Annotated in this window: 70 protein-coding genes and 4 pseudogenes (2 of these 74 running past the window's edge); 29 read left to right on the forward strand and 45 right to left on the reverse strand. The window is 42.0% G+C overall.

Translation table 11 applies throughout. The features are described 5' to 3' along the window. The 10 genes from MKP07_RS06880 to MKP07_RS06925 all read right to left on the reverse strand — a co-directional run. Positions 1-356, reverse strand: partial view of a DUF4302 domain-containing protein gene (locus MKP07_RS06880; protein ID WP_317235959.1) — the 5' end (the start) only. Its footprint begins 676 nt before the window's first position; only the first 356 of its 1,032 coding nucleotides appear in the window; its start codon is at positions 354-356; the stop codon falls past the left edge of the window. Beyond that, positions 257-562: a hypothetical protein gene (locus tag MKP07_RS06885; RefSeq protein WP_240846092.1), complete on the reverse strand. Its 306-nt coding sequence runs from the start codon at positions 560-562 to the stop codon at positions 257-259. Before MKP07_RS06885 ends, MKP07_RS06880 begins: the two co-directional genes overlap by 100 nt. A gap of 20 nt (positions 563-582) precedes the next feature. Then, positions 583-1,989 (reverse strand): substrate import-associated zinc metallohydrolase lipoprotein, encoded by a 1,407-nt coding sequence (locus tag MKP07_RS06890; protein ID WP_240846094.1) that lies wholly within the window; start codon positions 1,987-1,989, stop codon positions 583-585. Positions 1,990-2,007: 18 nt separating this feature from the next. After that, a complete protein-coding gene (locus tag MKP07_RS06895) occupies positions 2,008-2,958 on the reverse strand; it encodes a RagB/SusD family nutrient uptake outer membrane protein (RefSeq protein ID WP_240846097.1) in 951 nt (316 codons plus the stop codon). Further along, a complete protein-coding gene (locus MKP07_RS06900) occupies positions 2,861-3,397 on the reverse strand; it encodes a RagB/SusD family nutrient uptake outer membrane protein (RefSeq protein WP_240846099.1) in 537 nt (178 codons plus the stop codon). The genes MKP07_RS06895 and MKP07_RS06900 overlap by 98 nt, the downstream gene beginning before the upstream one ends. A 98-nt stretch (positions 3,398-3,495) precedes the next feature. Next, entirely contained in the window at positions 3,496-4,926 is a 1,431-nt protein-coding gene (locus MKP07_RS06905; protein ID WP_240846101.1) for a SusC/RagA family TonB-linked outer membrane protein, read from the reverse strand. 26 nt (positions 4,927-4,952) lie between these two features. After that, positions 4,953-5,405, reverse strand: coding sequence for a hypothetical protein (locus tag MKP07_RS06910; protein ID WP_240846103.1), 453 nt, complete (start codon positions 5,403-5,405; stop codon positions 4,953-4,955). After that, positions 5,402-5,908, reverse strand: coding sequence for a hypothetical protein (locus MKP07_RS06915; protein WP_240846105.1), 507 nt, complete (start codon positions 5,906-5,908; stop codon positions 5,402-5,404). The genes MKP07_RS06910 and MKP07_RS06915 overlap by 4 nt, the downstream gene beginning before the upstream one ends. Further along, positions 5,869-6,318, reverse strand: a complete 450-nt coding sequence (locus MKP07_RS06920; RefSeq protein ID WP_240846108.1) for a TonB-dependent receptor plug domain-containing protein — start codon at positions 6,316-6,318, stop codon at positions 5,869-5,871. Before MKP07_RS06920 ends, MKP07_RS06915 begins: the two co-directional genes overlap by 40 nt. Next, positions 6,312-6,887: a carboxypeptidase-like regulatory domain-containing protein gene (locus MKP07_RS06925; protein ID WP_240846109.1), complete on the reverse strand. Its 576-nt coding sequence runs from the start codon at positions 6,885-6,887 to the stop codon at positions 6,312-6,314. The genes MKP07_RS06920 and MKP07_RS06925 overlap by 7 nt, the downstream gene beginning before the upstream one ends. A gap of 547 nt (positions 6,888-7,434) precedes the next feature. On the opposite strand from MKP07_RS06925, the gene MKP07_RS06930 reads away from it, so the two are divergent. Further along, positions 7,435-8,055 (forward strand): HAD family hydrolase, encoded by a 621-nt coding sequence (locus MKP07_RS06930; RefSeq protein ID WP_240846110.1) that lies wholly within the window; start codon positions 7,435-7,437, stop codon positions 8,053-8,055. A gap of 26 nt (positions 8,056-8,081) precedes the next feature. Continuing rightward, positions 8,082-8,789, forward strand: coding sequence for a TerC family protein (locus MKP07_RS06935; RefSeq protein ID WP_240846111.1), 708 nt, complete (start codon positions 8,082-8,084; stop codon positions 8,787-8,789). Here MKP07_RS06935 and MKP07_RS06940 read toward each other — a convergent pair. The 18 genes from MKP07_RS06940 to MKP07_RS07025 all read right to left on the reverse strand — a co-directional run bounded on the left by MKP07_RS06940 (position 8,770) and on the right by MKP07_RS07025 (position 24,621). Continuing rightward, the gene (locus MKP07_RS06940; RefSeq protein WP_240846112.1) at positions 8,770-9,072 is read right to left on the reverse strand and encodes a hypothetical protein; all 303 of its coding nucleotides are present in this window, start codon (positions 9,070-9,072) and stop codon (positions 8,770-8,772) included. The two genes, MKP07_RS06935 and MKP07_RS06940, sit on opposite strands and share 20 nt — an antisense overlap. A 153-nt stretch (positions 9,073-9,225) precedes the next feature. After that, positions 9,226-9,711 carry a cytochrome C oxidase subunit IV family protein gene (locus tag MKP07_RS06945; RefSeq protein WP_240846114.1) on the reverse strand — a complete coding sequence of 162 codons (486 nt, stop codon included), beginning with the start codon at positions 9,709-9,711 and terminating at the stop codon, positions 9,226-9,228. 60 nt (positions 9,712-9,771) lie between these two features. Continuing rightward, positions 9,772-10,176, reverse strand: coding sequence for a cytochrome c oxidase subunit 3 (locus tag MKP07_RS06950; protein ID WP_240846116.1), 405 nt, complete (start codon positions 10,174-10,176; stop codon positions 9,772-9,774). Beyond that, the gene (locus MKP07_RS06955; protein WP_240846118.1) at positions 10,164-10,655 is read right to left on the reverse strand and encodes a cytochrome c oxidase subunit 3 family protein; all 492 of its coding nucleotides are present in this window, start codon (positions 10,653-10,655) and stop codon (positions 10,164-10,166) included. Before MKP07_RS06955 ends, MKP07_RS06950 begins: the two co-directional genes overlap by 13 nt. 15 nt (positions 10,656-10,670) lie before the next feature. Next, a complete protein-coding gene (locus tag MKP07_RS06960; RefSeq protein WP_240850677.1) occupies positions 10,671-11,240 on the reverse strand; it encodes a cytochrome c oxidase subunit 3 in 570 nt (189 codons plus the stop codon). Positions 11,241-11,780: 540 nt separating this feature from the next. Continuing rightward, positions 11,781-12,200 carry a UbiA family prenyltransferase gene (locus tag MKP07_RS06965; RefSeq protein ID WP_240846120.1) on the reverse strand — a complete coding sequence of 140 codons (420 nt, stop codon included), beginning with the start codon at positions 12,198-12,200 and terminating at the stop codon, positions 11,781-11,783. Positions 12,201-12,270: 70 nt separating this feature from the next. Continuing rightward, positions 12,271-12,675: a UbiA family prenyltransferase gene (locus tag MKP07_RS06970; RefSeq protein ID WP_240846121.1), complete on the reverse strand. Its 405-nt coding sequence runs from the start codon at positions 12,673-12,675 to the stop codon at positions 12,271-12,273. A gap of 84 nt (positions 12,676-12,759) precedes the next feature. Further along, a complete protein-coding gene (locus MKP07_RS06975; protein WP_240846124.1) occupies positions 12,760-14,574 on the reverse strand; it encodes a cytochrome c oxidase subunit I in 1,815 nt (604 codons plus the stop codon). Positions 14,575-14,599: 25 nt separating this feature from the next. Further along, positions 14,600-15,709, reverse strand: a complete 1,110-nt coding sequence (locus MKP07_RS06980; protein WP_240846126.1) for a cytochrome c oxidase subunit II — start codon at positions 15,707-15,709, stop codon at positions 14,600-14,602. A gap of 149 nt (positions 15,710-15,858) precedes the next feature. Further along, a complete protein-coding gene (locus tag MKP07_RS06985) occupies positions 15,859-16,539 on the reverse strand; it encodes a hypothetical protein (protein WP_240846128.1) in 681 nt (226 codons plus the stop codon). Next, positions 16,539-17,117, reverse strand: coding sequence for a hypothetical protein (locus MKP07_RS06990; protein ID WP_240846130.1), 579 nt, complete (start codon positions 17,115-17,117; stop codon positions 16,539-16,541). Before MKP07_RS06990 ends, MKP07_RS06985 begins: the two co-directional genes overlap by 1 nt. Before the next feature lie 30 nt (positions 17,118-17,147). After that, positions 17,148-17,777 (reverse strand): c-type cytochrome, encoded by a 630-nt coding sequence (locus MKP07_RS06995; protein WP_240846132.1) that lies wholly within the window; start codon positions 17,775-17,777, stop codon positions 17,148-17,150. 27 nt (positions 17,778-17,804) lie between these two features. After that, entirely contained in the window at positions 17,805-18,392 is a 588-nt protein-coding gene (locus tag MKP07_RS07000; protein WP_240846134.1) for a DUF3341 domain-containing protein, read from the reverse strand. Between the two features lie 99 nt (positions 18,393-18,491). Then, complete coding sequence (nrfD, locus tag MKP07_RS07005) at positions 18,492-19,940, reverse strand: NrfD/PsrC family molybdoenzyme membrane anchor subunit (RefSeq protein ID WP_240846136.1); 1,449 nt, start codon at positions 19,938-19,940, stop codon at positions 18,492-18,494. Positions 19,941-20,015: 75 nt separating this feature from the next. Next, positions 20,016-22,397 carry a 4Fe-4S dicluster domain-containing protein gene (locus tag MKP07_RS07010; protein WP_240846138.1) on the reverse strand — a complete coding sequence of 794 codons (2,382 nt, stop codon included), beginning with the start codon at positions 22,395-22,397 and terminating at the stop codon, positions 20,016-20,018. Between the two features lie 99 nt (positions 22,398-22,496). After that, entirely contained in the window at positions 22,497-23,042 is a 546-nt protein-coding gene (locus MKP07_RS07015; protein WP_240846140.1) for a molybdopterin-binding domain-containing protein, read from the reverse strand. Between the two features lie 32 nt (positions 23,043-23,074). After that, positions 23,075-23,227 (reverse strand): TAT-variant-translocated molybdopterin oxidoreductase, encoded by a 153-nt coding sequence (locus MKP07_RS07020; RefSeq protein ID WP_240846142.1) that lies wholly within the window; start codon positions 23,225-23,227, stop codon positions 23,075-23,077. A 104-nt stretch (positions 23,228-23,331) separates the two neighbouring features. Further along, a complete protein-coding gene (locus tag MKP07_RS07025) occupies positions 23,332-24,621 on the reverse strand; it encodes a c-type cytochrome (RefSeq protein ID WP_240846144.1) in 1,290 nt (429 codons plus the stop codon). A 278-nt stretch (positions 24,622-24,899) separates the two neighbouring features. Here MKP07_RS07025 and MKP07_RS42215 point away from each other — a divergent pair, with 278 nt between their 5' ends. From MKP07_RS42215 to MKP07_RS07070, 10 genes and pseudogenes are all read left to right on the forward strand, one after another. Next, positions 24,900-25,193 (forward strand): DUF6787 family protein, encoded by a 294-nt coding sequence (locus MKP07_RS42215; RefSeq protein ID WP_394803634.1) that lies wholly within the window; start codon positions 24,900-24,902, stop codon positions 25,191-25,193. A 31-nt stretch (positions 25,194-25,224) separates the two neighbouring features. Next, complete coding sequence (gene purN, locus MKP07_RS07030; protein WP_240846146.1) at positions 25,225-25,794, forward strand: phosphoribosylglycinamide formyltransferase; 570 nt, start codon at positions 25,225-25,227, stop codon at positions 25,792-25,794. Between the two features lie 120 nt (positions 25,795-25,914). Then, positions 25,915-26,448, forward strand: a complete 534-nt coding sequence (locus tag MKP07_RS07035) for a hypothetical protein (RefSeq protein WP_240846148.1) — start codon at positions 25,915-25,917, stop codon at positions 26,446-26,448. Between the two features lie 44 nt (positions 26,449-26,492). Next, on the forward strand, positions 26,493-26,816 hold the full coding sequence (locus MKP07_RS07040) for a hypothetical protein (protein ID WP_240846150.1): 324 nt from the start codon (positions 26,493-26,495) through the stop codon (positions 26,814-26,816). A gap of 419 nt (positions 26,817-27,235) precedes the next feature. Beyond that, a pseudogene (locus tag MKP07_RS42220) lies at positions 27,236-27,864 on the forward strand (alpha-L-arabinofuranosidase C-terminal domain-containing protein); the annotation flags it as partial. Between the two features lie 87 nt (positions 27,865-27,951). Beyond that, positions 27,952-28,467 (forward strand): alpha-L-arabinofuranosidase C-terminal domain-containing protein, encoded by a 516-nt coding sequence (locus MKP07_RS07050; protein ID WP_394803635.1) that lies wholly within the window; start codon positions 27,952-27,954, stop codon positions 28,465-28,467. A 118-nt stretch (positions 28,468-28,585) separates the two neighbouring features. Beyond that, positions 28,586-28,726 (forward strand): hypothetical protein, encoded by a 141-nt coding sequence (locus MKP07_RS07055; protein ID WP_240846156.1) that lies wholly within the window; start codon positions 28,586-28,588, stop codon positions 28,724-28,726. Between the two features lie 71 nt (positions 28,727-28,797). Then, positions 28,798-29,328, forward strand: a complete 531-nt coding sequence (locus MKP07_RS07060; protein WP_240846157.1) for a hypothetical protein — start codon at positions 28,798-28,800, stop codon at positions 29,326-29,328. A 26-nt stretch (positions 29,329-29,354) separates the two neighbouring features. Continuing rightward, the gene (locus tag MKP07_RS07065; RefSeq protein WP_240846158.1) at positions 29,355-30,941 is read left to right on the forward strand and encodes an N-acyl-D-amino-acid deacylase family protein; all 1,587 of its coding nucleotides are present in this window, start codon (positions 29,355-29,357) and stop codon (positions 30,939-30,941) included. Positions 30,942-31,036: 95 nt separating this feature from the next. Continuing rightward, positions 31,037-31,840: a hypothetical protein gene (locus MKP07_RS07070; protein ID WP_240846160.1), complete on the forward strand. Its 804-nt coding sequence runs from the start codon at positions 31,037-31,039 to the stop codon at positions 31,838-31,840. A 44-nt stretch (positions 31,841-31,884) separates the two neighbouring features. On the opposite strand, the gene MKP07_RS07075 is transcribed toward MKP07_RS07070, so the two are convergent. From MKP07_RS07075 to MKP07_RS42225, 7 genes and pseudogenes are all read right to left on the reverse strand, one after another. Then, positions 31,885-32,553 (reverse strand): TapB family protein, encoded by a 669-nt coding sequence (locus MKP07_RS07075; protein WP_240846161.1) that lies wholly within the window; start codon positions 32,551-32,553, stop codon positions 31,885-31,887. A gap of 176 nt (positions 32,554-32,729) precedes the next feature. Then, on the reverse strand, positions 32,730-32,936 hold the full coding sequence (locus MKP07_RS07080) for a pirin-like C-terminal cupin domain-containing protein (RefSeq protein ID WP_317235960.1): 207 nt from the start codon (positions 32,934-32,936) through the stop codon (positions 32,730-32,732). Continuing rightward, on the reverse strand, positions 32,933-33,595 hold the full coding sequence (locus tag MKP07_RS07085) for a pirin family protein (RefSeq protein ID WP_240846163.1): 663 nt from the start codon (positions 33,593-33,595) through the stop codon (positions 32,933-32,935). The genes MKP07_RS07080 and MKP07_RS07085 overlap by 4 nt, the downstream gene beginning before the upstream one ends. A 345-nt stretch (positions 33,596-33,940) precedes the next feature. Beyond that, entirely contained in the window at positions 33,941-34,525 is a 585-nt protein-coding gene (locus tag MKP07_RS07090) for a Crp/Fnr family transcriptional regulator (protein WP_240846165.1), read from the reverse strand. A gap of 41 nt (positions 34,526-34,566) precedes the next feature. Further along, positions 34,567-35,481, reverse strand: a complete 915-nt coding sequence (locus MKP07_RS07095) for an alpha-ketoacid dehydrogenase subunit beta (protein ID WP_240846167.1) — start codon at positions 35,479-35,481, stop codon at positions 34,567-34,569. Positions 35,482-35,552: 71 nt separating this feature from the next. Beyond that, positions 35,553-35,765, reverse strand: coding sequence for a thiamine pyrophosphate-dependent enzyme (locus tag MKP07_RS07100; protein WP_240846169.1), 213 nt, complete (start codon positions 35,763-35,765; stop codon positions 35,553-35,555). After that, positions 35,734-36,682, reverse strand: a pseudogene (locus MKP07_RS42225) (thiamine pyrophosphate-dependent dehydrogenase E1 component subunit alpha). The gene MKP07_RS07100 and the pseudogene MKP07_RS42225 overlap by 32 nt, the downstream one beginning before the upstream one ends. Before the next feature lie 154 nt (positions 36,683-36,836). Between MKP07_RS42225 and MKP07_RS07115 the strand changes: the two are divergent. After that, positions 36,837-37,780: pseudogene (locus MKP07_RS07115) on the forward strand (DUF4421 family protein). An 8-nt stretch (positions 37,781-37,788) separates the two neighbouring features. Here MKP07_RS07115 and MKP07_RS07120 read toward each other — a convergent pair. From MKP07_RS07120 to MKP07_RS07135, 5 genes are read right to left on the reverse strand one after another with little or no spacing between them, the layout of a single operon-like run. Next, the gene (locus tag MKP07_RS07120; RefSeq protein WP_240846173.1) at positions 37,789-38,148 is read right to left on the reverse strand and encodes a helix-turn-helix domain-containing protein; all 360 of its coding nucleotides are present in this window, start codon (positions 38,146-38,148) and stop codon (positions 37,789-37,791) included. After that, positions 38,126-38,443 (reverse strand): type II toxin-antitoxin system HigB family toxin, encoded by a 318-nt coding sequence (locus MKP07_RS07125; RefSeq protein ID WP_240846175.1) that lies wholly within the window; start codon positions 38,441-38,443, stop codon positions 38,126-38,128. Before MKP07_RS07125 ends, MKP07_RS07120 begins: the two co-directional genes overlap by 23 nt. A gap of 51 nt (positions 38,444-38,494) precedes the next feature. After that, positions 38,495-39,031 (reverse strand): M16 family metallopeptidase, encoded by a 537-nt coding sequence (locus MKP07_RS37870; protein WP_317235783.1) that lies wholly within the window; start codon positions 39,029-39,031, stop codon positions 38,495-38,497. Beyond that, positions 39,028-39,366 carry an insulinase family protein gene (locus MKP07_RS37875; RefSeq protein WP_262919186.1) on the reverse strand — a complete coding sequence of 113 codons (339 nt, stop codon included), beginning with the start codon at positions 39,364-39,366 and terminating at the stop codon, positions 39,028-39,030. The genes MKP07_RS37870 and MKP07_RS37875 overlap by 4 nt, the downstream gene beginning before the upstream one ends. Further along, positions 39,342-39,668, reverse strand: coding sequence for a hypothetical protein (locus MKP07_RS07135; RefSeq protein ID WP_240846177.1), 327 nt, complete (start codon positions 39,666-39,668; stop codon positions 39,342-39,344). The genes MKP07_RS37875 and MKP07_RS07135 overlap by 25 nt, the downstream gene beginning before the upstream one ends. Positions 39,669-39,938: 270 nt before the next feature. Between MKP07_RS07135 and MKP07_RS07140 the strand changes: the two genes are divergently transcribed. The 6 genes from MKP07_RS07140 to MKP07_RS07165 all read left to right on the forward strand — a co-directional run bounded on the left by MKP07_RS07140 (position 39,939) and on the right by MKP07_RS07165 (position 43,806). After that, positions 39,939-40,661 (forward strand): hypothetical protein, encoded by a 723-nt coding sequence (locus tag MKP07_RS07140; protein WP_240846179.1) that lies wholly within the window; start codon positions 39,939-39,941, stop codon positions 40,659-40,661. Beyond that, positions 40,631-41,413: a sensor histidine kinase gene (locus tag MKP07_RS07145; RefSeq protein ID WP_240846181.1), complete on the forward strand. Its 783-nt coding sequence runs from the start codon at positions 40,631-40,633 to the stop codon at positions 41,411-41,413. The genes MKP07_RS07140 and MKP07_RS07145 overlap by 31 nt, the downstream gene beginning before the upstream one ends. Before the next feature lie 21 nt (positions 41,414-41,434). Next, the gene (locus tag MKP07_RS07150) at positions 41,435-41,746 is read left to right on the forward strand and encodes a hypothetical protein (RefSeq protein ID WP_240846183.1); all 312 of its coding nucleotides are present in this window, start codon (positions 41,435-41,437) and stop codon (positions 41,744-41,746) included. Between the two features lie 108 nt (positions 41,747-41,854). After that, positions 41,855-42,847: a thioredoxin domain-containing protein gene (locus MKP07_RS07155; RefSeq protein ID WP_240846185.1), complete on the forward strand. Its 993-nt coding sequence runs from the start codon at positions 41,855-41,857 to the stop codon at positions 42,845-42,847. Between the two features lie 2 nt (positions 42,848-42,849). After that, complete coding sequence (locus tag MKP07_RS07160) at positions 42,850-43,059, forward strand: hypothetical protein (RefSeq protein WP_240846187.1); 210 nt, start codon at positions 42,850-42,852, stop codon at positions 43,057-43,059. Between the two features lie 75 nt (positions 43,060-43,134). Further along, a complete protein-coding gene (locus MKP07_RS07165; protein WP_240846189.1) occupies positions 43,135-43,806 on the forward strand; it encodes a LytR/AlgR family response regulator transcription factor in 672 nt (223 codons plus the stop codon). 55 nt (positions 43,807-43,861) lie between these two features. Here MKP07_RS07165 and MKP07_RS07170 read toward each other — a convergent pair whose 3' ends face one another. The 4 genes from MKP07_RS07170 to MKP07_RS07180 form a co-directional block, all read right to left on the reverse strand. Continuing rightward, positions 43,862-44,539: a M16 family metallopeptidase gene (locus tag MKP07_RS07170; RefSeq protein WP_240846191.1), complete on the reverse strand. Its 678-nt coding sequence runs from the start codon at positions 44,537-44,539 to the stop codon at positions 43,862-43,864. Further along, positions 44,539-45,174: a M16 family metallopeptidase gene (locus tag MKP07_RS07175; protein WP_240846193.1), complete on the reverse strand. Its 636-nt coding sequence runs from the start codon at positions 45,172-45,174 to the stop codon at positions 44,539-44,541. Before MKP07_RS07175 ends, MKP07_RS07170 begins: the two co-directional genes overlap by 1 nt. Positions 45,175-45,417: 243 nt before the next feature. Further along, complete coding sequence (locus MKP07_RS37880) at positions 45,418-45,543, reverse strand: hypothetical protein (protein ID WP_262919187.1); 126 nt, start codon at positions 45,541-45,543, stop codon at positions 45,418-45,420. Then, positions 45,540-46,691: an aspartyl protease family protein gene (locus MKP07_RS07180; protein ID WP_240846195.1), complete on the reverse strand. Its 1,152-nt coding sequence runs from the start codon at positions 46,689-46,691 to the stop codon at positions 45,540-45,542. Before MKP07_RS07180 ends, MKP07_RS37880 begins: the two co-directional genes overlap by 4 nt. Positions 46,692-47,021: 330 nt before the next feature. Here MKP07_RS07180 and MKP07_RS07185 point away from each other — a divergent pair. The 10 genes and pseudogenes from MKP07_RS07185 to MKP07_RS07230 all read left to right on the forward strand — a co-directional run bounded on the left by MKP07_RS07185 (position 47,022) and on the right by MKP07_RS07230 (position 55,472). Then, positions 47,022-48,046 (forward strand): annotated as a pseudogene (locus tag MKP07_RS07185) (CofH family radical SAM protein). Between the two features lie 11 nt (positions 48,047-48,057). After that, complete coding sequence (locus MKP07_RS07190; RefSeq protein WP_240846197.1) at positions 48,058-48,528, forward strand: DUF2314 domain-containing protein; 471 nt, start codon at positions 48,058-48,060, stop codon at positions 48,526-48,528. A 75-nt stretch (positions 48,529-48,603) separates the two neighbouring features. Then, positions 48,604-49,881 carry an NAD(P)/FAD-dependent oxidoreductase gene (locus MKP07_RS07195; protein WP_240850683.1) on the forward strand — a complete coding sequence of 426 codons (1,278 nt, stop codon included), beginning with the start codon at positions 48,604-48,606 and terminating at the stop codon, positions 49,879-49,881. Between the two features lie 239 nt (positions 49,882-50,120). Continuing rightward, positions 50,121-51,416 carry a cation:proton antiporter gene (locus MKP07_RS07200; RefSeq protein ID WP_240846198.1) on the forward strand — a complete coding sequence of 432 codons (1,296 nt, stop codon included), beginning with the start codon at positions 50,121-50,123 and terminating at the stop codon, positions 51,414-51,416. Then, on the forward strand, positions 51,401-51,541 hold the full coding sequence (locus tag MKP07_RS07205) for a hypothetical protein (RefSeq protein WP_240846200.1): 141 nt from the start codon (positions 51,401-51,403) through the stop codon (positions 51,539-51,541). The genes MKP07_RS07200 and MKP07_RS07205 overlap by 16 nt, the downstream gene beginning before the upstream one ends. A 48-nt stretch (positions 51,542-51,589) precedes the next feature. Further along, positions 51,590-51,904 carry a pentapeptide repeat-containing protein gene (locus tag MKP07_RS07210; RefSeq protein ID WP_240846201.1) on the forward strand — a complete coding sequence of 105 codons (315 nt, stop codon included), beginning with the start codon at positions 51,590-51,592 and terminating at the stop codon, positions 51,902-51,904. A 2-nt stretch (positions 51,905-51,906) separates the two neighbouring features. Next, entirely contained in the window at positions 51,907-52,161 is a 255-nt protein-coding gene (locus tag MKP07_RS07215; protein WP_240846203.1) for a pentapeptide repeat-containing protein, read from the forward strand. 87 nt (positions 52,162-52,248) lie between these two features. Then, positions 52,249-52,959: a DUF4198 domain-containing protein gene (locus tag MKP07_RS07220; RefSeq protein WP_240846205.1), complete on the forward strand. Its 711-nt coding sequence runs from the start codon at positions 52,249-52,251 to the stop codon at positions 52,957-52,959. Between the two features lie 185 nt (positions 52,960-53,144). Next, complete coding sequence (locus MKP07_RS07225) at positions 53,145-54,224, forward strand: MBL fold metallo-hydrolase (protein ID WP_240846207.1); 1,080 nt, start codon at positions 53,145-53,147, stop codon at positions 54,222-54,224. A gap of 192 nt (positions 54,225-54,416) precedes the next feature. Next, positions 54,417-55,472 (forward strand): NAD(P)-dependent alcohol dehydrogenase, encoded by a 1,056-nt coding sequence (locus MKP07_RS07230; protein WP_240846209.1) that lies wholly within the window; start codon positions 54,417-54,419, stop codon positions 55,470-55,472. A gap of 99 nt (positions 55,473-55,571) precedes the next feature. Here the strand turns inward: MKP07_RS07230 and MKP07_RS07235 are convergent, their stop codons facing one another. After that, positions 55,572-55,756, reverse strand: partial view of a VOC family protein gene (locus tag MKP07_RS07235; RefSeq protein WP_317235961.1) — the 3' portion only. 172 nt of this gene lie beyond the right edge of the window; only the last 185 of its 357 coding nucleotides appear in the window; the start codon falls outside the window, past its right edge; it ends in the stop codon at positions 55,572-55,574.

The following is a 55,756-nucleotide window of genomic DNA, read 5'->3' on the forward strand; positions in this document are numbered from 1 at the left end:
TTCTTCAGTTTATTCATAGCTGTCAGGTAACCGCCGTTTTCAAAAGAAGTTTTTTCTGCAGCACTGGCCTTGATCAGGTACAGGTAATTTCTGTATCGCTTACCAATCAATATAACCGAATCTGGTGTGGAGCGCAGGTACTCAAATTCGATGTCACTTTGCAGGCCATTGGCATTAGTACCGCCATTTACACTTGCTCCCGGATCCTGTAATGTAGTAATATAATTATACGTATCAAAAATGAGAGACGTATTCATTACGTATTTAATACGGTAGGTAGATGCTTTAAAAGTAGTAGCCGTTGCATTAGAAAAATCAGATAGCATTTTAACGCCATCCTGCCCATCAAACTGCATGTAAAAGCCATACCCCCACCTCTCAAAGAAGTTCTTAAAAAGGCTTTCCATCCGCCGGCACTTTCCAGCAGTTTGGATTTCAACTCTGCATTGCGCTCAGCTACACGCTCTTCCGGCAGGCTGCCAAAGATCAAATCCGGATCGCTGTTTTTATTGCAGCCCAGCAAAGACAGGGCTGCAATAAATAAGTATAATAATTTTCTCATCTGAATATTTTAATTAGTTGTTATTTTAATACTATCGGACCATAGAAATAGTTGGCAGGTGTACCATTTACATAAAATCCTCCGAATGTTCGGAACAATGGACTGCTAGCGGGTAACGTTGTCGGTAACCAATCTGCTATAAACTGCCTATTCGTTAAGTACGGTAAAATTACCTGCTCAAATGAACTTGCAATACCTGCAGCATTCGAATAATTACCTGTCGTAGAAGGCTCAGGAATTTGTTTCGTGAAAGTAGTCAGGCCTGTTGTTCCGTTTGCAACAAACTTAAAGTTGTAATCAGCATTAAATGATGCCCCTGAAGCTGGGTTGGTATAGTTCGCTCTGAAAATCATGGTCGTTGCGTCACTAAACACAAACTGAATATAATTAAGATTACGTGCATTCAATGTAGACATTGCATTCTTATAATTATTATATACGGTTGTGAATGCAGCCGAGCTACCATAAGTCGTATAATGTGCAGCAGATGGATCATATGTAATCGTATTAACCCTGTTATTTAATAACCAATTGGGCAATGTTTGCGAAACATCAGCCGGATCAACTACTCCATAAGACTCTTTTAATACCTTCTGCACTTCAGCCTGCAATGTATTAAAGTCTATATTAAAGTATGTTTTAAAATAGTCTTTCACTTCTTTCTCCTTCCTGCGCAAAGCCGTTTGAGCTGCTGCACTGGCAGTAGTGTTAACATAGTTGTTAAACCAAACCTGGCCTTGAACCAAAAGATGCGCCACCATTTCAGCAAAATCTTCGCCAAAAGAGCTACGGGAGTACTGCGATATAAAGCCTAGCTCTTTAGCCACTGCAGCGGTATTGGCAGCACCGGTCCAGTCAGCTGTGTAATCTGCCTTGCTGGTTTGCTCAAAAGCTGGTGGTATGGCAACGTTTTGGTTAATAATATGCGTAAACTCGTGATGGATCGTACGCATTTTCCGACGCACATCTTCCCCATTTGCAAAGTTCATACTATTTAACTCGTACAACACAACTCTTCGGCCTCCATCAGCTGTTCCCAAAACAATACTACCATTATCATTATAAGAAGGCGAGCCATACAAAACAAATTGCTTTGGTGTTAACTGCTTTATAAAAGTAGTTCCTGCTACCTTTTCGTAAGGCTTCAAAAATACATTCCGTACTGCCTGCATGATCGGCAAAACCCTATTTAACTCTATAGGCGAAATATTACGCACCGCATCTGTAAGGTTTCGTTCAAAACGATACACGGTTTGAATATTATAAGGCAAATTCAAGCTATCGGTCAGCCATTTGTCGATTACGGGATCCGGCGCATAATTGTCGGCGTTATACTTAGAGAGGTCTACATCTAACGGTCCGTCTGATTTACGGCAGGAGCCCAGCACCACCGCAAACAAAAGGATATATAAAATATGTTTCTTCATGTTTGTACTAATTTTTAATTAACGGGGATTTTGTTCAATGCCAGATAATTTAGCCTCCTGAGGAATCTGGAACATCCTGCGGTTGTCATCCGGCTCCAATGTTTCATTGGTTTCAGCTCCGTTAGCCGCCACATGCAAATGCACAGAAGGAATTCTATGCCTGAGCATATCCATCCAACGCATTCCCTCACCCATAAATGCCACTTGCTTAAACTGCAGTATGGTTTTGATCAAGGCCTCTTTATCATCCGTTACGTTGAAAAAGGCTTTTGCCTTGTCTAATGTTACTGCATGGGTGGTAGCGTTATAGTTTACAATACGCACACTGGCAAACAGGTTCAAATCGGCCAGCGCAGCTATATTGTTGCCTTTATTTACATAAGCTTCCGCCCTGTTGATCAAAGCCTCGTCTGATACAAATAAGGGTGTCATTACGTAGGGAAAACCAATACCTGCAGCTACGTTGGTATAATGGAAATACTCCCGGAGAATATATACGGTGTAATGAGGCACCCCATAGCTGATGCCCTTATTATAAAAAGCAGCTCCTGCCACCGTATTACCGTTATATACATTCTGGTATTTAGGTGTGCCGAAGCCGTAACGACAGCCTGCCGAGGCTGTGCTACGCTGGTATACAGAGTAGGTTTCATTTAATAGCAGGTTATAGTTTTGATCCGCTCTGGTAGCCATTTGGTTGAATTCATCCAATGTTGCATTTCTCCAGGCTGTTGCCTGCGGTCTCAAATTTCCATTGAAGTCTCCTCCTGGAAAAATGGCGTTGGCTGCAGCAATAGCTTTATCCCAATCCCCTTTAAAAAGGTAGAAACGCGCAGCAAATGCGTTAGCTGCGGGGGCTGTAAAGTGATATTTAGGCACCTGCCACTGGCCGCCTGCCAGCAATGGAATACCGGCTTCGAGATCTTCCTGTATTTTTTGATATACAGAAGCTACTGTAGCCGCGCTCATACATTTTGATTACTTCTGTTTCAGGCACGGTAACATAGGGGATACCGGGAGAATCATTAGTGCCATTGATCTGGTAGGCTTTGGCAAAAAAGGTTACGAGCATAAAATGCGCGTATGCCCTGGCAACTAATGCCTCACCTTTGTAGGCGTTAGCCGCAGAACCCAGGTTATACTTCTCGATAGACTCCAGAGCCTGGTTGGCAGCGGAAATACCCTCATATAAACCATTCCAATACTCCGTCGGCGTATTGTTACCTGTTGCTTCAATATCTTTCCAGAAATAAAGATCAGGAAAAGGTTCATTAATGTGCCCAACTCCTACACCTTTATCTAATACGTTATCAGAATAGGTTTCAGCCATTGCATAATAATTCCGCTTGGGATATGCAGAGGTTACCAGTTGCGCTACCTTGTCTACCGTATTTACCTCCGCTCGCATGTCGGGGTTTTTGTCGAGAAACTTTTTGCAGGACCCCAGGGAAAAAACCAGTATGATTGCTAGAAATATTTTGTATTTATTGTTCATAGTTGTACGAATTAAAGACCAAGTTTTAAAGAAAATGTGTATTGTCTCGGAATAGGCATGGCAACACCACCATTGTTGAAAAACTCGGGATCAGCACCATTTAATCTTTTATCAGAATATAATAACGCTATGTTGTTACCCACCAGAGCTACCTGTGCATTGGTTAAGCCAACGCGGGAAACCAGGTGTTGAGGCAACATGTAGGCAACCGTGATATTCTTAAACCTCACAAAATCTCCTTTTGCTATACGCTCTGTAGAATAGTTGTACGCATTGTAGGGGTAAATGGCACTGGTAGTACTTCCATTAGCCCTCATCACTCTCAGGTCACCGGTGAGGTTATCCAGTAGTGCTGGAATATTAGTTTTCGTTTCATCGCCTGGCATTATCCACCTGTTTACCATATCTTTTGACATAGATACCATGTCGTTATAAGATGATGCATAGGTAGGCTGCAATCTTACATAATTGCCTTGTGCAAAAGTAAACAAGGCAGACAATGAAATACCTTTATATTCAACCCTGTTGAAGAAACCTCCCGTAAGAATAGGATCTGTGGGACCATGGTAAACCAGGTTATCAACCTTATCACTTTGCAGATAAATATAAGTGTCTTTTTCACCCTCTTCGTTGATATAAGTTGGGTATCCGTACTGGGGGTCTAGACCGTCAAATTTAATAGAGAACAAACCTCTTTGTGAATATCCTTCCATCGGAGCGCCTTCTGCGCGTACCAGCGTCCAGATATTAGGATCTACTTCCAGCTTGGTAATTTTATTTTTGTTGTAACCAAAGTTGAACTGTGTACGCCAATTAAGGCCACCTTCGTTACGAACAACATTTCCACCCAATGTAACCTCAATACCATGAGCCTTCATTTCTCCATAGTTAGCTGTTTTGGTAAACTGACCACCAATACCTGAAGTACGGATAGAACCAATAAGGTCAAAAATATTTCTTTGGTATACATCTACCGTCAGATCTAATCTTCTGTTAAAGAAAGAAAGATCAGTACCTATGTTCAATTCATACAGTTTTTCCCATGTCAGCTCCGAGTTTTCAAGACTGCTGATATCAATCGCCGCTTCTTTCTCATTTTCGTAAGGCCTATAAGTGATCTGGTTGTAGAACACCGCAGATGAGTTAGTGGCGTTACCCAGGCTACCCACCAAACCGTAAGTTGCGCGAAGACGGGCAGATGATAATATTTTATTGTCAGGATTAAAGAAGTTTTCACGATCAATATCCCAGGCACCGGATACGTTCCAGGTAGGCAGCCAGCGGGCAACAGGTGAATTACCCATAAGATTAGAACCATCATACCGGAAAGTTCCGTTCAATGTGTAGCGCTCTTTAAAAGAATAAGCGGCTCTGAACATGGAGGCGACAAAACGGTCATAGCCATATCCCATGCCAAAATAAGGTTGAGCCCCTTCAATCATCTTCTTGAAATAGCGATAATTTGGATTTACGAGTCCCCGTTCTCATACTGATAGGCAATACCCTGGAAATTAGAGTTCTGACGATCTGTATAACGAATCTCCATCATGCCTAATAAGTTGATCCAATGATCTTCTCCGAAACGTTTATCGTACTCTAATGAATTTCTCACGTAATAGTTCTTCAGGCTATTATCATTGGTGTTGAAAAATCCACCTTCAGGTAATACAACAACCGGTAAACTGTTGGGGAAATCCGGATCCTTATACAACTGAATATTACCAGCCGCAATAGTGGCATCACCGTTGGCGCGAAATGCTTCAGCCATATTGGAGTTTTCTTTTATATAGTGCTGTCTGCGCGTATTGGCAAAACGATATGCCGCATCAAAAGAGTAGTTTAAACCAGGAATAATCTTATACTTAAGACCTCCACGAACCTGCATCTCATAAGATTTCAGTTCGAGGTAGTTGTTATTCAACTCATTAATAACGTTGAATGGAGCATAATTCCTGGTAAAGAATTCAGGTTACCCTCCTCATCATAAGGAGTAATCAACCTGCTCGTATTTAAAGCATAGGAGTAAGGGTTGATATCAAAGTCACGGGAATACTGTCCGTAAACAGGATCAGAGGTCCTGGTTAAGGTTCCAGGAGCACGCTGATCTCTCACAGATCCGTTAACACCAAACTCAACGCTCAGCTTGTTGCTTAATTTTACATTGGTTCTGAAATTTGCAGTATAACGGCTTACATTATCGCCTAAAGTCTGCCCATTGTCATTTAAGAAGCTGGTTGAAAAATAGGTTTGAGCCTTTTCCGATCCGGCAGTTACGCTTACAGAATGCTCCTGCAATAAAGAATTTTTAAATAACACATCAAACCAGTCTGTATTCGCTTTGGCATAACGTTCCAGGAAATTCAGGCGGTCCGAAAGTGTATTTTTTAATGCATAAGAATCAGTAGCAGGATCATAGTCATACATAAGGTTGTACATTTTGAAGAAAATGCCCCCGTATTTCCTCGTGAAACCTGGCTATGATTGAAATAACCTTTATTTTCCAATTCCAACATTACAGACATCTGTTCTGCAGAATTCATAATATCGAACTGTTGGTAGCTTGGTTTTAAATACGTTGTGAAGTTGCCCGTATAGTTAACATTAGCACGTCCCTGCGTATTTCTACCTTTTTTGGTATTTACTACAATTACACCGTTCATCGCTCTTGCACCGTATAAAGCAGTAGCAGCAGCATCTCTTAAAACAGTCATAGATTCAATATCGTCTGGGTTCAAACCTGCTACTGATGAACCTATCAGTGTATTGGCGTCACCAGTAGATAACGCTTCGTTAGAAATATTTACCACATCTTCCAGGATAATACCATCTACCACCCAAAGAGGTTTGTTATCACCCGATAATGAGGTAGCCCCCTGATACGAATCTTGGGTGCGGCACCAAAGGTTCCCGACACGTTTTGAACAGATACACCCGCTACCTGGCCTTCCAGCATCCTGGATACATCGGGTATACCATTACGAAGCGCATCCTTAGCAGAGATGGTGGTACTGGATCCTGTAAACAGTTTACGGTCCATAGTATTATAACCTGTTGATACAACCAACACCTCATCTAGCTTGCCTTTTTCATCGGCCTTCAACGAAAATTTAACGTTGGCTTGTCCAGAGTAAGTAATCGTTTGCGAAATCATACCGATATAAGAAGCTTCTAATTGGTCGCCTGATTCTGCATTTATAGAGAATGCTCCATCCACATCGGAGTTAGTGCCTGCCTTTGTACGCAGGTTGGTTATAGTGGCACCTGGCAAAGCCTTATCGTCTTCACCAACGACTATACCCGTTGCTCTTTTAGTGCCTACCTGTGCAAAAGAAGATCCGGGTAGAAAAAGCACTAGAGATAGTAAAAACTCAGCAAAACGTAAACTCCATACGCCCGCTTCCATGGGGTAAACTTCATCATAAGCAATAAATGTTTAGCTTTTGTGATATTAAAAAAATCGATTCAGCAGATCGCGAAAATAGGTTTTGATAAACTAAAAACCTAAAATTTTGTTATAAATGGAATGATTTCATCTAAAAAAATTAAAATCTATATATTAAATATATTCATATTCAATAAATGGCCTTTATACATGGCAATGCAATTTTGTTAAAAACAGATCCATATTTTTAGCTAACCCTAACCAGGTGGGTCATAACTTGATTGAGCAAATTAGTGTTTAAAGCAATCGTTGATCTTGCTAAGATATTGTTTTTGTTAACATAAAAATAACAAGATAAATTTTTTGCATTCATTTATTCTTAATAACAAATTATAAAAGGAATTCAAAGGATAAGACCAGGTTTCGACAGACTGCTTGCGAATTAGCCTCTATTTTTAGATCTTTTCAAATTATAACGAAAAGGCAGTTGTTATTTCTCATAGGCAAATTTTGCACTATTAGCAAAATAACAATGGTGTTTACCTCGCCTCGCCTACCTTCGCCTTATATGATACGCAATCTACTTTTCGACTTTGGCGGGGTATTTTACGACCTCGATTTTAGCAAAACCTCTAATGCTTTCAAAAAGCTGGGATTTGGCGATTTCGACGACATGTTTACCCAATACCAGGCAGACGCCCTGTTTCAACAATTGGAAACGGGTATCATTAGTCCGGAAGAGTTTTATACAAAAGTTAAAACCATCGTAGCAGGACCGGTAACCAGCGAACAGATCAGGGATGCCTGGAATGCCTTATTGCTGGGATACCGGCAAACCAGTCTCGCCTACCTGGCGGATCTAAAAAAGGAATACAACCTTTACCTCCTAAGCAATACCAACCAGATCCATTACGATTATTTTAGCGCACAGCTTTTAGAACAAACAGCTTACCCTTCCCTCGAATCCTTTTTTACAAAAGCTTATTATTCGCAGCAAGTAGGACTTAGAAAACCGGATATTGAAGTATTTGAGCATATTTTGGAGGATGCGGGAATAAAGGCGGAGGAAACTTTGTTTATTGACGATTCTTATACTAATTTTCCCAATGCAGAAAAACTGGGTATGAAAATTCATTTGCTGAAACCAGGCATGCTGATAGAAGACATCGACTATAAAAGCTTCAATTAAAAAAATATCAAATAAACCTTTTGGTTATGGCCGACGTGCTGATCCCGCTTCTTACCCTTATTGCATTGGAAGTTATTTTGGGTATTGACAATATTATCTTTATTTCCATACTGGCCGATAAGCTGCCCGAAAACCAGCGGGCCAAATTAAGACTTTGGGGTATCGGCCTGGCAATGGTAATGCGTCTTATACTGCTTGCTGTTATTTCGTGGATACTAAAGCTGGATCAAAACCTGTTCACCATTTTCGGCATGTCTTTCACGGGTAAAGAGCTGATACTGATCGCCGGAGGTTTATTTCTGTTATATAAAAGCACGAAGGAGATCTATCATAAAACCGAGGAGCCTAACCCTAATGACCCGGCTAATGTAAAAACGGGCAGCTTTCGCAAACTGCTTTCTGAAATTATAGTGCTGGACCTTGTTTTCTCCATCGATTCGATCATTACTGCAGTAGGTATGGTACAGGAGCTCTGGATTATGTACACGGCAGTGATCGTTACAGTGATCATTATGCTGATAGCAGCTAAACCTATCAGTAATTTTATAAGCCGGCACCCGTCCTTTAAGGTACTGGCCCTTTGCTTCCTGATGTTGATTGGCGTGGCTTTACTGGCTGAAGGGTTTGAAGTGAAAATTCCGAAGGGCTATATTTATTTTGCCATGGGATTCTCTTTCCTGGTAGACCTGATACAGATGAAAACAGTAGGAAAGGTCAAACCCCGGGATCCATAAAGATCTGCATAATAAACCCACTGAGCATAGAGCCAGAGCAAATCATTGATAGCACCAGCAAAACGGATAATTTCTTTGTTGATACCATGTAAGCAAGGGAATAACCAAAAACAAACAGTGGCATAATTAAAGCGGGTATAGTAGCCAGCTCAACAATTGCCTGCCCCAGGTGCCCTATGTCTATATGATGCTTTTCAACAGAGTATAATGCAGAAAAATAAGCGGGAGAAAAAACAGCTACTATCAATATCAGCCATTTATTGATCAGGAATTTTGATTTCATAATTTGCCTTTATAAACGCTAAATTATGGAGCGGGCTTCCCGGTAGTTTTGATAATTGTCAAAAAAATAAACGGTAGCAGTACAATCTTGTTATAAAACAAAAAATCCCGGAGCATTCACTCCGGGACCCCAAAATATATTCTTGACGGAAAACTAGTGGCCTTCCCCTTTAGCAGGTTCGGCCGCCGATGAGCCTGAATGAGCTTTAGGCGTGGTAGTTTCTTCAAAATGTTTATCATATTTGTTACGCAGGTTTTTATAAGACTGACCATCTGCAAGAAATGCAATGATAAACCATATAAATAAAGCTAAAGGAACAACGATTGTCATAATAAAATTACGGATCTCATCTCCCAGGTGCATAAACACCGAAACTATGTAGTAAGCTTTTGCAAGCGTCAGGATACAAACAATACCTTTCAATAATAAAATAAAGAAATAAGATGGCTCTCCTTTATGAAGGAAGTAGATCAGAAAACCAATGGCCAACTCAATGATGGTGATAACAGACAATATCATTGTTGTTTTCCATACCTTCTTTTTAAAGGTTGCATCATCAGAATGATGGTGCGATACAGTTACCTCGGGGTAAGCTGCTGAAGGAGAAATATCTTTTGTAGGATCGTAATGATTACTCATAACTTATTTTATTCTAAAACTCTAAATATTCTTAATACTAAAATCTAAATGTCTAACCTCTTATATCAGATAAAAACACAGGAACACGAATACCCAAACCAGGTCTACAAAGTGCCAGTACAAACCAGCTTTTTCAATCATCAGGTAATGCCCTTTATTTTCAAATACATTATTGGAAGTCATTAACAGCATAACAATATTGATAATCACACCACTAAATACGTGAAAACCATGGAAACCGGTAATACCATAGAAGAAACCTCCGAATGCAACAGGACCTTTTTCACGGATATGAACCGCATCGCTGTTACTGATCAGTTGTACCAACTGGTCTTTAGGAGTGGTCAACAATTCAGCGTGAGATGCAGGAGACAAATGATGCTCGCTAACCAAACTAGCCAAAGTTTCGATGGAAGAGTTTTGTAAAGCCGCGGTCACTTCAGGACCATGTACTAAATTCCCCATGGATTGTGCCGGGTAGTTTGGCTGATCAATTCAATTTTACCATCAATTAAGGTAGCATGCTCAGCAGTTAAAAGGTGATGCCACTCCAAAGCCTGGCAACCTAAAAACGCTAAACCTCCCACAATAGTCCATAGTAACCATTTTTGTACATCTGCTTTTTTACGATTATGCCCTGCGTGTACTGCCAATACCATCGTAACCGAGCTGATGATCAGGATAAACGTCATGATACTTACAAACACCAATGGCAAGTTAGCATGACCCGCACCTGGCAATGCGTTAAATACCACGTTGGGATCTGGCCAGAAGTTCTGGCTAAACCTGGTGGTACCGTAAGAAATAAGGAACGCGCCGAACGTAAAGGCATCGCTCATTAAAAAATACCACATCATCACTTTTCCGTACTCTATATTAAAAGGGCTTTTCCCTCCGCTCCACCATTTGGTACGATGTGTGTTTACTGTTGCTTCGTGTGCCATTCCTTAGAAAAAATTTTATCCAACAATTATAAAAAATATTAATAAATACAACCACAAAAGGTCTACAAAATGCCAGTACATGCCCATTACCTCAGCGGGAACTGCACTATACAGTTTGCGCGTTCCAATTAAAGACCTTACCACCATCACAATCAATGCAACAACCCCGCCTAATACGTGCAAACCGTGTAAACCGGCAATTGCATAAAAGAACTGACCTGCGCCCGATGATCCTTTAAAACGGATGTTTTGGTCCCATAATTCACCAAATCCTACAATCTGGCAAACTACAAAAGCCAATCCTAATACTACCGTTACGCCCATCAAAGAACGGTAGCGTTGCATATCACGGGCTTTAAATGACTTAATAGCCATTTGCATGGTAAGGCTGCTTGCTAAAATTACTACCGTAGAAACCCAGAAGATCTTAGGTAATACAATCGTTCTCCAGCCGGTAAGGTTACTTTTTACAATAAAAGCACTGGTAAGACCCGCAAACATCATAATGATACTTGCTATGGCTACCCATAAAGTAAATTTATGAGGATGTACTCTTTTGTGCTGTTCGTTGCTCACTATATCCACGTTCAATTTGTTTATTACCCGTATAACTCACCTTCGTGTACAGGTTTAATTATAGACATTATCTTTTTAAGCTCCTCTTTTCGCTCTCTTTTCTGTTTCTCCTTTGTTTCTGCAATTATACGCTCATAATTGTCATACTCAAATCTACCCCGTTCCTCCGGCATTAATATTAATTGAGGCCCTGCCCAAAAGTAATCAGTATGAAAAAAACACCTGATAAAATAACTACTGCCTCTCTTCAAGTTTAACATTAAGGGGTCCTTAGTCTTCCTGGAAGTCGAAAGTAACACCGAATCACCTGCATGAACCCTAACTGCACACTTTTGTCCATACTTTACTGTTGCAATCTCCTTACCATTGGCCGTTATAATGTAACTTTTGCTATTAGGCAGGTCATATCCTCCCCCGGTCTGTATATATAAAGAACTACGTTACTACTATCTACACTTCCTATTGCTTTGGCCTGAGCATTCGCTAGTGTCATTAAGAAAAAGCACAAACACAAAAAAGAAGCCTCTTCATCTGCTCTGATTTACTATTTCAGACCTTTGCTAATAGTAGCGCCAGTAACACAACCGGCAAATACATATAGCTTCCAAACATCACGTTCCTGGCACTCTTTACGTCCATTTTGCTATATAAAGTCACACACCGCATGATCATAAAAAGATTGGCGATAATGATGAGTGCCAAAGCTATCATTCCTTTAATACCAGCCGAACTACTGATGCCTGTAAAGAAAGGCGCTACGGTAATAGGTACCAGCAAAAGCGAATAAACTAAAGTCTGCAATGCGGTAAACTTGGTAGGCCCTTTATCACTGGGCAATAATTTAAAGCCCGCCTCACTATAATCTTTGTGCGCCACCCAGGCTATAGCCCAAAAATGGGGGAACTGCCACAAAAACTGGATCCCAAACATCACCGCTCCGCCTAACCAATCTATATCCTGGCCCGGCACAAATCCGCTACCCAGCCTATTAAGCAGGGAAGCGCTCCTGGAACCGCACCGACTAATACAGCAATAGAGTTTACTTTTTTAAAGGCGTATAAACAAAGGCATATAAGAAAAGACTGAACGCAGCCAAAGCGGCAGCTGTCCAGTTAAAATAATAGCCTAAGATGAATACCCCTAAAGCGCCGGTAAGCACAGCAAACCCCCAACCCTGTTCGGGTGTAATCCGCCCGCTGGCAATGGGTCGCTTAGCCGTACGTTTCATTAACGCATCTGTATCCTTTTCAACCACCATGTTGATGGTGTTGGCACTACCTGTAACCAACATACCACCTGCAAAGAGCAAAACAATCCGCCACCAGTCAATCAACACATCGGGCACCAGCAGGTAACTGATTACACTGCTAAATACCACCATTATACTCAAAGAGGGCTTTACAAGCTGTATATAATCTTTAAAGCCGGCTCTTTTTTGTTCCAATTTATTACCTGTTAATAGTTAATGGTTCATTGATCCTGGAAAGCCAACCACTCACCATTCACAATTTCCTATTCACCTCTTCCCTTAATGCGAACTTTCTTTATCTCCAATCGGCTCAGTCTGCGGAATGAAATCTCTTCCGTCTTTACCGTAGTCATAAGCCCAGCGATGAACTTCAGGAATTTCTCCATCCCAGTTACCGTGTCCCGGACGAATAGGTGTGGTCCACTCTAATGTAGTAGCACCCCATGGATTTAACTCTCTTACTCTTCTACCTTTATATATAGAATAGAAATAATTGAACACAAACATCAGCTGAACCGCAAATACTAACACCGTAACTACAGTGATCATCGCATCCAGGCCGTGGAACTGGTTAAAGCTCACCCAGCTGCTCTTATCCAGGTACCTTCTTGGCATACCGGCAAAACCCTGGTAGTGCATTGGCCAGAAAATTAGATATGCACCAATAAGTGTTACCCAGAAGTGGATATAACCCAGCGTATTGTTCATATACCTGCCAAACATCTTCGGGAACCAATGATAAATACCACAGAACATACCAAAGAAGGCGGATACACCCATTACAATGTGGAAGTGAGCGATCACAAACATGGTATCGTGCAGGTGAATATCAATAGTAGAGTTACCCAAGAAGATACCTGTTAAACCACCTGAGATAAATAAGCTTACAAAGCCTATTGCAAAAAGCATGGCTGGTGTAAACCTGATATTACCACGCCATAAAGTAGTTAACCAGTTAAATACTTTAATAGCTGAAGGAACCGCAATTAAGAGCGTCAGCAATACGAATACCGACCCGAGGAACGGATTCAATCCCGTGACGAACATGTGGTGCGCCCATACCAGGAAGGCTAGCACGCAAATCGCAAACATAGAGAACACCATGGCCATATAACCAAAGATGGGTTTCCGTGCGTTAACTGACATTACCTCCGATACGATACCCATGGTAGGCAGGATGATAATGTACACCTCTGGGTGACCTAAGAACCAGAATAAGTGCTGGAACAGGATAGCGCTACCGCCTTCATTGGCCAAAGCTTGTCCGGCAATATAAATATCGCTCAGGTAGAAGCTGGTACCCAGGTGACGATCGAAAATTAATAATACTACGCCTGATAATAATACAGGGAATGACAATACGCCCAGGATGGCAGTAAACAACAGCGCCCAGATTGTCAAAGGCACCCTTGTCATGCTCATACCTTTGGTACGCATGTTTAATATAGTTGCGATATAGTTCAAACCACCCAAAAGCTGGGAGATAATAAACAATGCCATACCAATAATCCAGTAATCCATACCGGCTTTAGAACCTTCTGAAGCCTGTCCCAGGGCGCTCAATGGAGGGTAGATCGTCCAACCACCTGATGCAGGTCCTGTCTGGATAAATAGAGATGCCAGCATTACAATGCTACCACCAAAGAAGAACCAGTAAGATAACATGTTCATCATTGGAGATGCCATATCTCTTGCTCCTACCTGCAATGGAATTAACAGGTTGGCAAAAGTTCCACTCAAACCGGCAGTTAATACAAAGAATACCAGTACTGTACCGTGCATAGTAGTTAATGCATAGTAGAATTCGGGTCTTAATCTTCCGCCTTCAGCCCACTTTCCAAAAAATGTCTCCAGAATGGGGAAGCTTTCTTCAGGAAAGCCTAACTGCAACCTGAACAATACCGAGAACAAACCACCAATGATCGCCCATACAATACCTGTAATAAGGAATTGTTTAGCAATCATTTTATGATCCATGCTAAAAATATACTTCGAAATAAAAGTCTCTTTGTGATGCGCATGCACATGATGATGATCATCTGCATGGTGACCGTGGCTTGCTGTTTCCTGGTGGGTATGTAAAATATCGCTCATAAAAAAATTCGTCTTTAATATCGATCTAAAGGTATATCAAATTATTTTGTAGTAGCTGAATCGGGTTTAGCGGCAACGGCAACACTATCAGCAGGTTTCTTGGCCGAAGAGTCTTTGGCAACAGCTGCGGCCGGAGCTGCAGGCATTTCTTTTCCACTACGGCCTTTTGGTACTGTGCCTTCTGGCTTGCCATCCACTGATCATATTCTTCCTGGGTTTCTACAATAATTTCTCCGCGCATACCTGTATGTCCGGCACCGCACATCTGATCGCAGGCAAGTTCAAATACAAAATTCTCCTGGCCTGTTTCTTTGATCATATCCTTGGTAGTCTTAATAGGCGTAAACCATAAAGTAGTCGGCGTTCCGGGCACCGCATCCATTTTCAACCGGAAATGTGGTAAACCCACGCTATGAATTACATCTTTTGCACCAATTACTAATCTCACCGGCTTATTAACTACCAGGTGTAATGGACCACCAGACACGATATCATCATGTGTAGCAGCATCATCCCAGATCAAACCCAGTGAGTTATCATTGCTCTCGTCAATAAACTTATAATTCTTTTTACCTAAAACACCATCCTTACCGGGGTAACGAAACTCCCACTTAAACTGGCTGCCGGTAACTTCTACAGTAGCTGCATTTTCAGGAGCTGCACCCGTGATCTGAAACCAGTAAACTAAACCAAATGAGATTAATACTGTTAATACAATAGCAGGTACAACCGTCCATATCATTTCCAGCTTATTGTTATGCGGGAAATAATAAGCCTTCTGATTTTCTCTCTCCTGGTATTTAAAAGAATACCAGAATAATAATACCTGGGTTAGTACAAATACAATACCTGTAGTGATCAGGGTATATTTCAACATCCTGTCCACTTTAATACCGTGGTCGGAAGCCGAGCTGTCAAAACCTAAAGTTTTATCAGCCAGGGTATGATGCGCCCAATACACACCAAAAAGACCCACAATCAGAAACGCTAACAACAAAAATGCATTGATCCTGTTAGACTGCTTTCTTGTCCTCTCCTCTCCTTGTACTATTGATACAAATTCAGTAGCCCTTGCAATCTGGAAGGTGATAATGAATCCCAATAATAAAATCGCTATTAGTAAAAAAGTATGCATACGATGTATTGTTCTGTTATGTTATATCTTATTTTTTGTTACCAACTCCGGTACTTCTTTCAATTTTGTTGCGTCTCCGAAGGAGTCCTTCGGACGCACCTTTATACTGAAGTATATATCTCAACTTTTCTTTAAGCCTCCTATAATTATTAAGTATGGTGAATAACACTCTCTTTTGCAAAAGGGTGGTTCTTTACAGTTAAAGGATACTTACTTAATGTGCGGCCCACGATAAACAATATCAATCCGACAAAGAACATAGCAATACCCATATCATAAAGAATAGCAGGTAACTTGTTAGGTGAAACTGCCGGGAACACCATTTGATAAAAATCGAGCCAGTGACCAAAAATAATAAGCAGGGCTACAAAAGTTACTATAGTATAGTTACGCTTGGAGTCGCGGCTCATTAATATTAAAATAGGACCTACAAAGTTGATGATCAGCATGATCCAATACAGAAACGCATACGGGCTTGATTCTGTAGGACTTCCGATCCTGTTAGCAAAATAAATTGTTTCTTCCGGCTGGTTACTATACCAGATCAGCATAAACTGTGAGAACCACAGGTAGGTCCAGAATATAGAAAACGCAAACATAAACTTACCCAAATCGTGTATATGCTCTTTGTTTACAGCAGGTAGCATGTTGTTGTTTTTCAAAAACACCACAAATAATAATATTACAGCTATGCCCGATACAAAGGTGCTGGCAAAAGTGTACCAGCTGTACATAGTACTAAACCAGTGTGCATCGATACTCATTAACCATAACCAGGGTAAAGAAGACATAATAGTTAAAGCAAATACCACTGCATAAAGGGCGGCCATTACGGTATTATCCCAGGCAAACTTTTTCTTGCTTCAACGGTTGCCGGAGGATTGGTATCCAGGCTCCTGGAGCGCTGGCGCATTTTCCATCCGATAAGCGACCAGAAAACTACTGTAGCTAAAGTAACCGAGACAAAGAATCCTTTATTTAAAAATCCTTTTTTATGATTTAAAACTTTATCATGTAACACATGCTCGGTGTCTGTCCAGTGATAAATTGTATGGTTATCGCTGAAAACGATAGACAATAAAATGACAGCGGCAATAATACCAATGGCAGGAACCGCAGAAGAAACGGCTTCCGTTACTCTCGAAAAACCTATCTGCCAGCCACCCCAGGCCAGGGTAGTGGCGCACATAAAGAACATAGCCGCATTCACCACCAATAAAAAGAAGACACTGTTTTGCAACAGGCTTGCCCAAAAACGCGCTTGACTTTTGTGTATTTCCTCTTCACTACCGGTTGCACCGTGCGTAGCAATATACAATGCTATAGCCGCTATCAGTCCCACACCCATTAACACATACGCAATAGTGTTGTACTTCTTGGTAGGTATAAATTTTTCTACTGTTGACATTCCTGTTCTATATTAAATAAGTTCAAATAATTAATTCTTTGCAGTTGCAGTGCTATCTACCGGAGCTGCAGCCGCCGGCGCCTCTTTCTTCGCTGTCTTCGATTTAATATACGTTACCACTTCCCAGCGCTGTTTCGGAGTCAGCTGCGAGGCATAGCTACCCATCTGTCCTTTACCAAAAGTAATAGAGTAGAACATGGTACCTGGTGCCATAGCCACCATATCTGCGGCGTGAAAATCTTTTGGAGCAGCTGAGTAAGGACCATCGCCGCCTTTAAACAGCGGACCATTACCATCTAAACCGGCACCATGACAAATTCCACAATTAATTAAGTATAATCTTTCTGCTTCTTTCAGGTTCACAGTTGCCTTGCTGCTATCCAGCGGGTTTTTTAAACCGGCAGACTGAGCATATCCCAAAGAGTCATGTTTTAAGTCAAAATGAAAAGCCAGATCCTCGCTCCTGGATACAGTACCAGGCACCGGTAACCGGTCATAATGAATTCCTGAATCTTTCAGACTTTTAGTTGGCGCATAGGTTTCATAAGCCACGCTATAGTACATATCAGGCATGTAAGCAATACCAGGATCTTTCCCTGCACCACAACCTGCGGCTACTGCGCTAAGCATCACAACTGCTATATAAAAATATTTGTTCATCTGTTTCTTTCCTTGAGTTGATATTAATTAAACCTGTGGCACTTTCTTTCCAAAACGTACTGTTTCCCTGTCGTAACGCCCAATCCACCAATCAGCTTCACGATGCTGTATTTCTACGCCCTGCGCACCTACACTTTCTAAAAAAGCAATCGCTTCAGCTTCATTAGTTTTATCAGTGCACTCAATAGCCATGGTGAACGTATCATCCGTACTACGCAGGTTAAAGTGGTCCTTCTTTACAAAAGGCGCCAACTGGCATAACCAGCAGAAAGTAAGTACCATACCCACAGCAGCAAATAATACCGTCAACTCAAACATAATAGGTATCCATGCCGGTAAAGAGAAGAACGGCTTACCTCCAAAATTGATCTTCCAGTCAAACGCCAGCATAAAGGTGATAAAACCAATGGCTGTAGAGGTACCGGTAATCCCGTAAATAAAACCTGCAATGTGAAGATCGGTATCCTTTAAACCCATTACCTTATCCAAACCATGGATAGGAAAGGGAGTATACACATCGTGTATTTTGTAACCGGCACGGCGCACTTTCGTTACTGCCGGAAACAATACCGTTTCTTCGTAAAAATTACCTACAACAAATTTCTTAACGTTCATATTATTTTTTGTTACTGGATTCTGGTTACCGGGTTCTCGTAAAATACCCGCCCAAAAAACTTGTCAACTTTTAAACCTGTCTGCCTTTCAACTTAGCTATTAATGATGGTGACTTTGATTGTGCTCAAACTCATCATAGCTCTCCATTTCTTCTTTCGCATATGCCGCTTTATAGCTATCCCCGTTTTTCTTCAGGATATGTTTGATCTCTGCGATCGCAATAACCGGGAAGAATTTAGAGAACAGGAAGTAGCAGGTAAAGAACAAACCAAATGTACCCATGTAGAAACCGATCTCCCAGATAGTTGGCGTGTAATAAGTACTCCAGGAGCTCGGAAGATAATCGCGATACAAAGAGGTAACGATAATTACAAACCTTTCGAACCACATACCAATATTTACAAGGATACTCATAAAGAAGGTAACCAATATGTTACGTCTCATTTTACGGAACCAGAAGATCTGCGGAGATAATACGTTACAACCCATCATCAACCAGTAACTCCATCCATAAGGGCTGTTCACGTTCAAACGGTTTTCTTTAAACGCAAACCACTCATAAGGAGAGGCACTATACCATGACATGAATAACTCTGTGAGGTAGGCAATACCAACGATAGAACCGGTAAGTACAATAACCTTGTTCATTACATCGATATGCTCCATAGTAATGTATTGCTCTAAGGCCAATACTTTACGGGTAATTAATAACAGAGTTTGTACCATCGCAAAACCACTGAATACCGCACCCGCTACGAAGTAAGGAGGGAAGATGGTTGTGTGCCATCCGGGAATTACCGAAGTAGCAAAGTCAAAAGATACGATTGTGTGTACCGAAAGTACCAGTGGAGTAGATAAACCAGCTAATACCAGAGATAAAGCTTCATGTCTCTGCCAGTGTTTGGTGCTACCCGTCCAGCCAAATGCAGCCAAACCATAAAAGAACTTGCTCCATTTTAATTTGGCACGATCGCGTAAGGTTGCCAGATCCGGTAATAAACCAGAGTACCAGAACAACAATGAAACTGTAAAATAAGTAGAGATCGCAAATACGTCCCAAAGAAGTGGAGAGTTAAAATTCACCCACAGCGGACCACGCGTATTTGGATAAGGCATTACGAAGAAACCATTCCACACACGACCCATGTGCCAGATCGGGAACTGGCCTGCGCACATTACCGCAAAGATAGTCATGGCCTCAGCCGCACGGTTTACACCGGTACGCCAGCCCTGGCGGAAGAGTAATAAGATAGCAGAGATCAGCGTACCCGCGTGACCAATACCTACCCACCATACGAAGTTGGTGATATCCCAACCCCAACCAATTGTCTTATTCAGGTTCCACTGGCCCGTACCATACACAATATCCATGTAAATGGATACCACACCAAAACCCAATAAGCCCAATGATATAATGAAACCAACCCACCAGAGTTTGCTGGGTTTAGCTTCCACGGGACGGCAAATATCTTCCGTAACATCGTGGTAGGTTTTGTTTCCTTCTACCAATGGCGCCCTGGCCTGCGATTCGTATCTGATTAATGACATAAGTATCTATAAATAATTCTAAAAGTCAAATTCTAATTCTATTGTTATTGCTTCAGTCGGAACTGCTATCATCCATTAATGATGCGCTCCTTCTGCTGCAGGCTTCGCCTCGTGCCCCGCCTCTGCTCCATGTCCTTCCGCTGCACCGTGATGGTCGTCTCCACCAATGATCTCATCCGTATTACGGATTTTAGCCAGGTAGTTTACGTTAGGCAACACGTGCAATTGCTCCAGTACATAGAAGGTACGCAAAGGATTGTCTTCACGCTCTTTTGTGATAGCGCTTTCCGGATCGTTGATATTACCAAACACAATAGCATCTGCCGCACAAGCCGAGCTACAAGCCAGCCTGATATGTTTATCCTTCAAAGGCACTCCTTCTTTCTTCGCATCCAGTTTAGCATGCTGCAAACGCTGAACGCACATGGAGCATTTTTCCATTACACCTCTTGAACGAACTGTAACGTCAGGATTCAGAACCATACGGGTAAGATCGTCATTCATGTGGAACACAGCAGGGTCTAATTTACCTACTACTGTTTGATCCTGGTTGTTCGGGAAGCTGTCTGCTCCTGTATAATCTAACCAGTTAAAACGACGTACTTTATAAGGACAGTTGTTCGCGCAATATCTCGTACCGATACAACGGTTATAAGCCATCTGGTTTAAACCTTCATCACTATGGTTAGTGGCTGCCACCGGACAAACGTTCTCACAAGGAGCGTTGTCACAATGCTGGCACATCATCGGCTGGAAAATAACGCCTTTCAGATCGTTAGGATCATTTTCGTCAGATACGTAGTAGCGGTCGATGCGCAACCAGTGCATATCGTGGTAACGCAATACCTCGCTCTTACCAACCACCGGTACGTTATTTTCTGCATGGCAGGCAATAACGCAGGCGCCACATCCGAAGCAGGCATTCATATCAATGCTCATACCCCATTTAAGACCCTGTGGCTCATGCTCCGCATATAAAGTACCCGATTTGATATAATCTGCACGGGTTGCACCTTTCTTTTTAGTATAGGTTTCGTACAGATGCTTCGCATCGTCAGCGTAGTGCTCTTTATCTTTTAAGAAAGTTGCCAAAGTTGTTTCTTTAACCACTTCAACCCTTCCTTCGTAGCTATTATGAATCTGCGTTTGCGCCAGTTTGTAGTTTTCGCCCGTATTCGTCAACTCAGCATCAATCGTGTAAAGATTTACACTGGTACCGTTGAACGATGACAGAGGATATACATCAACACCTACTTTTTTATCTTCTCTATGCTCATCTACATAAGTAGTACCTAAGCTTGGCGTACGGCCATAACCCAATGCAACAGCAATTGTGTTATTATCCATACCCGGTACCACAATGATAGGTAGCTTCAGTTCTTTGCCTTTTACCTTTACAGCAATGATCGGCTTCTGAGGATAATACTCATAATCATTGCTCTTATAATCTATTTTCAACTCATCAGCAGTTGAAACAGATATCATAGCATAGTTATCCCAGGTAATTTTTGTGATCGGATCAGGTAACTCCTGTAACCAGGGGTTAGCCGGGTGCGTACCCGAACCTAAAGCATTGCTTTGGTACAATACCACTTCTTTTTTAGAAGACTTAGGTATTGCATTCACCGCAGCTACAGCTCCTTCAATACCAGCTGCCGAATAGGATCCGCCGGAAATGGCTGCTTCACCACGGGTTAAGGAAACGCCATCCTGCAATACTTTCAGGAAAGCTGTCTCTCCACCTAAGCGAGATACCCAGAAGTTTTTAAAGAAATCAGCGTAAGGCTCTGTTTTACCAGCCCAAACCATCAAAGTTTCCTGCCACTGTCTTGTTTTGAACAGCGGTGCAATAGTTGGCTGAAGAAAACCTATGCTGCCTGTGGTAGCTTCACCATCTCCCCAGCTTTCAAGGAAGTGATGTGTAGGTACCAGGTAGTCGCTCAACTCAGAAATTTCATCCAGCTTCTCAGCAAACGAAATCTTAAGTTTTACTTTCGAAAGTGCTTTTTTAACACGATCCTGTTCTGGCCAGGTATATACCGGGTTGGCGCCATATATCATTAAAGTACCAACCGTACCATTTTCAATTTCAGTTAAAAGATCTGAAAAATCTTTATCGATCGCCTGGCGATAGTTTAAAGGAGCCGACCAATCGATGGTTGTACCGTAAGCACCAATTGCATTATTGATCGCGTTTACCAGTAATTGGATATTTACGTCATTGCTGCCGCAAATAACCAGGCCCTGTCCTTTATTCGCCAATAAATCTTTTGCTACTTTATCAATACCTGCTTTAACTTTTGCATTACTGATGGCAGGAGCTGCAACGCTAACACCAACAGCCGCCGCTAAAGCAGCTACCACCGCACCTGTTTCTGAAGATCGGTGGTTAAATCTTTCATCGGCATTTGCACCGGTCATGCTCAGGAAACTCTCAAACTGGTAGTGTTTACTCATTTGAGGGTTCGCTTCATTGATCTTGCGATTTAAAGCGTATCCGTGTTGAAATTCAACGGCTTAACCAGCTGCTTAAAAAGTCGGCACCAAAGCTTACTACTACTTTTTTGCATTCTCAAAGCGGTAAGAAGGTATTGCTCTTTTTCCAAAGCTGGCTTCGTTAGCCAGCAACATACCTGTATAAGAAACGGCGTCGTATTGAACGTGCTTAAAGTTGGGATAAGCAGCTTTAAAATCTGCAATCACCTGTAAAGCAGAGGGAGAGTTGATAGTGCTCGAAAGAAAAACAACCTGTCCACCCGAAGTTCTTATAGCCTCCGGTATCTTTTTATCTAAAACTTCAAAAGTCGGAACCTCTTCAAATTTTCCGCCTGTTTTTTGTTTGGGATGCGTAGTTCTGAATCTGTCGTACAAGTCTAAAACCGAAGCCTGGATCCTGGGGGTAGTGCAACCTTTCACAAAAGAAAGATCGTTACCTTCTATCAGAATGGGGCGTCCGTCACGCACTCTTGCTAATACCGGAACCACATCACCATCCTGGATAAAAGTAGTAGCGTAATAAGAAGCCTCACCCGGTACAATGTTCTCCGGCTTAAAGGCGTAAGGAATGGCTTCGCGTACTTTGGTTTTACAGCTTGCAGCCAAAGTAGCGGCAGCAGTACTAAAACCGAGGTACTTTAAGAAGTCCCTGCGGGGGCTTTTGCGTCTAATAAACCCTTGCTGTCAAAATCTTCAAAAGGCAGCTCGTCACGAAATTCATCGCGCACATTCTTTTGAAAATTTTCAGGGTCATTTATTTCTCCAAAACCTTGCCAGTACTTGTTACTCATATCTTTATCTAATGTGATAATTTGCTAATGTGATAATTTGCTCTTCGCTTCAACACTGGTACCGATGCCCGTTTAGTTAAACCGGCACAGAACCGATCAACTAATTAATAGTGACATTTTTGACACTCCAGGCCTCCGATATCTTTCACCGTTACACTATCCATTTTGCCTGATTTTATGTCATTATGAAACTTCTCGTAAATGCTATAAAACTGATTTCCAGTGGTGGAATCTACATTGAAATTCACTTTCGTTTGCCTGTGACAGTTTACACACCATCCCATGCTCAACTCAGAGAACTGGTAAACCTCGTCCATGCCGGTAATATCACCGTGACAGGTTTGGCACTGAACATTACCCACTCTTATGTGCTGGCTGTGGTTAAAGTAAACGTGGTCAGGAAGATTGTGAATTTTTACCCACTCAATTGGTTTTGCTTTTGAAGCATCCCATGCATCAGGTTTAGCAGGGTCGAAACCAGCGTACTCGTATAATTTTTGTATTTCGCGTGTTCCATCAACCAGGTTACCATTTTTGTCTTTCAATTCAGGTCCGTTATACTTCTGGATCGTTTTGTGACAGTTCATACACACATTTACAGAAGGGATAGCGGCTGTTTTGCTTTCCCATGCATTACCGTGACAGTATAAACAGTTGATCTGGTTTACACCGGCGTGTACTTTGTGAGAGTAGAAAATAGGCTGTACCGGCTCGTAATTGATCTGCCTGTTTACATTAACTAACCCTTTGGTAGTGAAATAACCACCTATTATAAAAAACACGATCGCGAAAATGGCTATATATGTTTTATTACGGTAAATAGGTAAAGAAGGCGCTGATTTTACATTTTCTGCATCGCGTGCTGCTTTTTGTAGGTTAAAGTTAACATAGATCAGAACCAAAGCAACCAGGGCCAGGATCAATGAAACCACACCATACATAATATTATTCTGGCTGGATCCACCTTCACCACCACTTGCGGCCGCGCCACCGTCTTTAGGTGTATCTAACTTACCTGAAGCCTTTGCATCAATATAAGCCAGGATCGCATCTATCTGAGGATCAGTAAGATCGGGGAAAGTAGTCATCGCAGAAGCAGATATTTTCGATACTTCCACCGCTTTCGGATATCCTGAAGCAATCAGCTTTTGGTTATTGCGTATCCACTCATGCAGCTTGCCGGCATCTTCCCAACGTCCCTGAACACCGCCTAAAGCAGGTCCGGTGCTGTTAGATTTCATGTCTCCAGAGTGACAGCTTTGACACTTACCAACAAATAAAGTCTTTCCCTCCTGAACGCCGGCAGCTTCCTGTGCAAAAATGGGAGCAACGGAAACAAGCAGCGCTATTATAAGCAAGGTTAGTTGGTTCAATAAATACTTATGATTGTTCATAAAACGCATAAAATCTAAAATGTGGATAAAAACCTCTGAACGACTGCAAAAATAAGGCGCGCCGTTAACATAACAGCAACAATTTATAACTTTTTTAAACCCGCTCCCAGCTTGAGTTTCAGCCGATTTTTCGTCCTTTTTTTTGAACTCAAAATTTGTTTGTCATTAAAAAGTCATCCCTGCTTGTGTGGTTTTGATGTGAATATCTGTGGTTTCAGGGGCTGTTATCCCTCATTTTAGCTTATTTGAAAAATGTGAATTATTTTGCAGGATCGGTTATGTTTAACAGGCTCAAACAAAAATGGAAGGTCGGCCCGCTGCAGTTATTTTTAATACTCTGCACTTTTGCTATCGGTGGTAGCCTGAGCGGGTATGTTGGCAGACGCCTTATGTCTGTTCTTCTAATAGATAACCGGGTACTATATACTATAATATATATAATACTGGTTACTGCGATCTGGCCGTTTATGGTATTGCTGATAAGCATTATTTTTGGCCAGTATGCCTTTTTTAAAAGGTATTTAAAAGAGTTGTTTAAAAAAATAACAAGAAAACGGACCAATAGTCAATAAAAAGGTCGGTTGTGGATTTAATAATAGAAAAATGAAACAAAAAATAGCTGTTTTTGCGAGTGGTGCCGGTAGTAATGCCCAAAAGATTATTGACCATTTCAGGGCAAGCGAAATTGCAGAAATAAGCCTGATTGCCTGTAATAAACCCGGCGCTGGGGTTTTGACAATTGCGGAACAGGAGCAGATTGAACAGGTACTCATAGAGAGAGAACAGTATAAAAAAGACGGATATGCTGCATTTTTGAAGGAAAAAGGGATCAATTTTGTTGTTTTAGCCGGCTTTTTATGGAAAATACCCCAACCACTGATCGATGCCTATCCCCGCAAAATCGTAAACATTCACCCGGCACTATTGCCAGCCTATGGCGGAAAGGGCATGTATGGCGCTTTTGTACACCAGGCAGTAATTGCAAACGGGGAAAAGCAAAGCGGCATTACTATTCATTATGTAGATGAGCACTACGATCATGGAGATATCATCTTCCAGGCCACCTGCAATATTGAACCCGGAGACACGCCCGAGCAGCTGGCTCAAAAAATCCACTTGCTGGAGCATGCTCACTTCCCCGCAGTAATAGAACAGGTGCTACAACAACACTAACTGCAGTAGTACAAGCCATTATTAATGTAGTTGCAGTTCTATTTGTAAATAAATATATTTGTCATTTATACTATTATAAATTGCCCCTGCTATGAAACAATTAACTGTACTGGCCTTATTATGCTTTTTTGCAGCACCCGGAAAAGCTCAGCAAGCGGCCAACCGTCCCGATTCGGCCTACCTCTTTGCCTATTCCCCGAACGGGGAAATGCCCGCACCGGTTTAGCCTTTGCCTGGAGCAACGATGGTTTTAGCTGGAATGCGATAGGTCCGGAGCATTATTTTGTATACAGCGATTATGGCACCTGGGGCGCTCAAAAGAAAATGTTGAAACCATTTCTCTTTGCCGGCGGTGGCGGAACCTGGCACCTGGTTTGGAGCCTTAATGCAACCGAAAATGTATGGGCACATGCCGCTTCGCCCGACCTGGTTTACTGGGGACGCCAGAGTTACCCGCAAACAGCCCCGGGCAGTAATGTAATAGAACCGGTTATTTCTTCAGCTACCGGCGGTGCGTACACCGTGAGCTGGCAAAGCAACACTAATAATAAAAATGAGGCATTTTCCCTGTCTACCAACTTTAAAACCTTTCCCTCAGCCCAAAAGGGGTTGGCCGGCAGTATCGTAACAATCGCGTTGAAGCAACTATTTTAGGTCAAAAACAAATCGGAACTCTACATAAAGTAGCGTTTAGCCTGGTGGAAGGCCTGCTCAACGCACAAAAAAGTGCCCAATATCAATCGGCACTTTTAACAGAATCGGCAGCTACCGATCCGCAAAGATTCGCTGGGTTAAAACCTGTAGACCTTACACTTACAACACTTCCCGAAAAAGCTAAAAAGATCAGCGACCTGCTGGTAGGCGCTTTTTTGAAGATATTAATTATGCCGCAGATGGGGGTTTGTATGCAGAGCTGGTGCAGAACCGCGATTTTGAATATCATCCGGCTGATAAAAAATACCGGGATAAAAACTGGAACCACCAAACTGCCTGGCGCCTGGGTCTGGGAACTTTGGCAATAGATTCTGTATCACCCATCCACCCCAACAATCGGCATTATGCTGTTTTAAGTTATGACCTGGGAAACCCGGTGCTGATCAACGAAGGCTTTGGAGGCATTGCGATTAAAGCCGGAGAAAAATACGACTGCAGCGCTTTCGTCAGGATCCCCTCTGCAAAAGCAGGACTGATCACCTGGAGGTTATCAGACAAAAACGGGAAGATACTGGGTATTACTTCCATGAAAATTCCGGCAGGAAGCAACTGGAAAAAGCTATCAGCAGTAATAACAGCCAATGCAACTGCTGCCGACGCCTCGCTTGAGCTAATTGCTGAACAAAAAGGCAGCATCCACTTAGACATGGTGTCACTCTTCCCTCAAAAAACATTTAAAGATCGCAAAAACGGGCTCCGGGCCGACCTTGCACAGGCATTGGCGGATATGAAACCCAGGTTTTTACGTTTCCCTGGCGGATGTGTAGCCCATGGTGACGGAATTGCCAATATTTATCGCTGGAAAACGACGATCGGTCCACTTGAAGCCCGCAAACCGATGCGCAATATGTGGAACTACCACCAGACCACCGGTTTGGGTTACTACGAGTATTTCCAGTTTTGTGAGGACATGGGGGCTGAGCCACTACCGGTACTGGCCGCAGGTGTTCCCTGTCAAAACTCTTCGGACGGCGGAGCCGGACAACAATGCGGTATTCCTATGGCGGAAATGGATGAATACGTACAGGATATACTTGACCTGGTAGAATGGGCCAACGGCGATGCTAAATCAACGCATTGGGGCAGGCTTCGGGCGGCATCGGGACATCCTAAGCCATTCAATTTAAAATATATAGGTATTGGAAACGAAGACCTGATCACCGATATTTTTGAGGAACGGTTCACAATGATCTTTAATGCCATCAAAAAAAGTACCCTGAAATGAAGGTGATCGGAACTTCAGGGCCTTTTTATGAAGGGACAGATTATGTTGAAGGCTGGGGTATTGCCCGTAAGCTGGGTGTAGACCTGATAGACGAACATTATTATGTACCACCGGGCTGGTTTATTCACAACCAGGACTATTATGATAAATATGACCGTAAAGGCAGCAAGGTTTACCTGGGTGAATATGCCAGTCACTTACCAGGAAGGCCCAATAACCTGGAAACAGCGCTTTCTGAAGCGCTTCATCTAAATAACCTGGAGCGTAACGGAGATGTGGTAGCGATGTCATCTTATGCGCCGCTTTTTGCAAAAGAAGGATTTACCCAGTGGAACCCCGATCTGATTTATTTTACCAATACCGAAGTAAAATTGACCCCGGGCTATTATGTACAACATTTGTATGGCAATAGTCCCGGCAATGAGTACATTCCCGCGCAAACACAATCGTCCAACAATGATGCGGGGGTAATGAAACGGTTATCTACCTCCATAGTAAGGAACACGAAAACTAATGAGTTGATGGTTCGCGTGGTAAACCTGTTGCCCGTTACAGCCAATATCAGCCTGAACTTAAGTGAACTGCCAACCGGAGGCAAGGCTCAAAAAACGGTTCTCACCGGCAACCCGGCCGACCGGAAAGTAGTGCCCGTTACCGATGAAACCCATTTACAGGCAGGAAAACCGGAACAGCTCCCGCCTTATTCGCTCACTATATGGAAAATTAAGCTCTGATTATCAGTTAGTTATTTTTTTATCAAAGCATTTGCAAATAGTTTGCTTGCTTTGCCGTCCTATTAACTGATTTGAAGCGTCTTTTTTCATACTACTAATTATAACTGCTGCCGGGCTGTTGCAGTTGCAGGCCCAGATCACCGTGAAGGGTACCGTATTCGATAGTTCGGGTACTTATCCTGTTCAGGGCGTTTCGGTACTATCCACTAACGGAGCAGGTACCTCTACCGATGCAATGGGGATTATAGCATCCGGGTAAACGAAACAGATTCAATCTGGTTCAGCTACCTGAACAAACCCACCCGTAAATTTTTGGTGAAAAGCATTAAAATGCCTTACGCTTTCAACATTTCTTTACAAACATTCATTACCCTCTTGCCCGGTGTAAAAGCAAGGGTAAAAGACTATAAGCGGGACTCTATTCAAAACCGGCAGGACTATGCCAAATATTTCGATTATCAAAAACCTGGTTTAAAAGTGAGCTCATTAAGTGACGGCTCCGTTGGTTTTGACCTGAATGAGATCATCAATTCCTTTCGGTTTGGCCGTAATAAACGCCTCTCGATGTTTCAAAACAGGCTGATTACCCAGGAGCAGGAAGCGTTTATTCAGCATCGCTTCAGCAAGTCGCTCATCAGGCGTATTACCGGTGCCAACAACGACAGCACCATCAGCCAATTCATCATATATTATCAACCTTCTTTTCTTTTTACATCGACCGCAGCCGACTATACTTTTCATAAATACATAAAAGACTCTTACGAGCGTTTTACCGCTGGTCTTATGCCTACGCCACTCTGGCTGGAAGGTGCTACTGATGACGAGGCGGTCATCTACCGCAGATTCGACGGCAGGCCTTAAAACCCGGATTATGCTTAAATTGCAGTATGCTCCATTATCTAAAACTACTGGCATTCCTGTTGCTTGCTTATCAGGTATGCCCCGCACAAAACAACTGTGATATCCTTATTAAAAACGGGAAAATTATTGATGGCACGGGCAATAGCTGGTATTATGGCGATATTGCAATAAGAGAGGGTAAAATTACCCGTGTGGGTAAATCATTAGCCTTTACGGCCAAGCAAACCATCGATGCAAAAGGGTTGATTGTTGCTCCGGGATTTATAGACGTGCATACACATATTGAAGGAGATGAAGCCAAAAACCCGACAGCCGATAATTTTATTTATGATGGTGTAACAACGGTAGTAGCAGGCAACTGTGGTGCTTCAAATGTAGATATTGGCAGATACCTGAAATGGATCGATTCACTACAACTCTCGGTAAATGTAGCTTCGCTGATCGGGCATAATGATGTGCGTAAGGCAGTAATGGGAAGGGCTAACCGCGACGCAACTCCAGAGGAAATAGTACAAATGCAAGCCCTGGTGGAAAAAGCGATGAAGGATGGCGCCGTAGGGCTTTCAACTGGTCTTATCTATATCCCGGGTACTTATGCTAAAACTCCGGAAATTGTAGCGCTGGCTAAAATGGCCTCCCGCTATAATGGCGTTTATGCCTCGCACATGAGAGATGAAGGAGATAAGGTTACTGATGCTATCGCTGAAGCTATTACTATCGGGCGGGAAGCCAATATACCGGTAGAAATATCCCATTTCAAGCTAAGCGGCCAGCAAAACTGGGGCAGAAGCAAAGAAACGATCGCTATGGTGGCCAATGCCCGGGAACAGGGACTGGATGTAACTATCGACCAATATCCCTACACCGCCAGCAGTACTTCCATCAGTACTTTACTACCCGATGATATACTGGCTGACGGACAGGATAGTATTGTTGCCAGGCTTAAAAATTCCGCTATCAAAAAAAGGGTGATCGATGAGATGCTGGCCAGATTAAAGAAAAGGAAATTGAAACATTTTAGCTATGCGGTGGTAGCCAGCTACAGGCCAGATAGCAGCTTTAACGGGAAAAGCATTGAAGAGATCAACCTGATGATGGGCCGTAAACATAAGGTGAAAGAAGAAGCTGAAACGATTATTGACATTATGATCAACGGAGGAGCCAGCGCCGTATTTCATGGCATGGGGGAGGAGGATGTAAAGCGTATTATGCAATATCCCTTTAATATGTTTGCCAGCGATGCCTCTATCCGCGTATTTAACCAGGGCGTGCCACACCCCAGGGGTTATGGAACTAATGCACGTGTATTGGGTAAATATGTAAGAGAAGAAAAGGTCATTTCACTCGAAGAAGCCATCCGCAAGATGACCTCGCTGCCGGCCCAGAAATTCCAGCTAAAAGACAGGGGGCTTCTAAAAGAGGGAATGGCGGCCGATATTGTGATCTTCGATGAAAAACAAGTAGCAGACCAATCTACCTATAAAAACCCGCATGCTTACTCGAAAGGTTTTCATTATGTTTTGGTAAACGGGCAGGTAACCGTCGAAGATGAAAAGCATAATAGCAAAAGAGCAGGAAAGGCGTTATACGGAAATGGTTTACTAAATAATTAATTGCGATGTTGCGCTTGAAATGAAAGCTTCGTCAATAATGTAGGTATGCTGTTGAATACGAACAATATTCTTTAACCAAAACAGCTTGAATGAATATGAAAAAACTAACGGTATATGCTTTTATTGTACTACTTGCCGCTTGCAATAAAAATGCTGCTATCGAAGAAAATCCTATAGATAACGGTAGTCTGATTGACTCAAAAATAAAAGTATCGGTAAAAGAATATCTCAACACCCAAAAGCTGGTATTATACTGTGCTACCCAAAAAGCTTATCCCTGTGTCAATTATCACATAAACACAGAGCAAAACTTCAAGGAGAACAATAAACTGAGTGTTACTTTTACGGGTGTTCCGGAAACACAAGTTTGTCTTACCGCAATCGGGCCAGCAACAGCAGAAATTGATTTAAGTACTTTGCGCAACGGTCAGTATGTCATAGAACTGAATAATCTAGGCGTAAAAAATGAAGGATTGCTAAAAATTTCTGATACCGAACTAATTCTTGATTTTAAGGATCAAAAAAGTATTGAAATAATTACACCCGTAACAAAAAGAGTTACTGCCCAAACATATTGGGGAACAATAGGCTACGCCAGGGCATCCTCTGAAAATGCCGTCAATCAATTTATTGAAAAACTTAAAAATATTGGCGCAGCGTTTAATAAGCAAGTGCCAGGGTATTATTATCATTATCAAATAGACAATGACGGAGCAATAGTATACGATGCCCAAAGATCCGGATACTATTTTGCTAAAGGGCTGATTTTTCAATATAACGCGGAGGAATCCAAACTGAAAAATTTAATACAAACAGACGGTAAAGAGCTGTACAAAGATGACGTTTATATTGGTGTTTTCACCTATAAAGGTGAGCAGTTTTATAATTGGGGTAAATAAAACTTTATTCAAATCCGTCGTTATACCTAAACCAGCTGTTATTGTTATTCAATCGAAATCAGCTCCTGTGTTCCCCATTTGGATGTACTTTTTACCACCCCAAAATCAGGTACAAACCATTCGGTCATTTGCATTTTCATAGGAATCGCAATGCCCATATTCATTATCATTTTTGAGTCGTAAGTAATTTTATAGGCGTCCCAGCTGCCCGCCGGTGTGGTGATTTTTTCCTTTGCTTCCACCTTACGGTTGGTAATATCGATGCTCATATTGACCACCATGCCCGACTCGGATTTCATGTCCATATTGAAATTAGCATCGTTCAGCTCCTGCCCTACGCTTAAAGAAGCAGGATACTCCATAAACATACCCTTACCATCTACATCGGTATTCTTAAACTGCTGTGTTTGCTGGGGATTCATCATCATCTTCATATCGATCATTAGCTGGCCGTTCTTGCATTGCATGGTACCGGCCCCGCCTCCTAGAGATTTTCCTTTTTTATCAAACACTTCAGATTTTACTTTAGCACTTGTAGTACCGCCTGCTTTGGTTACACCCGATACTTTATAAACATACTTGCCGTCCTGGTTCCCTTTCCTGTCGAGCATAGCCATGGTAACGGTTTTGTTGTTCTGCAAATAATAGTAGTTACATTGGGCATAAACCCCCGAGCTGATTACCAGTAATAATATAAAAATAAGGCCCCGCATAATGAATAGTTTTAAAGTGCAAATTAGCCCGCTTCTCAACAACCAGCAATCACCTAAATAAGCGAGCGATCATATAGCCTACCGGCTAATGCTTATTGAAGTAACTTTAAATACAAAGCGGCTGCCCAAAGACAGCCGCTTGTTTTACAAAACCAACCTAAACCCATCACCACCTATTAGTTCAACACGCCATACTTACCATTCTGAAACTCCTCCATTGCCTCATAAATCTCTGCCTGCGTGTTCATCACAAAAGGACCATAACTCGCAATAGGCTCATAAATAGGTTCTCCGCTTAATACCAGTATAACACTATCTTTTGTGGCAGAAATATCTACCTCATCTCCATCATTTTTGAATAATACAAAACTATGCTCTTCTATTTCTTTACCATTTTATTAATACTTCCCTCAACAACCAGCAGCGCCGTATTATGGCTGGCAGGAATACCCGTTGTTAAGCTCGCTTCACTCTTCAGCTTTACATTAAAAAGATTGACAGCGGTATAAGTTTCAGCGGCGCCTGCATTACCATTAAAATTACCCGCGATAACATTTACCTCACCTGCATCACCGGGTAATGCAACCTTGCCGATATTTTCTTTGGTTAAAGATTGATAATGCGGTTGGGCCGATTTATCTTTTTTGGGCAAATTCACCCACAATTGTACCATTTCAAAAACACCGCCTTTTGCAGCAAAATTTTCTTCATGATACTCTTTGTGCAAAATACCTGCTCCGGCCGTCATCCATTGCACGTCACCGGGATGGATGACACCGCTGTTGCCCGCGCTATCGTTATGCGCCACACTTCCTTTGTAGGCAACCGTCACTGTTTCAAAACCTTTGTGCGGGTGTACATCAACGCCACGAGGTTTGTCGGTGGGTGAGAAATTAAATGCGGCTGCAAAATCCAGCATTAAAAAAGGACTCAGCCTTTGTTGGGTAACACCGCGGGGAATAAAATTATATACTCTGAAGCCGTCGCCCACCATACCCACTTGTTCGGGGCGGGTAAACACTCTTTCTATTGACTTTTTCATTTTTGTGATCTCCTTTAAAAGCAAAACTAGCTCAAAGAGAAGGCGGCTACAATAACACGGATTAAGTAAAGTAGTTAATATAGGTTAATTGGCTGGGGCAGGAAATGGTGTAACTTTATGGGTGTTGTTTCCCGCCCGCCTGAGTGAAGTTCTTTCGGGCAGACACAGGAGCAAAGGTTAAAACATTGAAGATTCTAACATCTACTCGCTACTTGCTATCCCCTACTAACTTTTATTTCATGCGAAGCACAAAAAGAAGTAAAGGCGTAAAGACTTTTTGCATATTGATTATCGAACATTAAATATTTCCCGGTTCAAACCCTACTTACCACTTGCCGATCCCCACTAGCCCTTTTTCATCGGTTGACTCAACATTTTACTCATAAACTCCGGGGTAATGCCAATATAGGAGGCCACATATTTCTGCGGGATGCTTTGTATTAAAGAAGGATATCTTTTACAGAAATTATTATACCGCTCAACAGCAGTGAGGCTTAAAGCATCTATCAATCTTTGCTGAGAAGTGGCCAATGAACGTTCTGCCAGTATCCTGAAATAGCGTTCCAGTTGAGGTAAGGCCTGGTACATATCTTCTATCTCCGATTGTTTTATCAGAAACACTTCGCTGTCTTCAATGGCATCAATACTCAGGTTAGATGGCGCATTATTAAGGAGGCTTTGCATATCGGCAATCCACCAACCAGCAGGTGCAAACTGTAAAATATGTTCGGTTCCATTTTTATCAATAGAGTAGCTTCGTAAACAGCCCGAATTAATAAAGGCTATATGCTGTTGTATATCTCCTTCCTGGTATAAAAAGGTTTTCTTCTTTAATTTTTTAGTTCTGAAAAAAGAAGTAAATGTTTTTTGTTCTTCTTCATTCAGTGCAACCCGCGTTGCAATACTTTTTAGTAATAATTCGAAAGACATGGTTCAGTTGATGATTTATAGTTGATCCGGCAATACCGTACTTAAAAATTCAATAAGTTATTGATGCATTCTTCCAACCTGGAATGAGCCATAAAATTTGCCTCCAGTTCCTTATTAAACGGGACCGGAGTATCCAGAGAAGCACACCTCATCACAGGAGCATCCAGCCTGTTGAAGCAATGTTCTCCGATCCAGGCGGCTATTTCTGCACCGATACCGCCCGTCAAAGTATCTTCATGCAATACCAATACTTTACCCGTACGCTCAGCAGCCTCTTTGATCGCTTCATAATCGAGTGGCAGCAGAGTTCGCAGATCGAGTATGGCCAACGAAATTTCAGGATGTGAGGCTGCATATTCTTCGGCCCATATAACGCCCATTCCATAAGTAATAATCGCGATATCATCTCCTTTTTGTACCCACCTGCCTTTACCAATAGGCACTTCAAAACTTTCTTCGGGCACAGGGCCGGTTATACTCCGGTATAAAGCTTTATGTTCAAAAAACAATACCGGGTTGGGATCGTTGATAGCAGCGATCAACAGGCCTTTTGCATCAGCAGGCGTAGAAGGGTAAACAATTTTCAAACCGGGTACATGCGTAAACCATGCTTCATTACTCTGACTGTGAAAAGGACCAGCACCTACACCACCACCCGTAGGCATACGTATGACCACATTAGCCGCCTGTTCCCAGCGGTAATATATTTTAGCCAGGTTATTTACGATCTGGTTAAACGCTACCGTTGCAAAATCCGCAAACTGCATTTCTACCACCGATTTATATCCTTCCAAACTAAGACCTAATGCAGCTCCTACCACCACGCTTTCACAGATCGGGGTATTACGTATCCTTTCTTTTCCGAATAGATCTAACAAACCTTCCGTCACTTTAAAAGCGCCTCCATATTCAGCAATATCCTGCCCCATCACTACCAGGTTTTGCTGCTCGGTCATACATTGCTGATGCCCTTCTTTAATGGCTTCTATAAAACGTTTTTCTGAAACCTTACTACCAGCAGCAGCGATCAGTTTTTTCTCCTGCTCATGGGGGCATACACGTCGTTGATCTCAACGCTTGTATGAACAGCTAGCGGAAACGCCTTCGCGTCTGCCTGCTTCAACTCATCTTCAACCTTTGCTTTAAGCTCATCCCTAATAGCATTTCCATCATTCTCAGTCAACACTTCCTCCTGAATAAGATATTGCTCAAAGTTGTTTACCGGATCTTTTTCTCCCAAAGTTCAAATAATTCCGGGGTACATATTTGGTGCCGCTGGCTTCTTCATGTCCGCGCATTCGAAAAGTGCTGCACTCAATTAAGTAAGGTTTTTGATTTTTTATACAGTAATCCCGTACCCCTTTAATGGTGTCGTAAACAGATAGAATATTGTTTCCTTCGATGGTGATGCCCTCAATACCATATCCTTTTGCTTTATCTGCCAGGTTAATGCAGCGATACTGTTCATGGGTGGGCGTGCTAAGCCCGTACCCGTTATTCTCTATTAAAAAATAACCGGCAGGTCCCAAACCGCAGCCAGGTTTAAGGCTTCATGAAAATCGCCCTCGCTGGTACCGCCTTCCCCGTAAAAGCTAGTGATACTTTCCCTTTCTGACCCAGCTTATTGGCCAATGCAACACCAGTAGCTACGGCCAGTTGCGGACCCAAATGTGAAATCATACCACAGATATGATGCGCCTTGCTTCCAAAATGAAAACTTCTTTCCCGTCCTTTACTATAGCCGTTTTGGTTGCCCTGCCATTGATTAAACAGCTGATGCAACGGCATTTGGCGGGTAGTAAATACACCCAGGTTTCTATGCAGGGGCATGACCCATTCATCCTGTTGAAGGGCCAGTGTTGCTCCTACTGCTATAGCCTCCTGACCAATGCCGCTAAACCACTTGCTTATTTTTCCCTGCCTCAGCAATACCAGCATTTTTTCCTCGATCAGCCTTGGATACAAGAGGCTTCGATACATCTGGATGAGCTGCGCATTAGAAAGATTTTTCCTGTCGAAAAGCATAATACAAACGTAGGCTTTTTTAGTGTACGAAGTGTGCAGGCCAGGTTGATATACTTTGTCGATTGACGATGCGCTTACCTGAGGACTCTTTGTGGAGGTCGTTAAAAATCCTGCCCGTAAAATATTTGGCATATAGCTTGTTTAATTATCGTACTTTGTAATACCATCTTATGCTAAAAGCCATATTGGTTACTTTTTTATTGCAGCAACTCTAAGCGTACATGCCCAGTATAGATCTGAACGGTATGACACCAGCTATTATGTTTCTTATCGCAATAAACTAACATTGGGCGCTATTGCAGCCAAAAAGAATACGGTTTTTAAAACAGATGCATCCAGCGCCGAAAATTCATTAAAATACTTATCTAACAGCCCGGGCCGTTTGGGAATTTCGGGTTCCCATGATTTTGTGGGATTGGCTGCTACATTTGGAGTAGGTAGTTTAGATCCATCTTATAAGCCGGAGAGAGGTAAAACAAAGCAAACCAATTTGCAGCTAAGCATTACCGGCAGAAAAGTATTAGCAGATATCTATTTTCAAAATTATAAAGGTCTTTATGTAAACAGCGGATACAATATTTCGCCTGTGGGTATGCCTAACTATACCCGGCCTGATATTGAGACAAGACTTTATGGTACAACAGTAAATCTTATTCAAAACAGCAGGAAATTTAGTGCACAGGCCGCATTTTTACTGGATGCCTGGCAAAGGAAATCCGCCGGCTCCTTGTTATATGGCGGAGAATTTTTTATGGGTCAGCAAAGGGCGATAGCGCTTTTATACCTTCCCAGCTTAAGAATGAATTTCCTCATGCTAATGTTTCGAAGCTGGACTTTATCACATTTGGCCCCGGTATCGGGTACGGCTATACGCTGGTTGTTAAAAAGCATTTTTTTGCTACGGCCATGGCCTCGTTTAATGCGGACGTGAGCTATATAAAAGAAAAAACTGATATAAATACACAGCACGCATTTTGGAAGTTCAACCCGAACATGAAAGCAAAGGGCGCCATCGGGTATAATAGTGAGAATTGGGGCATTGCCTTTTCGTATGTATCCAACCGGTTATTTTTTAAAGGCATGGAAGGCGATTCCCGTTACCTTAACTACAATGACAATTATAAGCTGATGTATGCCCGGCGCATCGATGCGGGTAAAACAATCCCCAAAATCACCCGGTTTGCGGGCAAGGTCATCAATAAAATAGGGCTGGGTTTCCTGATCAACTAAAGGATATTTTAATAGGCCTGAATCAATACTTCAGCAGGAATCTGTAGTTTCTCCCTGATCTTACGGATCATGGCAAGGTTTAGCTTTCTTTTTCCTGAAAGAATTTCTGATTTTCTGGATCTATAGCCGAGTATATCAGATAGCTCCGCATCTGACATGTTCATCTGTTCCATTCTAAACTTAATAGCATCTAATGGATTAGGTTGGGGAACCACATAGTGTTCACTCTCGTATTCCTTAATTAATATAGAAAGCACTTCTAATTCATCAGATTCTTTTGAACCTTCAGTCATTTCCTTTTGCATTAGCGCATATACCCTCTCCAGGGCATCTTCATATTGCTGTTCATTTTTTATGGGCCTTAACATAACACACTTTTTTAATATCAATTTTATCATACTGTTTATGGGTCCCAACCCAAACGACAAAAACAATCTTCAAACGATACTCTACATCTACTACTAAACGAAAGCTATTACCATGAATATTAAAAACTACTCTTTTGTCAGTCAGTATAGATGCATTCCGATACTGAGCTTTTAAATCATTCGGAGTGTTCCAATTCGCCACAGAAACCTCTTCATACCAGGAAAACAGGGCTTGCTGAGCCAACGGAAACATATCCCAGTAATCTTTCAAGGTTTTAATAGCAATAACCCGCATACACAAATATACAAAAATGTTACCAATTTGGTTACACGTTAAAAACGTTATTTATACCACGACCAATTCGTAAAAATCTTCGGGCAATAAATACTTATTGGCAGTCTCCTGCAATTCGTCGGCCGTAATATTTTTAATATTGGATATATAGCGGTTGAAGAATTCGTTATCAAGATCATTGAGAATGATATTTTTCCAGCGGGCAATCATCTGGAAAGGTCCATCCAGGTCACCTAATATGGAGCCCATCATAAAGTTTTTTACCAGCATCAGCTCCTCCTCGTCTATAGCTTCTGTACGGAGTATATCCATTTCTTTATATACTTCGCTGATCGTAGCCTCGCTTACATCGCGCCCGGCTTCGGTGGTGATCATCCATCCGTTTTCGCGCTTATTACCCATCAGGTAACTATGGATGCCATAAGTGTAACCCTTCTCCTCACGGATATTGGCCATCAGCCTGCTACCGAAGAACCCACCTAGCACTACGTTTAACACCTGTGCTTTCAGGAAGTCGGGATGATGCCTGTTTTCAAAAGGTCTTGCTAAACGGATAGACCCCTGGGCACTTTTTTCGTCATTGATCACCCGGTGTTTTTTTGAAGATCGGGCGCTACAACGTGCTGCTTATCAGCAACTACATGGTTATCAAAATCTCCAAAATAAGTATCCAGTAAGGACTCAATATTGCCAGGTAGTTTACCCGCAATAAAGATCTTAAACTGACCTTGCTTATAATATTGCTGGTAAAAATTGACAAGCCCGTCCCGGGTAAGGGCATTAAAATCTTCGTGGCGGCTAAATTGGCCATAAGGGTGCTGTTCTCCAAAAAGATAAGTGTCAATTAAGCGACCCGCAACAAAGCTGCTTTTCTTAAGATTTACATCCAGCTTTTGCTTCATGTTTTGAATGGCAATATCCATTTCACTCTGCAGCAGGGTGGATTCGGAGAAAATATCCTCACTACCGGCAATAATTTTTCAATATGCTTAGACAGGCAGTGGAGCGTTACATGTGCAAATTCCGACCCGCTACTGCGGTTTAAATAGGCGCCATAGTATTCAAAATGATCATTGATCTCAAAGGCTGTTTTGGAAGTAGTACCGTTCTTTAACAGGAAATTGGTAACGCCTGCCTCCAGGTTTTTGTCTTCAAACCAGTTGCCGGCATTAAACACCCACTCTATTTGCAACACTTCCTCGGCCCCTGCATCAATGGCATACACTTCTACACCGTTTCGTAAAACATATTTCTGATAGGGTTGTAGCTGAAGATTAAAATTAACTGCATCTACAATAGCGGCGCTATAGTTCTGTTAAGCATTAAATTGAAATTAAGGCGACAAACGTACACTAAATTTTTGCCGGAAAAGTTCTTTTTTAAATAGCCCGATCTAACCTGCAACAACGATTCATCACATTTTTGTGCAGTTTCGTCACATCTGTTTTATCATTCAGGCGAGAGCGATGTAATCTTGCAGAACAAACAAATAAAAATGAAAGCAAAAGAAATATATAACAAAATTGAGTTCTGGCTGGTAACCATCCTCGCCGCCGTATTTGTATTTACCCTGTTGATAATGAGCAAAGATGCCAATGAAGACAACCATAGTTTCTGGAGATTTCATGAATATAATATCCGGTTTAGCTTTTATAAGCACCTGTTTATTCCCTACCTGGCCCAGATCATCATTTATTATTCCGCTTTTGTTTTTCTTACAAAATATGCCAGTGAGATAAAGGATGAGTGGACTAAGACGGGCTCTGTATTTGGCTCTTTTTTAATTGTTGCTACCCTGATCTCTATTACCAATACCTATATAGACGGCTGGAAATTCGCGCAGTTCGATACCAGGGATGAAGTATATAATGATGTATTTATTGACGGTTTTACTACAGTAGCCATAATTTATATTCTATTTATCACCTACTACACGCTTAAGGAGATCCTTTTTACCGTTTTAAAAGGAAGAAAATTAAGCACCCAGGGGAAAAAAGGACTGCTGTTTACTTTTTTAGCACTGGCCTGCTGGATCTCGATTTTTACGATCCTAATGTCTAATCATGCCAACGAAGTGGCGGCCTTCTGGTTGGTAGGTGTGCCCTATGCTGCACTGATTATGTTTTTACATTTTCGCTTTTTGATCCCGCTGGCAGCTGAAAAAAATACAAAAGCCGCTCTTATTGGTTGCGTATTGTTCCTATCCTGTTTCTGTTAAACCTGCTGGCTGCCGGGCTGGCTTATGGCATCGCGGGTCATGGTGAGTATGGAGCCTATTTTGCAGTATTCCTGATTTTAGGATTTCTTTTTGTTATTCCGTTAAGCTGGTATATTGCCCGCAACCGGGTGGAGAAAGAAGTGCTGCAAACAGCGCTGGGATCCTCACAGGCTAACCTGAGCTTCTTACGTTCACAGATCAATCCTCATTTTTTATTCAATGCGCTTAACACACTTTATGGCACTGCCCTTCAGGAAAATGCCGACCGCACGGGTGAGGGCATCCAAAAACTGGGTGATATGATGCGGTTTATGCTACATGAAAATATACAGGAAAAAATATCGCTGGCGCGGGAAATAGATTACCTCAACAACTATATCGATCTGCAAAAGCTACGTACAGTAACCAGCCCGAATATTGTGATACAAACCAATATTGAAGAGCAGTTTAACCGGCTGGATATATCGCCGATGCTGCTGATTCCTTTTGTTGAAAATGCGTTTAAACACGGTATCAGTCTGCAGCAGCCTTCCTTTATCAATATATCATTACACACCAAAGACCATGTGCTGTATTTCGATGTTAACAACAGCGTGCATATAAAAAATGAGTATGATCCCGAAAAGATGAAAAGTGGCATCGGGTTACAAAATGTAAAACAAAGGCTGGCATTACTGTACCCTAAAAAGCATGAGCTGATCATCAGGGAAAGCGCCAAAGAGTTCTTTATACACTTAACCGTTAATCTTTAATTCATCTCTTAAAAATACTATATGAAATATATTCCCTTTATCCTATTGCTGGTTGTATTAAGCTGCTCCATTAACAGCGACTACATTACTCAAACTGAAACCAAAACAGTAAATAATAATGGAGTACAGACCAAGGTAAGCATTACCAAAAAGCTGCGTAAAATAGATCGGCTACCGGTGTCTATACACGTTAAGGCAAAATATTCAGACAGTGCATACGAAAGCATGGATAGCTTTCTTTACGACAGTAATGGGAAAACAACTGTCACTAAATCCTTTGTGCGCAACAGCGGTGAATGGAAACTGGTAAAAAGTACTGGTGTGGAGCTCTAAGTAATTAAAACATAGCGCTCTCCTTCGTTTGGATATCCATTATTTAATATAGAAATTCGTGTTCTATTTTCGAATCAATTGTGCTCATGGAAATATATCAAAGTGTATATGAAGAATAAATTAATTGCTATTTTAATATTTGTTGCTCCGCTATTAAACGCGCAGTCATCATCGCAACCGCCTAATATAGAACAAACTGTTTTACCCAATAATACACTTTTAATAAATGCGCTATTTGAAAAAGGGTACAATAAATGGAATAAAGATTCTTTAGTAAACATAATGCTACCTGCAGTATGGAAAGAGCAGGACTCCATTGTCGCAACTAACCCCCAAGAGTCAAAAATAATCCGGTACTATTATGCCAGAAAACTCTTTACCTTTTCAGACGGTATAAAAAACAATATGTCGAAAAATTCGGCATGGAAAACTATTGCAGATACCAGCTTTAGCAAAGTTTCTTTGCCGGACACGAGTATTCTTTCATCAAGCGCTTCAGCGAACCAATATGTTTCCAACTTTGTAGCAAACGAGCTATTAAACCTGTTCTTAAACGCCAGAAGAGACGGCGAATTAATCATTCAGCAAACATTAGATCTCCCGATAGATAGTTTGAGAAAAGTGGCAGAAAAATATGGAGAAACCTTTTTAACTATTCTATACGCCCGCAAAATATTGCCTCCGCTATTGCACGAGCATTATCTTACCCGTCAGTTATCAAGCAAAGTTGAAAGTAAAGATTTAATGACCTCCGTAGCGATTTATCAGGAACTAAAAAACCAATATCCTCAAAGCCAATGGCTGGCTTTTTATGAACGTCAACTTAACCAGCTTGATATAATTAACAAGCAAAATAAAAACGATAAAGACATCGTTTTTATCCAGCATGCAGACAGCATCACTTCATTGAAAAAACTGATTTCACCTTTTAAAGGAAAAGTGGTTTATCTGGATATATGGGGTAGCTGGTGTGGTCCTTGCCTAAGTGAGATAGCCTATCATACAAAGCCGTTAAAAAACATTTTGAAGATGAGGATCAACTGGTTTACCTGTACCTCGCTATGGAAAAACCTGCAGATACTGATAAATGGAAAGAGTTAATATTGCTTCATGGAATTAAGGGGTTTCATTTAAATAAATCTGAAAAAACAATAGAACCCTTCTGGAAGGATCTTTTAGGCACTGCAAATATTTCACGTAAGTACCCCACCTACGCCATTATCAACAAGGAGGGAAAGGTCTTAACAGCCGATGCTTATCGTCCCAGTCAGGCGGAAGCGTTGTATCATCAGTTAAAGGAAGCTTTGCAATAAAAAATATAACTAATCTCAGGATTCAACAACAGAAATTATAGGATATAAATCGCTGAATTCAATTACAAACTATAAATGAACGCAATAGCCATAGATGATGAGCCGATAGCGCTGGAGGTGATTAAAAGCCATGCAGCCAAAGTTCCTTTTGTAGAATTGAGGGCAACCTTCACCAATGCCTTTGATGCCATCGATTTTTTACAGAAGAATAAAATAGACCTGTTGTTCCTGGATATTAAAATGCCAGATATTAGCGGCATCGAATTTTTCAGATCGCTGCCCAATCCGCCTATGGTTGTTTTCACAACCGCTTATAGCGAGCATGCAGTGGAAGGTTTTGAGGTGAGCGCCATAGACTATCTGTTAAAACCCTTCTCCTTATCCAGGTTTTTAAAAGCCTGTACCAAAGCAAATGAGTTACTTGCTTTAAAGTCAGGAGCTCCAAAGCATGCTGATCATATCTTTTTGAAAGATGGCTATGAGCAGGTGAAAATTATGTTTGAGGATATATTATACATCGAAGCATCGGGTAATTACCTGAATATTTTCCTGAAAGACCAGCAAAAAATAATGACCCGATCTACTATTAACGATCTTGCATTACAGCTGCCGGAAAACGATTTCATCCGTGTGCACAGAAGCTATATTGTAAGTAATAAACAGGTAGAAAAATTTAATAAACAGGCAGTATTTATTGGGTTTACAGAAATACCTATTGGTAATACCTACCAGTTCCCGGTTAAATAAAAAACCCCGGCAAATGTTGAAACGCATGCCGGGGTTTTATCATATATAAGTTTCGTTAATTCTTAGCCAGATAATATAATGTATTACTGTTCTCAGGTGCCAGTATATCTTTTGCTGCTTTGTTGATGGCGGCTACGGTTACGTCAGCATATTTCTGCAACTCCGTATTCATCATGTTGGCATCGCCCAATAATTCGTAAAAAGCAAGACTGGTAGCTCTATTAAGCACGCTCATATCTTCAAAAGCCATGATGCTCTCGGTTTTGTTTTTTACCTTTTCCAACTCCTCGTTGGTAATCAGGTTCTCTTTTATATCCTGTAGTATAGCTTCCACAGCAGCTTCTGCAGCTTTTACATCCACTCCTTTTACCAGTTTCCCTTCGATGGTAAACAGCCCCGGATCGATGCTGCCAAAATGATAACACTGTATGCTAACAAATAGCTGTAATTCTTTAACAAGCTTCTGGTATAGTCTCGAAGATTCCCCGCCTCCTAAAATATCCGTCAGCAAATCCATAGCATGGTATTGATCACTTAAACGTCCTTCAATATGCCATGTTTTATAAAATCCATCCAAAGGCACATCCGCCTTCACTTCTTCTGTTCTTGCCGCGGTCTGAGGCGCTTCAACCGGCAAGTTCCTACCCGATTTCTCTCCCGCTTCAATATTGCCAAACCATTTTTCAGCTAATGCTTTTACCTGGCTGGTTTCTACATTTCCTGCCACAACCATTATCGCATTATTCGGCCGGTAATGCCTGAAAAAGAACTTTTTACGTCTTCTAATTGGGCCTCTTTAATATGGGATAGCTGTTTGCCAATTGTCATCCACTTGTATGGGTGATTTTTATACGCTAACTCCCGCATCTTAAACCAGGCATCGCCATAGGGTTTATCAATATAATGTTCTTTAAACTCCTCACACACTACTTTTCGCTGTACTTCCAGGCTCTTTTCATCAAATGCCAGGGAAAGCATGCGGTCACTTTCCAGCCAGAAAGCCGTTTCCAGGTTTTCGGAAGGTAATTGGATGTAGTAATTTGTAAGATCGTTAGTGGTATAGGCGTTATTTTCTCCACCTGCCATTTGCAATGGTTCATCATACTCAGGTATGTTTACCGAGCCGCCAAACATCAGGTGTTCAAACAAATGCGCAAACCCTGTTTGGGCAGGGTCTTCATCGCGGGCACCCACATCGTATAAAATGTTCATTACCGCCAGCGGTGTAGATTTATCCTGGTGTACAATCACCTTTAAGCCATTCTCTAATACAAACTTTTCAAACTGAACCATGCAGCGAAAGTAAGGGGAATTATAATTTTTACCATACTGGCTAAAAATCAAAATGCCGGCAATGAGTAAAAACATCTCATTACCGGCATTTATTCGCCAAAATATTGATGCACTAGAATTTAAATGTCATATTTGCTGCAAACCTGCGCGGCATCTGTTTCTCAATAGTAGTTACGAACTGCTTTTGTTTTTTGTTGGTAGATCATTGTGCGCTAAGTAATTTTTTACGATGCGCAAAATTGTTGCGGGTAGCACACAGTGGGTTTACGAATTGCGGAAAAACATTGAACAAATGACAGTTCAATTACAAATAGCCAGCTAAGGCTGTATTCTGAAATTATAATCGCCTACACCCCCTACACGTATTTTAAATCCATCTCTGAAATCGTTGGATATGGTTTGATTGGGAATAGCTTTACCGTTTAGAATATTGATAACATTCATTTTTTTACCTGTAAAGAATCGCCTCTTTTAATAATTACTTCTACACGTCCGTAAACAGCTTGCAGGGCATGTTTTAATTCATTCAGCGACATACCGAATTTTTTATTCACGGCCAGCACTTCATCACCCGGTAGCAGCCCGGCGATATCGGCAGGCGACCCTTTCGGTATATCTCCGATTATTGCACTCCCGTCTACCAGGTACAATTCCAAACCCGAGTAGGCATAGTCAAAAGGATCTCTGTAGAACTTATTAGGTACAATATGTATCTGGCGGCTCCTATAATTAAGGATACAATTAAAACGTCTGAAAACCTCGTTTCCAATCAGTCCGCCGTAGGTAGGATAAGAGGTAATATTATACTCATCGTCAAAAATATTGATGGGTACATTTCTAAACTTATAGGGCCCTATTTTCAACTCCTTCATCACGCTCAGGTCAAAGGATACTTTCCCTCCTAAACCTTCACCTTGTTTTAAATACCTTTTTCGCTTGCTTTTCAGGAGTTTTTTCTCCTCCATATAATCTTCAGAAAAAAGCACCGTAAGTCCCGCTCCCACATCAAACAAATAATTAAAATCGTGTTGAGTAGCGTCTTTCACTTCAGATAGAAGGTAGGGGATAGTTGTTATGCGGGGACGCATGGTATAACCGCCTTTAGGATATTTAATGGTACCATTGCTCCAGAACGACATTTCCTGGTTTTCGTAATCAATTTTTACTATATACCGGCTAAGTAAGGAGTAACCAACAATCCCATCGATCTTTTCGCCGTACAATGCTGATAATACTTCGTAATCGATGATATGAAAATTGAGACTATCCACCACCAGGTTATTGATCTTTAGCTGCTGGTTTTTTAAAAAGCCAACTTTTCGCGTACCACCGATGCCCCTGATCATCCGTTCCGGCTCGGAGGGTTTTAGTCCCATCGTTGCCACAGTAGTAGAGTCGAGTGAGATACCTCCGCTTCCCGTGTCGAGCACAAATGTGAGGGAGTCTTTAAAATTATCCAGCAACGCTTTAAAAACAATAACGCCACCGGTAAACTGTATAAAATTAATTTTTGTAAGCTCCCTGCTTGGCGGGTCAACAAACTCCTCCTGCGCACTAATAGTATGCGTTACAAAAAACAAAGTGAGCAGCAAAAGCAGTATTTTTTCATTACAGAAGCCGTTCTCCTAAAGTTAGCACATTTTTAAGCCATCCCTTTTATTTTGGTACAAACGGTAGAATAACCTTGATTTCCATGGTCGGGGCCACTCATAAATAATTACAGCGGTTGTCCCCGGGCTCACCCACGCTAATGGTATTACATAGCAGATGTATGGATTAATAACCCTGCTTTTCGTACCTTTGTACATAATTTCGTTCCGACTATGGATTTAAGTGATCTCTATAAAAAAGCAGCCGCTTTTGAATTTTTAAGTGTAGAAGAAGGCGTTTTCCTGTATCATAATGCACCGCTCAGCGAGTTAATGTTTATTGCAGATGAGCTGCGCAAAAAGCAGGTACCACATGGTAAAGTTACCTGGCAGATAGACCGTAACGTAAATACAACCAATGTGTGTATTGCCAATTGCAAATTCTGCAACTTCTTTCGCATACCGGGGCATGCCGATGCCTATATAACCGATATGCCTACTTATCGCAAAAAAATTGAAGAGACGGTGAAATACGGTGGCGACCAGCTTTTATTGCAGGGAGGCCATCACCCCAAATTAGGTCTGCAGTTTTATGTAGACACCTTTAAAGCGATTAAAGCGGAGTTTCCGGACATCCGACTTCATGCGCTGGGCCCACCCGAAGTGGCGCATATTACCAAGTTGGAGAAGAGTACCCATCACGAAGTATTGAAAGCTTTAAAAGAAGCTGGGTTGGATTCTCTGCCCGGTGCAGGCGCAGAAATACTGATCGATCGTGTTCGCCGACTGATCAGTAAAGGAAAGTGTGGCGCTCAGGAATGGCTGGATGTGATGCACGAAGCGCATAAGCTGGATATTACCACTTCTGCCACCATGATGTTTGGGCATGTGGAAACCATCGAGGAGCGGTTTGAGCACCTGGTTAAGATCAGGGAGGTTCAAAGCCGTAAACCAGAGGGAACCAACGGCTTCCTGGCATTTATTGCATGGACCTTCCAGGATGTAGATACTTTATTGACGCGCATCCGTGGTGTACATAATCTTACAACGGCCGATGAATATGTGCGTATGGTGGCCTTAAGCCGCATTATGTTGCCTAATGTGATCAATATTCAGGCCAGCTGGCTAACAGTAGGACGGCCCACCGCACAGCTTTGCCTGCATGCAGGAGCCAACGACTTTGGAAGCATTATGATCGAAGAAAACGTAGTGAGCGCTGCCGCGCACCACACCGATTTACTTACAAGTCTATGCAGGATGCTATAAAAGAAGCAGGGTTTGAACCTCAATTACGCAACCAGCTATACAAATGGAGAGAGATACCCGAAGCCATTGTAGAGCAGGTGGTAGATTATTAAATAATACAACCATGATCTTTAGCCCCCGTCATCTTTTTCGATTATCTGGTTTAGCTCTATGCACTTTTATTGTTTTGATTTCCTGCAAATCAACCCCTGAAAGCAGCGATAAAGAATCGGAAGGCGGGAACGAGGCTAATATTGTGCAATTAGACCCTACAGATTCAGCGTACCAGCGGCAGCTCCAAAATGTAAAAGATAGCCTGGGTTATTTTATTGCGCTCTTGAAAGCAAAAAATGAAAATCACTTTGACTTTTTTGCCAAAGCAGCATTTACAGAGGGCGATAAAGCAGAACACATGTGGTTTTCTGCCGATAGCCTTGTTGGTAATAAAGTGGTTGGTCTTTTAGATAATGAACCAGTAGAACTTAAAAATGTTATTTATAAAGATCCTGTAAAAATAGACCTGGGCCTCATTGAAGACTGGGCTATTTATGATAAGGATTCCCTGGTTGCGGGAAATTTTATCACATACGAATAGCAATTCATACAATATATAGCAACAACTAACGACGGCGGGCCTTATAGTATTAATTAAAACCAATGATATGAACGCATCGGCTGTAAAAAAGTAGTAGTAGTTGGCGGTGGCTTTGCGGGGGTTAATTTTGTAAAAAGATTAGCTCAGCACAAAGAGTTTGAAATTACCCTGGTTGATCTTAATAATTATAATTTTTTCCCACCCCTGTTATACCAGGTAGCAACAGGTTTTCTCGAGCCATCAAGCATCAGCTATCCTTTCAGAAAGTTTTTAAGAAATAAGCCCAATGTGCGTTTTCGTATGGCTGCACTCAAACAGGTTGTGCCTGCTGAAAACAAAGTAATTCTTTCCAATGGCGAGTTAAGTTACGATATGTTGGTGATGGCTACAGGCGCCACTACCAATTACTTCGGAATGGAAAATGTAAAACAACATGCCATTCCCATGAAAACATTGAGCGATGCCCTGGCCATGCGTAACCTGCTGCTGAACCGTTTGGAAGAAGCATCAAGAACTACCGACCGGGAGTTAAAAAGAAAATTGTTGACCATTGTGGTAGCCGGCGCAGGACCAACGGGAGTAGAGGTTTCGGGGATGTTTGCTGAAATGAGGCAAAGCATTATACGGAAAGATTATCCCGAATTGGGCAAGGGTCTTAGCGAAATTATATTGGTTGATGGCGGCGATGCGGTTTTAGGGCCCATGTCCGTTGAATCTCAGAAATACTCTAAAGAATCGCTGGAAAAGCTGGGCGTAAAGGTAATGCTGCAAAACCGGGTAAAGGATTTTGATGGAGAAACTGTTTCCTTGATTGATGGTAATGCCATTACTACTAAAAACCTGATCTGGGCCGCCGGGGTATCGGCCATAGCTTTTGACGGTTTTCCGGTAGAGAGCTTCGGGCCTGGGAAACGTATGCTGGTGGATGCCTTTAACAAGGTGCAGGGTACTGAAAATATTTACGCCCTGGGCGACGCCTGCCTGCAAACCACCGATGAAAAATTTCCTAAAGGACACCCACAGGTAGCGCAGGTAGCCATACAACAGGGCCAGCTATTAGCTAAAAACCTGCCTAAAGACCTTTCTTTATGGAAGCCGTTTTTGTATAATGATAAAGGTTCGATGGCCATTATCGGCCGCAACAAAGCAGTGGCAGATATTCCCAAACCCAAATTCCATTTCAATGGATTTATTGCCTGGGCAGTATGGCTGTTTATACATGTAATGTCCTTGTTGACGGTTAAAAACCGGGTTCGTACGCTGGTTAACTGGATCATTGCCTACTTCAGCAAAGACCAGTCCTTCCGTATGATCATTCGTCCGCAGGATAAGGACAAAAATGTGACGGCTTAGCGGGTAAGTGCGGGACGGAGGTTTAGCAACATTTTCTTACATTAGAACATGCTTGAGAAAAACCTGTTATTGGTCATTTCCCTTTTGTTTATTATCACCCTGCTTACGATGCTGGGTAATAAACTTAAAGTAGCTTATCCCATTTTCCTGGTAATAGGAGGGTTGCTCATCAGCTTTGTGCCCGGCGTTCCCGATTTACGCATCAGCCCCGATATTGTCTTTTATATTTTTTACCTCCGGTGCTGTTCGCTGCAGCCTGGCAAATTCCCTGGGCAGACTTCTGGAAATTCAGGCGCCCCATAGCAAGATTCGGCTTTGGCCTGGTGTTCTTCACCTCTACCATCATCGCCTTTCTTTCGCATGCATTAATTCCGGGCTTTACTCTTGCGCTGGGGTTTGTTTTAGGAGGTATTATTTCTCCACCCGATGCCGTTGCTGCTACCTCTGTTCTAAGAAAACTCAATGTGCCTCGTAATATTGTCACCATGCTCGAAGGTGAAAGTCTGGTAAACGATGCGTCGAGCCTTATCGTTTTCCGGTTTGCCTTGCTCGCCGTTACAACAGGACAGTTCAGCTTTTTAGATGCCTCGCAAAGTTTTGTACTAATGGCGCTGGGCGGAACAGCGGTAGGCTTAGGTATCGGCGGCATTCTGTACCTCATTCATCGTTTCTTTCCCACTACTACCGCCATCGATACAGCGCTTACGTTAATCTCTCCCTTTGTGATGTACCTGGTTGCAGAACATCTGGGCTTTTCGGGTGTGCTCGCTGTTGTATCAGGAGGCCTTTTTATCAGTTATCATTCGCACCGGATATTGACCTACAGCTCGCGGTTGAATATTAACGGCGTTTGGGATACGCTTACATTTCTATTGAATGGGTTTATTTTTATACTGATCGGGTTACAGCTACCTTATCTCTCCCGCCATTTTACGCAAAACACCATCAAGGATGCTTTATTCTATGGGATCATTATCAGCCTGGCTGTTATCGCCATCCGTGTGGTATGGGTGTATAGTATCAACTATTTCCGCATATTGTTACACAAAAGAAAACCGCTGAAAGACGAATTACTTACTAATAAAGAAGCTTTTTTAATCTCCTGGTGTGGCATGCGCGGAGTGGTTTCCCTGGCTGCTGCTTTATCTATACCCTTCTTTATTCAGGATGACAAAATGTTTCCTTACCGGTTTTTAATTCTCTTTATCACTTTCGTAGTTATACTCATAACACTGGTCATTCCCGGGTTGACTATTGGTCCATTATTGAAATGGCTTAAAATTGAGGACAAGCAAGCCAGCGAGAAAAGAAAAAATGAGCAGCTGATCAAATTAAGCCTGGCACAGGCAACGCTTACCTATTTAGACAACCATTTTACGGAAGACCTTACAAAAGATGAACATTTTAAGGCGGTGCACCATCGTTACGAACGTGCTATTCAGCTAAGCAAACAGAAACTGGAAGCGATTGAAACAAAAGGCATAAAAGCTACTCAAAAATCTACACCAAGACTAAAAAAATGCTGCTGGAGCTGATTCAATTAAAAAGAACAGAGTTATCTAAATACCTGCAGAACCACACTTTTGATGAAGAATTGATACGGGAAAAAGAACGCGAGCTCGACCTGGAAGAGGCCAGATTAAGAAGTAAAGAAAGCTGATATTTTGTTTTATTTCCCCGACTTTTGCCGCCTTAATTTGCGTTATTTATGGAAAAGTATTTTGTTGACGCTACCTACGAAAATATTGACTATACCACTCTATCGCTACCATTAGGAGAGTATGAGGGATGCACTTTTCATAATTGTAATTTCTCTAATAGCAACCTATGCAAGATATCGTTTATTGATTGTGTTTTTAATCATTGTAATATCAGTAATGCCCAATTATCAGAAGCCATTATCCGTGACGTACAGTTCAATCATTGTAAGATGATCGGGCTGCATTTTGAAACCTGTAGCGACTTTCTTTTTCCGCGGCCTTCACCCAATGTACCCTCAATCTTTCTTCTTTTTATAAATTGAAGATGAAGAACACCGTATTTAACAATTGCTCCTTACACGAAATCGATTTTACGGATACAGACCTAACGGGGGCAAACTTCACCAATTGTGATCTTAAAGGTGCCACATTTGATAATACGCTACTCGAAAAAGCCGACCTGAGTACGGCCTACAACTACATTATTGATCCGGACAGAAACAAGATCAAAAAGGCGAAGTTTTCTAAAGAGGGGCTATTGGGACTATTAATGAAATACAATATTGTAGTGCGTGGCTGATATTTTTCCTTTTTAGTAAGAAGATTTTCCGCATTTAGTAAACATGCCGGGCAGTGCTGGTAATACTTTCGCGAAAAATTTATTCTGATGAGAAAACTATTATTGTCATTACTAACATTGCTGTTATGCCAGCTAACATGGGCCCACGCAGTCTGGATTGAAACACTGCCAACGGGTAGCAAAAACAAAGCCCAGGAAATAAAAGTATTCTTCGGCGAATATGCCGATAAAGATATTACAGCGGCTGAAAAATGGTTCTCCGACCTGAAAGACTTTAAAATTGTTGCGATTGCACCGGATGGCTCTGTAGAAACTTTATCTACGGCGATTGGTAGCGATCATTACAAAAGCAGCTTTACTCCCAAACAGGAAGGCGTTTATACCATCAGCCTGCAACATCCGGTAAAAGATCTTTATCACGGTACCAAGATCAACTATTTCAGCAGTGCCACGGTTAAAGTAGGCAAATCAGATACAGGCAATGAAGCTACCGTTAACAAAAACTTTATCAGCCTGGTAGCAAAAGATGCGGCCTCAGTAACTGCCAACAAAGAAGTAAAAGTGGCTGCCTTGTTTGAGGGTAAGCCCGCGGCAAAAAAAGAGGTACAGGTTTTTGCACCTAATGGCTGGAGCAAAACTTTATATACTAATGAAGCCGGGGAGATCAGCTTTACCCCTTTATGGAGCGGTAAGTACCAGGTAGAGTTCTCACATTCAGACAATACCGAACGTGAAGAAAACGGCAACAAAATCAACAAAACGTTTAATGGGGCTACTTATATGCTCTTTGTAAAGTAATTTTTTCGGGCCTGCTGATCCAACAAAAAAAGGCTTCGTCCTCACCAATTTTCTTTCGATAGCATTATTTAAAGTAAATCTTTGTTACGGTCGTCTTTCTTTAAACCAGGCATATTTTTGCTTGTTGCTTAATGTGAATCAACCGTAATGAAGATTTCTTTAAAAAATAAATTGCGAAAACTCATGTGGGTGCTGCTATCGGCTATCCTGATCATCATTGCTGCTGTGATGATCTTTGTCAATCAAAAAGTTTCGGAAAAGCTCCTTCAGGCGAGCGGCTGGCACGGATCAAAAAATCGCCAAATTACAGGGATGATGCCTTTCAAAATCAAAGTCCTACGCCCAACTTTTCTTCTGACAAAGGCTTTACCGGTGTTTTATACGATTTCTTTTTTAAGAAAGTAAAAGACCTTCGTCCTTCAAAAGATATTCCTACTATTAAAACCAATTTAAATGGTTTAGGCGCTGAAGATGCCCTGGTGTGGATGGGACACTCTTCTTTATACATGCAGGTGGCGGGCAAAAAATTCCTGGTCGACCCTGTATTGGTTTCAGCCTCTCCCTTATCCGCTTTTAATAAAGCCTTTAATGGCGCCTCTACTTACCAACCGGAGGATCTTCCCAATGCAGATGTATTGATTCTCACGCACGATCACTGGGATCACCTGGATTATACAACCATGCTTAACCTAAAAGATCGGGTAGGTAAAGTGATTTGTCCTTTAGGCGTGGGCGAGCACCTGGAGTATTGGGGATTCGATAGGAATAAAATTGTAGAGCTGGATTGGAATGAGCAAACTTCAGTAGATGGGTTTACCATTACTGCGCTACCGGCCAGGCACTTTTCGGGCCGGGGTCTTACCCGTAATAAGTCTTTATGGGCCTCCTTTATGTTACAGTCACCCGAAGGTGGCAATATTTATTTAGGTGGAGACTCTGGCTACGACAACCACTACACCGCTATTAAACAACGGTTTGGCACCATTGATCTGGCTATTTTGGAAAACGGGCAGTATAATGATGCCTGGAAATACATTCACCTGGTGCCGGAAGACCTGGTAAAAGCCGTTAAAGAACTAGACCCTAAAAGGCTATTTACCGTTCACAACTCTAAGTATGCTTTGGCCATGCACGCCTGGAGCGAACCGCTGGAAAATATTTCCAAAGCTGCCGAAAAAGACAGCATCCATCTTATGACACCGATGATTGGCGAAGTAGTACATCTCAAAGACACCCTGCAGACCTTTAAAAAATGGTGGCAGTAAAATGTCACGCGTCTCTCAGAGAAACATAAAACAGTGCGTCCCTCGTTGACGGATTTTTGCAACGACGTAACTTTTATTTTCAAAACTACCGGCAACTTTGTTGGAACTGACTTGTTAGTTAATGTTTACTATTATGGCAGACCCTGCCATGAAATATCAACAATTAACAATCAACAGTAAACCGATACCCCAATGAGTACGAATGTAAAAGCTTTCGGTACAGAAGCAGCTGACGCTGATCTTCAACCTATGCATATCGATCGTCGTGATGTAACCCCACAGGACGTGGAAATTGAAATATTATACTGCGGCGTTTGTCACTCTGACCTGCACACCGCCCGTAATGACTGGGGTGGTTCTAAATACCCCTCTGTTCCAGGACATGAAATTGTGGGTAGAGTTACCAAAGTAGGTAGCGAGGTAACGAAATTTAAAGCCGGGGACCTGGCGGCAGTAGGTTGTATGGTGGATAGCTGTAAAACCTGCGACAACTGCAAACAAGATCTTGAGCAATTTTGCCTGAACGGATTTACGGGTACTTATAACGGTAAAGACAAACATTCGGGCGGCCATACTTTTGGTGGTTACTCCGAGAAAGTAGTGGTAGATCAACATTTTGTTTTAAAAGTTCCTGAGAACCTCGACCTGGCAGCAGTAGCTCCCATCCTTTGTGCGGGTATTACTACCTGGTCGCCCTTGAGGCACTGGAAAGTGAAAGAAGGCAGCAAAGTGGCGGTGGTAGGTTTGGGCGGTTTAGGACACATGGCCTTGAAACTAGCCCATGCCCTTGGCGCAGAAGTTACCCTCTTTTCAAGAAGTGCAGGAAAAACAGAAGAAGCGAAATCATTAGGAGCAGACGAAGTTATTATTTCCACAGACCACATACAGATGGACTCTGTAAGAGGCAAATTTGACCTGATCATCGATACGGTGCCTTATGTACATGACCTGAATCCTTATGTGCAGACGCTTCATACCAGCGGTACTTTGGTTCTAGTTGGTTTCCTGGGTAATCTGGAACCGATGCTGAATACTGCCCCGCTGGTATTGGGCAGAAAATCCATTGCAGGGTCTTTGATCGGTGGCATCGCAGAAACGCAGGAGCTATTGGATTTCTGTGGTCAGCACAATATCGTTTCAGAAATAGAACTGATCAAAATGCAGGATATTAACCAGGCTTACGAGAGAATGCTGAAAAGTGACGTGCGCTACCGGTTTGTAATCGATATGCAGAGCTTAAAGAACTAAGTAATAATATATTCTAACAAGGGGATAACTCACGCTATCCCCTTGTTTATTGGGTAAGAAACAGCCAGCACACTTTTGAACTCTAAATGATCAATCCGCCTACCTATGCTGATCAATTAAAATAGGGTTACCATCCGGATCCGTTAGTGTGAGATATGCGGGACCTGTTGTTGTTTCATCGGCTTCAGCCGTCAACTCAATACCTTGTTCTTTCAGATGTTGCTGCACTTTGCGCACATCATCAAAATCCTCAATATGTTTCGCCTCCTGGTCCCAACCAGGGT

The organism is Paraniabella hibiscisoli (genome assembly GCF_022512515.1).
Classification (GTDB): domain Bacteria; phylum Bacteroidota; class Bacteroidia; order Chitinophagales; family Chitinophagaceae; genus Niabella; species Niabella hibiscisoli.

What these genes read in the sequence shown, in the direction of transcription:
- MKP07_RS06945 (WP_240846114.1), bottom strand. Translation starts at nt 9,711, where the DNA reads ATGAGTAATCATTACGATCCTACAAAAGATATTTCTCCTTCAGCAGCT.
- MKP07_RS07155 (WP_240846185.1), top strand. Translation starts at nt 41,855, where the DNA reads ATGAAGAATAAATTAATTGCTATTTTAATATTTGTTGCTCCGCTATTA.
- MKP07_RS06935 (WP_240846111.1), top strand. Translation starts at nt 8,082, where the DNA reads ATGGCCGACGTGCTGATCCCGCTTCTTACCCTTATTGCATTGGAAGTT.
- MKP07_RS06950 (WP_240846116.1), bottom strand. Translation starts at nt 10,176, where the DNA reads ATGGGGAATTTAGTACATGGTCCTGAAGTGACCGCGGCTTTACAAAAC.
- MKP07_RS06990 (WP_240846130.1), bottom strand. Translation starts at nt 17,117, where the DNA reads ATGTCAACAGTAGAAAAATTTATACCTACCAAGAAGTACAACACTATT.
- MKP07_RS06925 (WP_240846109.1), bottom strand. Translation starts at nt 6,887, where the DNA reads ATGGAAGCGGGCGTATGGAGTTTACGTTTTGCTGAGTTTTTACTATCT.
- MKP07_RS06980 (WP_240846126.1), bottom strand. Translation starts at nt 15,709, where the DNA reads ATGCATACTTTTTTACTAATAGCGATTTTATTATTGGGATTCATTATC.
- MKP07_RS06900 (WP_240846099.1), bottom strand. Translation starts at nt 3,397, where the DNA reads ATGCGAGCGGAGGTAAATACGGTAGACAAGGTAGCGCAACTGGTAACC.
- MKP07_RS06985 (WP_240846128.1), bottom strand. Translation starts at nt 16,539, where the DNA reads ATGGCCGCCCTTTATGCAGTGGTATTTGCTTTAACTATTATGTCTTCT.
- MKP07_RS07165 (WP_240846189.1), top strand. Translation starts at nt 43,135, where the DNA reads ATGAACGCAATAGCCATAGATGATGAGCCGATAGCGCTGGAGGTGATT.
- MKP07_RS07170 (WP_240846191.1), bottom strand. Translation starts at nt 44,539, where the DNA reads ATGGTTGTGGCAGGAAATGTAGAAACCAGCCAGGTAAAAGCATTAGCT.
- MKP07_RS06890 (WP_240846094.1), bottom strand. Translation starts at nt 1,989, where the DNA reads ATGAAGAAACATATTTTATATATCCTTTTGTTTGCGGTGGTGCTGGGC.
- MKP07_RS06975 (WP_240846124.1), bottom strand. Translation starts at nt 14,574, where the DNA reads ATGAGCGATATTTTACATACCCACCAGGAAACAGCAAGCCACGGTCAC.
- MKP07_RS06940 (WP_240846112.1), bottom strand. Translation starts at nt 9,072, where the DNA reads ATGAAATCAAAATTCCTGATCAATAAATGGCTGATATTGATAGTAGCT.
- MKP07_RS07120 (WP_240846173.1), bottom strand. Translation starts at nt 38,148, where the DNA reads ATGTTAAGGCCCATAAAAAATGAACAGCAATATGAAGATGCCCTGGAG.
- MKP07_RS07070 (WP_240846160.1), top strand. Translation starts at nt 31,037, where the DNA reads ATGAAAAAACTAACGGTATATGCTTTTATTGTACTACTTGCCGCTTGC.
- MKP07_RS07075 (WP_240846161.1), bottom strand. Translation starts at nt 32,553, where the DNA reads ATGCGGGGCCTTATTTTTATATTATTACTGGTAATCAGCTCGGGGGTT.
- MKP07_RS06905 (WP_240846101.1), bottom strand. Translation starts at nt 4,926, where the DNA reads ATGATTGAAGGGGCTCAACCTTATTTTGGCATGGGATATGGCTATGAC.
- MKP07_RS06995 (WP_240846132.1), bottom strand. Translation starts at nt 17,777, where the DNA reads ATGAACAAATATTTTTATATAGCAGTTGTGATGCTTAGCGCAGTAGCC.
- MKP07_RS07085 (WP_240846163.1), bottom strand. Translation starts at nt 33,595, where the DNA reads ATGAAAAAGTCAATAGAAAGAGTGTTTACCCGCCCCGAACAAGTGGGT.
- MKP07_RS06915 (WP_240846105.1), bottom strand. Translation starts at nt 5,908, where the DNA reads ATGTATGACTATGATCCTGCTACTGATTCTTATGCATTAAAAAATACA.
- MKP07_RS07150 (WP_240846183.1), top strand. Translation starts at nt 41,435, where the DNA reads ATGAAATATATTCCCTTTATCCTATTGCTGGTTGTATTAAGCTGCTCC.
- MKP07_RS07090 (WP_240846165.1), bottom strand. Translation starts at nt 34,525, where the DNA reads ATGTCTTTCGAATTATTACTAAAAAGTATTGCAACGCGGGTTGCACTG.
- MKP07_RS06895 (WP_240846097.1), bottom strand. Translation starts at nt 2,958, where the DNA reads ATGAGCGCGGCTACAGTAGCTTCTGTATATCAAAAAATACAGGAAGAT.
- MKP07_RS07000 (WP_240846134.1), bottom strand. Translation starts at nt 18,392, where the DNA reads ATGAACGTTAAGAAATTTGTTGTAGGTAATTTTTACGAAGAAACGGTA.
- nrfD (WP_240846136.1), bottom strand. Translation starts at nt 19,940, where the DNA reads ATGTCATTAATCAGATACGAATCGCAGGCCAGGGCGCCATTGGTAGAA.
- MKP07_RS37880 (WP_262919187.1), bottom strand. Translation starts at nt 45,543, where the DNA reads ATGAATGTTATCAATATTCTAAACGGTAAAGCTATTCCCAATCAAACC.
- MKP07_RS06885 (WP_240846092.1), bottom strand. Translation starts at nt 562, where the DNA reads ATGAGAAAATTATTATACTTATTTATTGCAGCCCTGTCTTTGCTGGGC.
- MKP07_RS07060 (WP_240846157.1), top strand. Translation starts at nt 28,798, where the DNA reads ATGCCTTACGCTTTCAACATTTCTTTACAAACATTCATTACCCTCTTG.
- MKP07_RS42215 (WP_394803634.1), top strand. Translation starts at nt 24,900, where the DNA reads ATGTTTAACAGGCTCAAACAAAAATGGAAGGTCGGCCCGCTGCAGTTA.
- MKP07_RS07010 (WP_240846138.1), bottom strand. Translation starts at nt 22,397, where the DNA reads ATGAGTAAACACTACCAGTTTGAGAGTTTCCTGAGCATGACCGGTGCA.
- purN (WP_240846146.1), top strand. Translation starts at nt 25,225, where the DNA reads ATGAAACAAAAAATAGCTGTTTTTGCGAGTGGTGCCGGTAGTAATGCC.
- MKP07_RS07140 (WP_240846179.1), top strand. Translation starts at nt 39,939, where the DNA reads ATGAAAGCAAAAGAAATATATAACAAAATTGAGTTCTGGCTGGTAACC.
- MKP07_RS07230 (WP_240846209.1), top strand. Translation starts at nt 54,417, where the DNA reads ATGAGTACGAATGTAAAAGCTTTCGGTACAGAAGCAGCTGACGCTGAT.
- MKP07_RS07210 (WP_240846201.1), top strand. Translation starts at nt 51,590, where the DNA reads ATGGAAAAGTATTTTGTTGACGCTACCTACGAAAATATTGACTATACC.
- MKP07_RS07025 (WP_240846144.1), bottom strand. Translation starts at nt 24,621, where the DNA reads ATGAACAATCATAAGTATTTATTGAACCAACTAACCTTGCTTATAATA.
- MKP07_RS07205 (WP_240846200.1), top strand. Translation starts at nt 51,401, where the DNA reads ATGCTGCTGGAGCTGATTCAATTAAAAAGAACAGAGTTATCTAAATAC.
- MKP07_RS07175 (WP_240846193.1), bottom strand. Translation starts at nt 45,174, where the DNA reads ATGTTTTTACTCATTGCCGGCATTTTGATTTTTAGCCAGTATGGTAAA.
- MKP07_RS07035 (WP_240846148.1), top strand. Translation starts at nt 25,915, where the DNA reads ATGCTTTTTTGCAGCACCCGGAAAAGCTCAGCAAGCGGCCAACCGTCC.
- MKP07_RS07065 (WP_240846158.1), top strand. Translation starts at nt 29,355, where the DNA reads ATGCTCCATTATCTAAAACTACTGGCATTCCTGTTGCTTGCTTATCAG.
- MKP07_RS07125 (WP_240846175.1), bottom strand. Translation starts at nt 38,443, where the DNA reads ATGCGGGTTATTGCTATTAAAACCTTGAAAGATTACTGGGATATGTTT.
- MKP07_RS06955 (WP_240846118.1), bottom strand. Translation starts at nt 10,655, where the DNA reads ATGGCACACGAAGCAACAGTAAACACACATCGTACCAAATGGTGGAGC.
- MKP07_RS06930 (WP_240846110.1), top strand. Translation starts at nt 7,435, where the DNA reads ATGATACGCAATCTACTTTTCGACTTTGGCGGGGTATTTTACGACCTC.
- MKP07_RS07020 (WP_240846142.1), bottom strand. Translation starts at nt 23,227, where the DNA reads ATGAGTAACAAGTACTGGCAAGGTTTTGGAGAAATAAATGACCCTGAA.
- MKP07_RS07220 (WP_240846205.1), top strand. Translation starts at nt 52,249, where the DNA reads ATGAGAAAACTATTATTGTCATTACTAACATTGCTGTTATGCCAGCTA.
- MKP07_RS07215 (WP_240846203.1), top strand. Translation starts at nt 51,907, where the DNA reads ATGAAGAACACCGTATTTAACAATTGCTCCTTACACGAAATCGATTTT.
- MKP07_RS37875 (WP_262919186.1), bottom strand. Translation starts at nt 39,366, where the DNA reads ATGGATATTGCCATTCAAAACATGAAGCAAAAGCTGGATGTAAATCTT.
- MKP07_RS07190 (WP_240846197.1), top strand. Translation starts at nt 48,058, where the DNA reads ATGATCTTTAGCCCCCGTCATCTTTTTCGATTATCTGGTTTAGCTCTA.
- MKP07_RS07095 (WP_240846167.1), bottom strand. Translation starts at nt 35,481, where the DNA reads ATGACCGAGCAGCAAAACCTGGTAGTGATGGGGCAGGATATTGCTGAA.